Genomic DNA, 51,618 nt, shown 5'->3' with positions numbered 1-51,618 from the left:
CTTCTTTCTCTTGGTTCATTGTCAGCGATCGCACAGGGTTATTTCCCTTTAAATTTTCCCATAAGTGGTAAATCTTCCAAAACTGGATGCTCCCGTTCCTTCCTCTGTTTTTACTTAACCAGACAATAGGCTTAACAAGTTAGTTGAGCAACTTGTTAAGCCCTTTGTTAAAGTTAGGCAAACTTTCGCTACAGTCTAATAGCTAGCCAAGTTAATAGCTGAACAAACCTGCCTCTACCTGTTTACCGTTACTTGATATTATCAGGTATGATCGCTTTATACACTAGATCAGAAAGAATCCCTTGTTTGATATCAATCTTACGCGAGATGACTTTTTCCTCAAAATAAAAATCAGCAACGCTCTGCTGTAGGGCAATGATCGCAGGTGTAATTTTTTTCAATCTATAATTACGACGGCTTGCCACCTTTAGTGCAACTGCTGGAGGTAATTTCTGTTCATCAACTAAAATTTTGGCATAATCGCTTGGGTTTTTTTCAGCCGCTTCTCCTACCTTCTCTGCTTCCTCTAAAAACACTCGCACCAATTGCGGATTTTGGGTGACAAATGCACGCCTGCCAATATAAAACCCGTTGAGAATGTTAATTCCTGCTGCATTTCTCAGATTCCGAATTGGGGTAGTACTTTCCACAGCAGCTAAAAGGGGATCGCCACCCACCCAGGCATCAGCCTTGTCTTGAATAAAGGCATCGCGGGCCCCAGTTGGAGTCAAAGCAACGATTTGAATATCGCTAATTTTTAACCCTACCTCTTTCAACGCTTTTGCTAGTAAATACTGTGCATTCGACCCTACCTGAAAAGCAATTTTCTTACCTTTAAGATCAGCTACTTTCTTAATGGGAGAATTAGCTTTCACTATAATACCTTGGTTTGTACCATCGGTGGGCGGGCGTCCAGTAAGATAGACAACTTCAGGGATGAGGCCTGGGCGTGCAGCTTGGTCAAATATTGGAGGTGTCTCTCCGACAGTACCGATATCCACTTTACCTTCATCCAGCGCTTTTATCAATTGCGGCCCTGCTGCGAATGGTTCAACCCAATTCACGGTTACACCCAATTTTTTAAAAAGTGGCTCAACAGTTTTTTTGGACTTGACAATATCACCAGAACTTTGATACGCCAAGTTAATTACTTTGGCTGTCTGCGCTTGGGTGTTTTGCACAAGGCTACCCACCAAGGAAGATGATAAAGTAAACAGTCCCAGTACTGAATATTGGACAATACGCTTCAAAACTGTACGGCGTTGTGGTTGAAATGGCTTGTTCATGAGTTGTGATTTTCCTTGTAAGTTTTAGCTTTTACGTTGTCAGTCTTACTTTCTTTCACCAAGTAAGATAATAGGAAGTTGTTCTGTCAACCTCCTAAAACACCAATCTAGTATTAAAATTTGATATGACACTACTTCCAAAAATATCTTTTTGGGTTTAGTAAATTGGTATTTTAGTTGGCCTGAAAGGATTCAAGATTGGGTATTGGAAAACTCTTTCTTAGTCCCCAGTCCCTAGACTTCATATCTGATTAGTATCTATTTTTCACTTATAAGTGTTGGTGGAGTGATAGCTGCATATTCTTTAATTCGTCTACCAGCAAGATAGGCGATTCTTGCACCAGCAGCTTGGGCAAAAATGGGAGGAGTTTCTCCAACCAATCCAACATCAATTTTACCGACATTCATCGCTTCCATAAGTTGCGGTCCTTGGGCAAATTGTGCCCACTCAACTTTGACACCCAAAGGTTCCAGACGTTTTTCTAAAACTCCTGTCACTCTAACCAAATCACCAGAGCTTTGATACCCAATTCGCAGCACTTTTGTTTTAAAAGTAATAGTTTTTGTCGCTGCTGGATCTGCTTTTGAGCCGATTGCAGTATTTGTATTATCGCTAGTTGACGTACAACTTATTAATGTGGTAGATAAAGCCAAAAAACTAGGCATTACAAATAATACTACTTTTCTGATTATTGGTGACTTAATTTTAACGGTATTGCTAAACATTTTAGAGCTTCAGGTTAAACTAATCTCTGATTGAAAGAAAATCAATCAAATTTTAAATAAATTAATTTTGCTTTTCAATCTACCTGTGATGTTTGAAAACTATTAATTTACGTCTAAATTTTATCTATTATCTAATTTTAATGAAGTGTTTATAAACACTATTCTTATTCTTTTAAATAAAATATATTTTAATATAATTTAATTCAATATAATATTTGAAAATAATTTATTATTGTTTTCAAAGTTTTGAATATATATTTAACATGTTATTTAGCGGATTTGAGCTAAATACTTTTACCTAATAACTCAATTTTTTCTGCTATCTGATTTATGAATTAGGGTGGATAATTTTCAATTATGATTCTGGCTTTGTAGAGAGGCAATTTCTTGCATCTCTACTTCAGATATAGAGACTAAAAGGGACGACTACCTGCAAGGCTAACCCGCTTCAATACCCGTCGCTCATTCGGATCGAATGCTTGACGATAATGCAAGGTAGCTTGATTATCCCAGTAGACAATATCGCCTACAGACCATTTGTGTTGGTAGTAGAATTGGGGCTGATTCAAATGCTGACGCAACTGTTCAATCAGTTTAGATCCTTCTTGGGCTGCTAACCCGACAATTTCTACTTCTGTAGCAGCATCTAAGTAAAGATGCTTTTTGCCACTTTCAGGATGTGTCCGCACTAGAGGATGGGGAAAGATAGGACTTATTAAGGGAATATTCTTGTCTAAACGATACAAAGAGCGGGGTGCATTCCGATCTCGCAAGAATGGGTTGTAGGTAATTAACTGTAAATCTGCAATCCGTTCTTTGGTGGTTTTGTCTAACGCCTCATAGGCCAAATTGGTATTTAACCAATAAGTATTTCCACCTTGAGAAGGTATTTCCAAAGCATAAAGAAGCGAACCACTAGATGGGGTGGGAGTCCATTTGTGGTCAGAATGGAAAGTTAGTTCTCCAGTACCGGTATAGCCACCATCGACGTTGGAAATCGGAATCACCACCGGAGTTTCTCCTGGTTTAGAAGCCAATACTGGAGTTTCATCAGATGGTACAAAGAGTGCGCCAAAGTATAAAGAAAAGTTCAAAAGCTGTTCATCAGAGAGTTGTTGCTCTTTGAAGATCAAGATATGGCGATCACGTAGAGCTTTCTTAAGTTGTAATATAACTTCAGGTGCGATCGCTTGACTGGCATCAAAATCGGTAACTATAGCTCCCAAAGGGGCATCTATAGCACTAATTTTAACCTTTGTCAAAGTCGAGGTAGGCATAATACTCTCCTGTGCTTTAATTTTTTCTTCAGATAATTATTTATTCGCTAGAACGTCAGAGGGAGTAATTTTGGTGTACTCTTCAGGCGTTAAAAAGCCATCTTTAACATTTACCTTCTTGGGGATAAGTCCGAGGTTGTACCACTTATCTGCAACTTGCTGTTGCTTGATAATAGTTTTCTCGGTAATTGGTACTAGCCCATAATCATATTTTTTATGCATTGTTTCTAGAGTTGGCGGATCTAGCTGAGTTACAGGAGCAAGCAGTTGTGCTACTTCTTTGGGATGATCCTTAGTCCAGATTTCTTTCTTTTCTAGCTCCTCTAAAAACACTTTGATTACATCAGGATGAGCCTGATAAAATTGGCGCGAGGTTGAGTAAAAGTTACCCGTATCCCTCAACTTCCCCCCATCTGCTAAAACACGAGCAATTTTATTTTGTACATTTCTAGTAGCAAATGGCTCCCAAATATACCAAGCATCCACTTTATTCTGATTGAATGCCGCATTTGCATCTGCTGGAGGTAAAAAAACTGATTTGACATCACTCAGTTTCAGTCCTGCATCTTCTAATGCTTTAACTAATAGGTAGTGACCAATAGAAGCTTTCTGAAAAGCCACTTTTTTGCCTTTCAAATCGCTTACAGTTTTAATCGGAGAGTTTACAGGAACTAAAAGTGAAATAGATTTACCACTAGGACGTGTAGTAGCTAGATAAACAAGGGGCACTCCTGCTGCTTGGGAAAATACAGGAGGCGATTCGGCTGTAGATGCAATATCTAGTCCATTTGCATTTAGGGCTTCTAACTGTTGTGGCCCAGCCGCAAACTCAGTCCACTGCACTTTAAAACCTAGAGGCTCTAATCGCTTTTCTAAGGAACCCTGTTTTTCTAAAACTGCTAAAGGGGTAAGTTGTTTTGAACGGACAATCCGTACTACTTGTTTCTCAGTTGATTTCTCTGTAGTGCTAGATGAAGCTACCGACTCAGGGGAAGCTGCTGACTGCTGAGTGTTATTTTTTGCTCCACTACAACTCGATAGAACCGTCGATAGCATTATGCAATAGCCGAGAGCAAACAAGAAGGAACGACGTGTTGTTCTCTGGCTTTTCCTGAATTCAAACTTTGCTTTTAAAGATGGCATGAGTTGTTTTATTTATTCCCTTCTAGGTGGTCAGAACAATTATGATTAATTGCAAGTTAAATAACCAAAAAAATTTTATTTATTAATTTATTTTAAAACCAGATTAATTAAGTATTTTTATTTGTAGAAAAAACATTTATCAAAAACTCGCAGTCTTAATTAATGTACATTTATTAATATTATTGCTCTTAATTTATGCAAATTTATTATAACTAAATCAAACAAACTACAAAACACTGTTGATTGTAAACAGCTAAAACAGTTTTTTTAATTGGTTAAACTCACTCGGATAATGCATCTGTGTCATCGGAGACAACTTTTTAATAAGTAAAATAATTTTTTGTAATATCTGAAGTTAGGAAATAGAGTGGGTATAACCCACCCTGCAACGACTTGAGGAATTGAAAACTTAACAGTTAGGAGGGAAAAATTTAGAAAGTGGAGTGAGAAAGACCCACTCCAATGTTGTGCTAGTGGAAAATTAAAATTTGTGAGTGAAACTCTGTCTTGTTCGTGTTCAATTTTGCTAGTATTTCCAAGCGACTAGGATTGTAGCTTTGAGTTCTTCTGTAAAATGTCCAGACGGCTCAACTGCTAGTAGCGCTTCTCTAAGATCCGTTTCAAATGCTGGGGCGTTATCGCCATAGAAAATTTTGAGAGAGAATGCTGTAGTGTATAAGTAGCCGAGATAGCTATCGAGAGTCCAAGATTTTTCAAATGGCACTTCATAGACTTCTTGAGGAACAAAAGCCGAATTGGCAATTACGACTTCATGGGGAGGATCGACTGGCTTACGAATGCCTTGTCCTCGTTGTCCAGTCCGTCGCTCATCACCTAACCATTTCTTCACTACTCCAACAGCAGCTTGTTTCCAAGGTAAATTGCTTTCCCAAGGGTTGTCACCAGTCTGAAGCAGTGCTAATCCACCATCATCAGTAAGCAATTTATAAAGGCTCTCAAGTACTAATTCGCGTTCCATCCAGTGGAAGGCTCTACCAATAGTGGCTAACTTAAATGTCCCTAAACTAGAGTCGATTAACTCTGCTCCTTGTTCTAACCAAGTAATATTATTTGCTCCTACTGCTGCTGCTTGCCGTTTAGCTTCTGCAATCATATCGGGATCGGGATCGATCGCCACAACTTCCTCAAATTTGGTTCGCAGAGGAATTGAAATTAATCCTGGTCCAGTACCCAAATCAAGGAGTCGTCCTTGACCATTGAGGTTAAATATTTCGGCTAGTTTATCGAATACAACAGGTGGGTATTTAGTTCTATATTGAGCGTAGCCCTCAGCGGCTCCTTCAAATAAACTTGGGTCATAGGTAGGAAGTGTTTTTAGTTGAGTCATATCAATTTTGGATTTTAGATTTTAAATTTTGGATTTTGAGCCGGGCAAGACAGTGGGGAATGAGGAGGATGAGGGAATAGAAGAGAATAATTAATGCCCAATGCCCCATTCCCAATTCCTAATGTTTTAAGAATATTGCGTGATGACGGGTAGTTGATCGTTGAGTACCCAATCGCCGATCGCTCGCAATTTGTAGTCCACAGGATCGTGGAGGGTAAAGGTTCGTAAATCCCGCCAATAACGGTCAAATCCATATTTTGTTGCAGTAGCGCGAGTTCCGGTAACTTCAAAGATGCGATTGGTAATATCTATACCTACACGGCTAGCTAATCCTCTGGCTGCGAAAACTGCGATCGCAACTTCTCCCCTCTCTTGATGAGTGAGTGCTGCATCTTTGTCCCATGCTGCTTGCAGCTTCTCAGCTGCTTGGTCGGCTAGAGCGATCGCAGCTTGGATTTCAATCCAAAAATCACCGTAATGATGCAGGATGTATGGGTCTTGAGTAGCACTATCTACACCTGATATAATCCACGCTTTAGTAGTAGTTTTAGTGTACTCACGAGCAGCGGCGAAGGCTCCTTTAGTAATTCCCAGAAAAACGTTGGTTTTTGTTAGCTGGGCAATAATAGCAAGAAAAGTTGAGAAGGCAGTATCAGGGGAATTGGGTGGCCCCAAAATCTCATCTTTCTCTACTAGGACATTGTTAAATGTAAAACTACCACTATCAGTGCGACGTTGCCCGATGTTGTCCCAATCTTGATTAGAAACTATCCCTTCCCTGTCTTTGGGAATTATGAATATGAAGGGCAATTCTACGCCATCTTCCAAAGCGGAAAATGCCCGATAATCTGCAACAGAAATACCCGTACCAAAACTTTTAACACCATTAACCCGAAAATTATCGCCTTCTGGGTTAATTTTCAGCCTGGTGTCCCGCGGATTCATGGCGTTTGCCCAAAATAAGTTATTTTTAGCAGTTTCTCTATAATATTTTTCTTTTTGAGCTGGTGTGCCCAAAACGTGACCCAAAGTCGTCAAATTAAGACGATTACCATATAACTGACCAATTGAACCATCTGCTTTTGACAGTTTTCTGACAATTTTTAAGGCATCAATCCAAGTTGCGCCAATCCCACCATATTGCTTGGGGACAATCAGCCCTAACAAACCACTCTCACGCAGTTTATTAATTTCCTCTTCTGGAACTCCAGCTTGGGCATCCCGTTCAACTGCGGATTGAGCAAGTTCTTTGGACAAAGAAGATGCTACGTTAATGTAGTCCTTTGGTTTTGTAATATTTAGCACCATAATCAAATCATCCTTAACTCTTGAAATAATGAGGATAAACTATGATGACATGTTATTGTTTCAACAATTAGGTAGCAATCAGAGACAGAATTTTAGGAGAAATGTAGAGTGGGAAAGGACCCACCCCACAAGTGAACAGAGGAAATGGAACATGGAACGTTGTAAAGGATGGGAATTGGTCATTGGGCATGGGGCATAGCCATTCTTTCTCTACTCCCCATTCCCTATTTCCCAGCTAGATATTCGTTTGCGGCTTTCTCAACACCTGTACCTTTGAAGAAGTCTTGATTGAGACTGGTGTACAACTCCAAAGGATGGATTGAAAGGAAGTAGCGGAGGTCTTCTTCGGTAATGATTTCATGTTCTGCCATCGAGTAGGCGTTGGCAGTAACGGCGGTGATATCAGGCACATCCCAGTGACCAGAATCAGAACCCAAGAAGGCTTTAACACGATCGCCAAAGGGATTAGCAGCGCGGTTAAAAGCTTGGGATACACGGGTATCGTCTGATTCCGTACCGAAGTAGAAATGATTCAAAAAGCGATCGCGCACATCTTCTGGCTGATTAATTCCTGCTAGTTCAAATTCATCAAGTTCGCCTGGATTTTCTGGAGACAATAGTTGATGGTGGAATCCTAAACCGTCACCTATTTGATCTAAGCGTCCATCTACAAGTTCGCCACCGTAGCGAGTGTACAACTCTACTAATGCTTCCTTATCGATAATTGCAGGATTGTTATTTAACAATAAATGTTGTTTGTTGCGGGTTTCCCAGTGCCAAATAATATCAGCGTATAGACTAGCACCCCAAGCTGAACCACCTTCTAAGAAGGCAAATTTTAATTGCGGGAAGCGGCGAGTCACTCCACCAAAAAACAGCGATTTACATAATGCTTCCGCCGCAAAGGCAAAGTGATTAATGTGATTGTACTGGGCGTTGGTAACAGAACGCTGAGTTGTCCAACCTTGGCTAGAAGCGTGAGTTGTGGGTACAACTTTTAGTTCTACGCACTTATCCCAGAATGGATCGTAATCATACTGGCTATCTAAACCAAAGTTATCAATCCAAACCACTTCGTTAGCCACTTCTTTGCCATATTTCTCAAAGGCAGGAATTGGACGACGAACATAACCGGGGATTTGAATTGCTTTGAGTCCCAGTACATTCACCGCATATTCCAACTCTTCAATCCCTTCTTCGGGAGTGTGCAGTGGAATCGCGGCAATGGGTGTTAAGCGATCGCTATAAGGGCGGAAAATGTCAGCATGGTAGGTGTTAAGTGCGCGACAAACAGCCCGCCGCATTTCTTCGTTGCCGATATGTGGTGCCATTGTTGCCAAGTTGGGGTACACAACTGCAAAGTCTGTACCTGCTTCTTGCAAGCGCTCATGCAGCAACTTGGGTAAGCTAATGGTAGCCAAATTCAAAGTATTTTTTGTGGGACGACCCCACCAGTTAGGGCGATTGCTGCGATAAGCAAAACGTTCTTCCCAAGTTTGCTTGTACCACTTAAAGATGGAAGATCCTGGTAAATTCTCTTTGAAACGTTCGACAAGTGCAGTTCCACCAACTTGCTCTAAATAATCCAAGACTGCTGGTTCAAATTCCTGGGTATGTACATCGGTGTCGATGATTGGATAACCAAGTTTTTCCCGAATCTGAGCAGACCTAGTTTTTTGTGGGCGGTCTAGAGCGATCGTCATAATAGTTTACCCTCATCAAATGTTTATAGGCATTGGCAAAGACGCGATAAATCGCCGAAGAATCAATCCTTTGTAGAGACAGCGATAAATCGCGTCTCTTAAACCGAACCGTATTACCTAGCCCCTACTCCCTTTCGTAGCCAAAAATTCATCTGCTGTTTTCTCGACAGCCGTACCTTTGAAGAAGTCACGATTCAGGCTGGTGTATAACTCCAAGGGATGAATTGACAGGAAATATTGCAAATCTTCTTCGGTGATAATCTTGCGTTCTACCATTGAATAGGTATTAGCTGCGATCGCAGTAATATCAGGTACATCCCAGTGACCAGAATCGGAACCTAAGAAGGCTTTAACGCGATCGCCATAAGGATTAGCTTTCCGGTTAAAGGCTTGGGCTACACGGGTATCATCTGATTCTGTCCCGAAGTAGAAATGATTCAAAAAGCGATCACGGATATCCTCTGGCTTCGTAACTCCTGCTACGGCGAATTCATCCAAATCACCTGGCTCTAGGGGAGATATTAAGTCAGCGTGGAAACCTAGACCACTGCCTAGCTGATCTAAACGACCATGTACTAATTCATCACCATAGCGGGTATAGAATTCTAGCAGTTCTTCATAATTAACATTGGCAGGATTGTTATTTTCCACCATATGGTCTTTATTGCGGGTATCCCAGTGCCAAATCAAATCGGTGTACAAACTAGCACCCCAAGCTGCACCTCCTTCTAAAAAGGCAAACTTGAGTGTGGGGAAGCGGTGAGTTACACCACCAAAGAACAGAGATTTACATAGTGCTTCCGCAGCCGATGCAAAGTGACCAATATGGTTGTATTGGTAATTGCTAATTGAACGCCGATTTATCCAGCCCATACCAGAAGAGTGGGTGGTGGGTACAACTTTAAGTTCTACGCACTTCGCCCAGAAGGGATCGTAATCATATTTACTATCCAAGCCAAAAGTGTCAATCCAAATGGCTTCGTTGGCTACTTCTTTCCCATACTTCTCGAAAGCGGGAATCGGACGGCGGATATGTCCGGGGATTTGAATTGTTTTGAGTCCCAGCACTTTCACCGCATATTCCAATTCAGCGATCGCCTCTTCGGGCGTATTCATTGGGATGGAAGCAATGGGTGTTAAGCGATCGCTATAAGGGCGGAAAATATCAGCATGGTAAGTGTTAGCTGCACGGCAAACAGCCCGCCGCATTTCTTCATTCCCGATATGTGGTGCCATTGTTGCCAAGTTGGGGTACACAACGGCAAAGTCTGTACCTGCTTCTTGCAAGCGTTCGTGCAACAACTTCGGCAAACTAACGGTAGCTAAATTTAGGGGATCATTGGTGGGACGAGTCCAGAAGGGAGGGCGGGCGGTGCGGTGAGTACGGCGTTCTTCCCAAGATTGGTTGAACCATTTAGAGCGAGATGCGCCAGGTAAGTGCTCTTGAAAACGTTGTGCGATCGCAGTTCCAGCAACTTGCTCTAAATAGTCCAAGAATGCTGGGGGAAACTCTTGAGTATGTACATCGGTGTCGATGATCGGATAACCCAGTTTTTCCCGAATTTGAGCAGACTTAGTTTTTTTTGGACAGTCTAGTGCAATAGTCATACCATGTTACCTGAATTTTCAAATGAATTGGTCAAACAATTTTGGATTTTAGATTTTGGATTGATTTGACAGATAAATTTATTAGCTCTGTACATCAAGGAATTATTGGTCACGAGGGAAGTAGGAAGCTTTCGAACTTAAGAGTTGAGCCTTTGAACCTGGAAGTTAAGCCTTTAAGCTTGGGAGTTAAGCCTTTAAGCTTGGAAGTTAAGCCTTTAAGCTTGGGAGTTAAGCCTTTAAGCTTGAGAGTTAAGCCTTTAAGCTTGAGAGTTAAGCCTTTGAGCTTGAGAGTTAAGCCTTTGAGCTTGAGAGTTAAGCCTTTGAGCTTGAGAGTTAAGCCTTTAAGCTTGAGAGTTAAGCCTTTGAGCTTGGGAGTTAAGCCTTTGATGCTAAAAATTGCGTTTTTGAAAGACTTAATTACAAAAATCTGTTTTTCTTGCTTAGAAAAGTCACTGATTTCTGCTTCCCCTACTTCCGCATCTGGGATAACAGATAAAATTAACGCTGTTGTTTGTTCACAACCCAATCTGTTAATTTAAAATTCGACTTTGCTAAACCCTGTGAAACTAAAAAATTCTTAGTGCCTTCTAAAAGTTTCACACCCTCGGCTGGTAATGGTTCTTCTGACACCTGTTGGAGTGGGAACGATACTTTGATGATATCAATGGGATATTTAGTAGTTTGGGCGTGATACTGATAATATTCTTCAGAATTAGCTATTAAATCCTTGGTTGCTTCTGTGAGAATTGCGTTAAATTTATGGGGAAAATCAGGCTGTTTCGCTAGAAAGCTTTCAGTCGCTACAACTAATGATGTTCCAGACAAACCTTTATGATTCGCCGAAGAATCAATCACTGGAAATCCTTGTGATTTCAGAAAAGGCCCCAGATCACTTGAAGTTGCATAAGCTGCTACATCACCACGTTCTAAAGCTGCTTTTGCCTCAGTAGTCATCAAGTGGACAACTTTTACATCTTTGTCAATTTTAGCTTCAGCTAACAAACCCAGCAGGTATCGATGCATATAAGAACCTTTTTGGGTAGCTATTTTTTGACCTTTAAGTTCAGCCAGCGATCGCGGACCATTCTTTTTCGCAACTAGCCAAGCGGTTGTATTAAATTGGGTGATCCGCAGCAGTCGGGTTTCAACACCTCTGGCTCTCAGAACTATGGCTGGTGTATCGCCTAAAGAACCAACGTCTAATTGACCTGCGACAAGCGCCTCATTTAGATCCGGCCCATTAGGAAATCGCGCAAAAGTAATGTTTTTAAATCCTAATTTTTGTAGCTCATGATCTAATATTCCCTTTTTCTTTGCCCAACCAAGTGGCCCTGTAGGTTCTACACTACCTACATAACCTATTCGTAGGGTAGAAATGTTGTTAGATGCAGCTACAGCACTATTGGTATTAATACCCTGAATGGATTGAGCAGATTTAGTTTCGCCTTGGCTACATGCTGTAGTTAGTAGCAGTAGGACACAAGTTACTGAGGTTGATAATTTTGAAGGAAGTTTATAGCGGTTCTCAATTGCGTGAAGTACAGTTTTGACTTTTGACTTTTGACTTTTGACTCCCCCAAAGGGGCTAGGTCTGTCTGCATACCTGTACCTCACCAAATTGAAAATGGCTATATTTTTACCGATAGAACCTGTTCCTGCTTTGAAGGACAGCATGACTATTTTCTCCGCTGTACTATTTCATCTGCTTCAAAATTTGGAATGTTTGATCGACTTTTGCTGTTGAAGTCCGTTTATGTCCCCAACCAACGTTTTCACGGTAACTACCCAGTAACCCAACTTCTGCCAATTCTGCCTCATTGACTGAAGTCTGCATGTCGCTTTCTGGTGCAACATAAAGAGCATCTACTGGACAATACAATTCGCACATATAACAGGTTTGGCAGTCACTCTGTCTAGCAATGGTTGGCGGTGCATCAGGTACACGGTCAAACACGTTGGTCGGGCAAATATTTACGCAGATATTACAATTTATGCACCGCGACTCGCTGACCAACTCAATCACACTAATGCTCCTATTTTGGATGGTAACTTTTCTGTACTCTCTAAAGGCTCAACCTTCACCCAGACTTGATCTAATCCCCCACTAATCAGATAATGTTGCTGGTTAGCATCAATTTCTGGATAGTCTAAATGTCTGTGCATACCACGAGTTTCTTTACGTTCAATGGCACTGCTGTACATCCATCGGGCTGTGGCTACCATCGCCGCAGCTTCTCGCGCCCGGATTAGTTCTTTATCCGACGTTACCTGGCTACTGCGGAGTTCTTGCCAAAGATGATTTAGTTTACCCAAAGACTCGGTTAAGCCTTGTTCTGTACGGAAGTAGTTCTTTTCGTAGGGAAATACTTCAGCTTGGACTGCTTGAATAATTTCATTAGTTGCCAAGGTTTGAGAGCGATCGCTCCCACTCTGTAATACTACTTCTCCAACACCCTGAAGGCGGTGTTGAGTTTTCTGTTCCCCCAAACTGCGCGTATATTCAGCAGCCGATTTCCCAGACCAATAGCCAGAAGATATTGCCCAAGCAGCATTGTGACTACCACCACCAGTAAAGCCGCCACAAATCAGTTCGCGTGTGGCTGCATCTCCAGCAGCATAGAGTCCCCGTACAGAACTGCTACAACTCTCATCTACAATCCGAATTCCTCCGGTACCGCGCACAGTTCCCTCTAGGCGCAGAGTCACAGAGAAACGTTGCGTAAATGGATCAATGCCTGCACGGTCAAAGGGTAAAAAGAAGTTAGGCTGTGCTAAACGCATAGATGAGCGCATCGATTCAGCCGCTTTGTCTATAATAGCGTAAACTGGCTGTTGCAGCAATGTCTGGGCAATTACTGAACGTCTATGAGAACTTGCCCCCGGAATCACAGTCCCGTCTTCGTAGGTGAAGGTTGCCCAATTATAGAACAGGGTTTTGGTAACTGAAGAAAAGGCGGGGGAGATGCCATAAGCATTGGAAAATTCCATACCCGACATCTCAGCACCTGCTTCAGCCGCCATCAGATAACCATCCCCTGTCAGGACGTTGCATCCTAACGCTTTACTCAAGAATGCACAGCCGCCTGTAGCAATGATCGTGGCTGGCGATCGCACTATCCATTTACTATCAGTTTGACGGTTTACACCCGTTGCACCACCAACAGCACCATCGTCATCTACCAGTAGTTCTAAGGCGGGGCTGTTGTCTAAAATTCTTACTCCTGCCCGTTGAATTTGCCGCCGCATCAGCCGCATATATTCTGGCCCTTGCAGCGATCGCCGATAGGGTTTGCCTTCGTCGTCGGTGGGAAAGGGATAACCCCACTCTGCTAACTGATTGACGTTTACATAGGTCTGATTCAGTACTCGATCCATCCAGTTGCGATCGGATAAAAACCCACCCAACGATTCCCGACTTGCCTTTGCTGTTTCTCGTGCTTCTAGATCGGGTGGCACATACCACACACCATTACCAGATGCAGCAGCGCATCCAGTCGTACCACAATATCCTTTGTCTACGAGGACAACTCTAGCTCCACTTGATGCAGCACTCCATGCCGCCCAAGTTCCAGCTGGCCCACCTCCAATCACAAGCACATCTGCTTCTAAGTCGAGTTCAAAATCGGTTGTTAACGTCTTCAGCATTTACAATTTCCCCTCATTGATAAAGTCTTAAGCATCAAGTCTTCACCCCATCGATGCTGCAAAATAATTCAGGAATCTGTTTATCTATTTACTCTAGGGCTTAGTAGTGGCCTTAAATTGTGGCTCCTTAAGACAGGTTGCCACCAAATTGGCATCAAATTTAATACTTTATCTTGATAGATAAACCGTAGTTTGTAATATAACAAAGCTTTTCACAGTTTTAGACAAAAAGCAAGCTTTTTAGCAAACAAATTAAAACGTAAAGTTATGTAAAAAATTTATTATCTCTCCCAAGAGACTTGCTTTTTACTATATTTTATGTACTTGTCCAATATTAGTACAAGAAGTACTTAATTTAGATATACTTACCGTTGTTTGATAAATTTTTCCAAACAAGAGCAAGGAATCCCATTCCGGCTCAAGGCATCTACCAATATATTTCAGAGTTCAGCAAGAGTGAAAATAGCTAATAGCAGCGTCTAAAGTTTATAAATTCCAAAACCCTAGCCATCCTTGACGATTGGCAAAGAGGGAATCGGAAATATCTGGTTTCTGGGAATAACCATTTGGCAAAAATCTGTAAAAGACTGAAAGTTACAAAATGCCCAGAACTAATACTTACAGTTGGTTACAGCCGACTGGATTTTTAGTTATCCTCACCCCTAACCCCTCTTTGATGCTTTGGAGAGGGGAGTGTTTACTTTACTCAAATACGGGGTGAGGTGACGACAGTATTGCACCGAAGTGAGAACCGCTATAGTCCCATAGCCGAATTGGATGATATCTCAAAAGTTTTTACCAGAAGTCTTTTAAGAAAAATTACTTTTTTGAAAGTAAATGTGTAGCGGTGAAACAGCGCTAAGTCTTTGCAACAAATGAATTAGCTTTAGAAGCGTATAGATGTATGCCCCTACTTGGAAAAGGCAATCAGGGTGGGATTATCGTTGGAATACCACCTAAAGTCACCAGTAGTGATTATAGAAATAGGGCTGGGCTTCTTCGGGAAGATCCAAGTACATCTTTACACTTAGAGGCTTTTTACACTTACCGGGTGAATGACAACATCATTATTACTCCAGATATTTATCTGATTACCAAACCAGAACATAACGATAACAACGATCCAATTTGGGTAGGTGCGCTCCGCACTAACTTTACTTTCTAGCCCACAGACTTTTTCTTTAAGAAATATCGATGAATATGGAAATATGGAAAGCCTAACTCATGACTAGAAGTCACAAGTGTGCGGCTTGCAAAAATCAAAACCAATGTCAATACTTGTCTCCATTTTGAGGCGTTGCATCTTCTAAATTACCTAGTTTGTCAGAATTGTTCCTTGAGTTGGAGGATTTGTAATGTAAACCACCTACCTCAGCCAAAGTATAGAGGGGCCTAGCTTTAACTTCTTCGTAGATCCGCCCTATATATTCGCCTAAGATGCCAACACTGACTAACTGCACAGATCCTAGAAAGAAAATTGCCATCAAAATAATTGTAAACCCAGTTAAAGGCGAATGGGGCAGAAAAAGACGCCAATACAAGACTAATAAAGCCATGAAGATAGCCGCCACCGCTGCTACTAACCCCAAGTAGGTTGATAACCGCAGTGGCACTATTGAAAAGGATACTAGACCATTAATGGCAAGCGCCAAGGATTTGCTAAAAGTGTATTTAACTTCCCCAGCAAAGCGGGGGTTGCGCTCGAACCGAATTGCTATTTGCTGAAAGCCAACCCAAGAACGCAGACCACGAATGTAGCGGTTGCGTTCTGGCATAGAATTGAGAATATCTACGATCTGCCGATCCATTAAACAAAAATCACCAGTATCAGTAGGAATCTCTACATCTGCAAGCTTCTTGAGGAGGCGATAAAAAAAGTAGGCAGTAAAACGCTTAAACCACCCTTCTTTGAGGCGTTGAGTACGTTGAGCGTAGACGACTTGATAGCCCTGTCGCCATTTTTCAATCATATCTGGGATTAGTTCTGGTGGATCTTGTAAGTCAGCATCAAGGATGACGATAACTTGACCCCGGATAAAATTAAGACCAGCAGTGACTGCAATCTGGTGACCAAAGTTACGAGCAAAGCTCAGATAGGAAATACGCGGGTCTTTTTGATGGAGGTCTCGTAGTAATTGTAGGGAGCGATCGCGGCTACCATCATTGATTAAAATTAATTCTACAGGGCCATCCATCCCATTCATTACTGCACTGAGTCTGCGGTAAAGTTCAGGAATAATTTCTTCTTCATTATAAATTGGAACAATCAATGAATACTTAGGTATCATTTATAAATCCCGTTTAATTTTTGAACAGACAAGCTGACGCACTGCTTGTCATAATAAAGGTTTGGTTCTCAGTATACCTAGCAAGACTCAAGTCAGATTATCAGAATTTACTTATTCTTCGGATTTGTGTAATCCGAAGGTTCTGATTTTTTCAGGTTTTCTACAGCTTTTTTGGGAAAAGTCCGACGATGGCGATACCAAGTAGACCCTCCTACCAGTATTCCAGATAAGCCTAAGGCGAGTAGTAACGGCAAGAAATCGCCTGTATTGACTGCCTTCAGACCAGAACTACCTAGTAGTACAAAAGGTAAGACACTAGGAACAGTGCCAAGTGTTGTACCTAGAACATAATCTTTAAAACTGATCGAAGTCAGTCCAGCGACAAAGTTGACCAAACCATATGGCATGATCGGTACTAGTCGGATGGCAAACATATAAAAAAGCCCTCCACGACGCACCTCAGCATCCATAGCTTGCCAGCGTCCTGCTAGTCGGTTTGCAACTGTTTTGCGTCCAATAGTCCGAGTAAAAATAAAGGCAATTATTGCTGCAATAACTGCTCCAACACTAGTCCAGAAAGTACCCAGCCAAGGGCCAAAAATTGCACCTCCAGTCAAATTAAGCACTGTTGAGGGCAAAACTAACATAGTTGCCACAACGTACAAGGCAACATAAATAATAGGTGCCCAGATTCCAGAAGATTTCAGCAATGCTTGAATTTTTGCTGGTTCAATACCGCCAATCAGATATAGTGCTACACCAGTTGCAATAATGCAACTCAATGTAAGTAATAAAATACCAGTTTTTAAGTTCCACACTAGAATACTCCTACTTTTTTTCTAACACAACCTAATTTCTCTCAATTTGCCCTTTCATTAATTTTTGATAATCCAGCTTCTGGAAAGCAGAATAAATTAATGAATTAAAAAATAAGTGAAGTTATTTGCTACTTTAGTCAGCTAAATAATACAGCCTTAATAATAATCGCCAAAACTCCTCTTTTATCTCTTCTATCAGGTAAAAAAATTATAATTTTAAAACCTCTAATTTATTAGTTAAGCTAGATGGTTCAATATCAATCTTATTAGCCTTTCTATCTAACATATCTAACACAAGATAACCTTGAGAATATTTTTCGGTTTCCAAGAAAAATCTCTTGATTTCATTTATTTTTGTTTTCCAACCTTGGAAATAACATATGAATTTATTGTTTTTATTCTCTACGACTATTACATTTATGTATACAGGTTTAGGTTTAAAAGCAGATTTTTCTTGTGCTTCAATATCATCGTCTGTAAGAATATTTGTTTTTTCATACTTAACCTTTGTATCTTTTGACAGAAGTTGCATTTGAACCACTGCCGGAATCGTATCCCCAATTACAAAAATTGGCTTATTTTTTGGCTCTAATTGTTGTAATTGGTTACCTAATTGTTGCGCTGTGTAAGAGTATTTCTTCGACATTGGTACAGGATAGGAATATTTATAGCTGATCAAAACAGAAAATGCTAAAATTGCTGCGAGTACTACTCCTATATTTCTATTATTTTTTACAAAGGATTTTACTGTTGGTAAAATCTCTGTTAAGAAAATTGCCATACTAATTGCTGCAACAGGAGATAAATAGATAAAATGACGGGGTGGAGCAGCATTGGGTAGCCAAAATATGTAATTTAATAAGACTGTTGGTAAGATAAAAAATAGATTTGAATAATTACGTTGTTTATACACCAAATAAATGCAGGAAATCACAAATATTACACAGATTAAAGGATTTAAGCCCCAAATAAAAAGTAGATTACCACGCAAAAAATTATCAACGTATCTAACAGGATTATTCCATAATAAAAGTTGATCAAGTATTCCATTACTTTCTTGACCAACAATCACTGGGAGTTGAGATTGCATTACTTTAAAAAGGATTATTGGAAAAGCACTATATAAAATGGAAGTAGAAACAATCTTTTTAAAAGGATAATTTTCGAGAAGAAGACAGGCTGGAATTAAAGGAAACATTAGTATTGCATCAAGCCTGAACATTAAACATAAAGCAAAAGCAGCAATAATTAGTACATCCAATAAAATTAATTTATTCCATCTTAATCTCAATGATCTTAGGAACGAACGATAACCAATCAAGGCTAATCCTATGAACATGAATAATACAGCTCCAGTCATGGGATGTCCATATTGGCTGGTTGCCCTCCAAACTGGGATAGATATTAGTAATATATTTGCTAATAATGCTATAGTTGTTCCCCAATATCTCCTAACTAAAAAGAAGAAAGGTATAACTATCAAAATAGCACTCAAGGCATTTATATAGTTCATAAAAGGAATTATTAGAGCCAAATTCGTTTTAAAAATTGGTCTAAAAAAATCTAATAATACAAAGTATGCAAAAGAGATATCACGACCATAAAGCATACTGCTTCCTAACGGTTTATTAGATGTGATCGAGTCAATAACACCCATTGCCATGCGGAAAGTATCTCTCTCACCAAAAGTACTTTTGTATACAATTGTTAAGTAAAATATACTAGCTAACCCTAATAAAGCTACAATTAATACATATGTATTATTTTGTTGTTTCATAACTGTTCAGTAGCAGAGTTCATTGTAACTTTACCATAGAGAGTTAAATTCCAAAATATTTTTAAGTAAAAATTGAGTTATATCAAGTAACTAGCTTTTTGAAGGTGTCTGATTTACATCTTTTTTATCAGCTAAAATTTGAGAAATATCGGGCTTTTTTTGAGTTAGGTGTGCTTCGACTGCTCTTTTCCTGGATCGCATGGATGATCACGAAAAGCTTTCAACTTAACCCTCTTCTATCAAATTGGCGAGACAATAATTTATAACCCTTATAGCATGAGATTTTTACCAGAAACTCTGATTTCAGCCATTCTGTTATAAAATAAACGCTCAAATTCTTGCTCCATCTAAACTTGAAAAAGTGGCTCTTATTTTTATTTTCCTAGAGTGATTAAAGAGGGCTAATTTGACCAGCCAAATGTTTGAGAACTTTCGATAAACTGAAAACCCTATAGGACTTACGCACTGTACAAATTAATCATGGTATGCATTTAACATCCATAGGTCGTTTAAGGCTTTTATTAATCATTCTTTAATGCTAAATAGACCCGCGCCCTACGGGCACAGTATTGCTGTACCCCTACGACAGATGTGATTTTTCAAATCATCCATATTTGGTCTTTCCTGTTAAAGCATAAGTCCTAACCTATTTCTTTAGCTGATGCCTTGTATTGAGATTGTATCCATCAATACATATCACCAGATTTTTCCTTTAACTATTCGTGTTCGGATATGATCTATGTATTCAAACTCTACTGCTTGGTCACAGACTTCTCGTAACCATAACCTTTATTCAAGCACAGACCTTGGGGAGTAAACTTTGAAGATGAAGGTCATCCGACAATATAAGTTTTTGACAAAACTTGTATTCTCCACGACAGCCATCTTTGCTCCAAAAGTGTAATGATTACCAGGATTATTCGCAAAAAAGTAAATTTTGTGGGTAGTTATTTTTTATCAATCGTTAATCTACACTGGTTTTTTAAATAATTTCCTGTAAAATACTGATTAAAAACTACGGCAATTGTGTCGAGTTATAGTAGTTTTAAGCCCTTATACCCTGACAAATATGCAAATTCTCTGGTTTATTCCTACTGGATCTCATGATGGGCGCTATTTAGGCACAGATATTGGCTCTCGTGTTGCCACACCTGATTATTTGCAGCAAATTGCCCAAGCTGTAGATAATTTAGGCTACACGGGCGCATTGTTACCTACAGGGAGTTCTTGTGAAGATGCTTGGATAACTGCTGCTGCTTTTATATCTGTCACCAAGCAGATGAAATTTCTGGTGGCAATTCGTCCAGGAATTACTTCCCCAGGTGCTGCTGCACGAATGGCAGCAACATTTGACCGGATCTCTAAAGGAAGATTGTTGATTAATGTGGTTACAGGTGGAGATCCTGTGCAACTGGCTGGAGATGGCTTGCATCTTAGTCATGACGATCGCTATGATTTAACTGATGAATTTCTTAGAGTTTGGCGGGGTATCGTCAGCGGAGAAACAGTCGATTTTAAAGGAAACTACCTGGATATCAAAGGTGGTAAACTCCTATTTCCACCAGTTCAAAAACCCTATCCACCCTTATGGTTTGGTGGCTCATCTGCTGCTGCCAAGCGGGTTGCTGCTAAACATATAGATGTTTACCTGACTTGGGGCGAACCTCCACAACAAGTGGCCCAAAAGATTACCGAAGTTCGGCGATTGGCGGCTGAACAAGGTAGAACAGTAAGTTTTGGGATTCGCTTGCATGTAATTGTGCGAGAAACCGAGTCTGCGGCTTGGGATGCTGCCAATGAGCTAATTAAGTATGTGGATGAGGATGCGATCGCAAAAGCTCAGAAAAACTTGGCTAGTTCTGATTCTGAAGGACAGCAGCGCATGAGTCAACTACATAGTGGTAGTCGAAATGCCTTAGAGATTAGTCCCAACCTGTGGACAGGAATTGGATTAGTGCGGGGTGGTGCTGGTACGGCCCTAGTTGGAGATCCCGACACCGTTATCGCTAGGATGCTGGAATATCGCAATTTGGGCATAGAAACCTTTGTGTTCTCTGGATATCCCCATTTAGAAGAAGCGTATCGCACCGCTGAATTATTATTTCCTCGTCTACCTTTGCAGAACGAATCTACACCGCTAACACCACCAGTCTTGAGTACTGTTAGCGAAATACTTACCAATGAAAAATTTACTAAACAACTAACGAATGCTTCATGACTATGCCAATTTTCAATTTTGACTTTGGGATTTTGGATTAAGCAAAAACACCAAATTTCAAGTCTAAAATTTGATGCTTCTAGATTTATGCTTGTAGACAATCTCAAATCTCAAATCTAAAATCCAGAGTTCCATGACCACTACCTTTAAACACACCAAAAGTAACAATAATATATCCCTGAGCGAGGTCTTAGACAACCCGCAAATCGAAAAAATAGTTCCCTGGATTGTCCCCGTTTTAGTGGTAGTACTTTGGGAACTTGCTTCTAGAACTGGTTTCCTCTCAACTAGAATTTTACCAGCCCCTAGTGGTGTAATCGCTACAGCGATTAAACTAGCCTCCACCGGAGAACTTTTTCACCATATAGGAATTAGTGCTGGGCGGGCGATATCTGGTTTTATAGTTGGTGGCAGCATTGGGTTCGGTTTGGGATTGCTCAATGGCTTTTCCCGTGTAGCAGAAAAGTTATTAGATAGTTCCCTACAAATGCTCAGGACTATCCCTAATTTGGCATTAATTCCGCTGGTAATTCTCTGGTTTGGGATTGGCGAGCAAGCCAGATTATTTCTAGTGTCTATAGGGGTATTTTTTCCGTTATATCTCAATACATTTCATGGCATCCGTAGTGTTGACCCGGGACTGATTGAGATGGGAAAAGTCTATGGATTGAAAACACAACAACTTCTGTGGCAAATCATTTTTCCAGGAGCGTTGTCTTCGATTCTAGTTGGTGTCCGTTATTCCTTGGGGATTATGTGGCTGACACTAATTGTGGCAGAAACGATCGCGGCAGATTCTGGTCTTGGTTATATGGCAATGAATGCCCGTGAGTTTATGCAAACTGATGTTGTGGTCTTGAGTATTGTGATTTATGCACTGCTGGGTAAATTAGCAGATGCGATCGCTAGAGGATTAGAAACAAAATTCTTGGCTTGGAACCCCAATTATCAAAAGTTATAAATGCTAAATTTACCATCAAAGGTTGAAAATTCTTGATTTTAACTTTTGACTTTTATTCATTTGGAGTGTGATTTGCTTTCTTCAACGTCTCATCAAATAATTAAATCTCGATTGTTCTAGAAAAGGAGATTTTGCAAGTGAGTATTAATGTACAAGGTACACAACTAAGTATTTTGGATTTGACGAAAGCTTTCGGCAAGAAAACTATTTTAAACTCGCTGAATTTAGAAGTTAAAGCAGGTGAGTTTGTTGCTATTGTCGGACGTAGTGGTTGCGGTAAGAGTACCTTATTGCGTCTTGTGTCAGGATTGGATAAAGCGACTTCAGGCGGAATACTACTAGATGGAGAACCCTTGCGTAGACTTAGCCGCTCTGTAACAGTGATGTTTCAAGATCCCCGCTTACTGCCGTGGAAGCACGTTGTTCAGAACGTGGGGTTGGGCTTGGAAGGTAATTGGCGTGAAAAAGCTTTGTGGGCACTCGATAAAGTCGGACTTAAGGATAGGGCTGATGAGTGGCCATATGTTTTATCTGGTGGACAACGGCAACGGGTGTCATTAGCAAGAGCATTAGTTAGTCAACCCCGTTTATTGTTGTTAGATGAACCTTTGGGAGCATTGGATGCTCTAACTCGCCAAGATATGCAGAATTTGATTGAGAACTTGTGGCAAGAGCGAAGATTTACTGCGTTTTTAGTTACTCACGATGTGGAAGAGGCTGTGGCGTTGGCAGACCGAGTGATAGTGATTGAAGGAGGGCAAATTTCTCTTGATCTGCCTGTGAGACTTTCACGCCCGCGAGATAGAAGTAGTGAAGCGTTTATCAATATGAGAGAAGTAATTCTCAAGCGAGTAATGAGCCATGAAGGTACCCAGCCAAATAACCAATTTTTGCAGTTGAGTAGTTGAGATTTAGCTTTTGTTAGTTGATTAATATAATGCTTGAGGTAGCTACGGTTAAATAGGCTACTTCGAGACTAAAAATTGCTAATAGAACAATTTTATATGATTTGTGAAAAAGATTTTTTTCCAAGAAACCACAGAGATGCAGAGAACGCAGAGAGAATAATAAAAGATTTTTACGAAGAATTTAGGATTGTTATAACGGAGTATATTTTAGTGTTGAAAGGGGCTGTTAAATGTCATGGTGGCATTTTTATTTAGAGGAATTTTATCTATAATTAAAAATAATTATAAAAATTTGTATTAGTAGCAAAAAGTACTTAATCAGACAGAAGCAATTTCTAAAAATAGTCCTGTAAATAGGAAAGAGGTAATCTAGCATGAAATTGATTTTACCGCTCGAACTCGTTGCTGATATTGAGCCTCATCTACCACCTGATACAGAGGTTGTCAGTGTAGATGTTGAAGGAAATTTAGACGGGGATGCTAGCGATGCTGAAGTTTATTTCAGTTGGTTTTCATCCGGAAGTCCGACGCTGCATGAAATAATAGCAGCAGCACCTGCACTGCGTTGGCATCATGCACCAAATGCAGGGGTGAATCACATCCTGACACCAACTTATTTGTCAAGAGATATTATCCTCACAAATGCAGCCGGAGTGCATGGAATTCCGATCGCAGAATTTGTGATCACTTATATACTGGCTCATGCCAAACACCTGCCAGAATTATATGCTTTACAAGCAGAACGTCACTGGAAAAGAGGTTTCGCTATCGAAGAGTTGACAGATGCAACCTTGCTAATTATTGGTGCTGGTGGTATTGGTCAAGAAATTGCCGCCCGTGCTAAACCCTTTGGCTTAAGAATTATTGGCAGTCGCCGCCATCCCCAAGAGCTACCAAATTTTGATAAAGTAGTGGGTGCTGATGAATGGCGATCGCTCCTTCCTAGGGTTGATTATGTAGTTATTGCGACACCACTAACTCCAGAAACCAAAGAATTTATTGATGAATCGGTATTGCGATCGCTCCCAAATCATGCCTATCTAATTAATATTGCTCGTGGTGGCGTAGTCGATGAATCGGCATTAATAAAAGCGCTCACAGAAGGTTGGATTGCAGGTGCAGCATTAGACACAGTGAACTCAGAACCGCTACCACCAGAAAGTCCTTTGTGGTCACTTCCTAACATCTTTATCACACCTCATACTTCCGCTCATTCACCAAAAAGTAAACAACGTTCAATAGCGTTATTTATCGATAATCTGAAGCGCTACCAAGCTGGTCAGCCGTTACGAAATGTAGTAAACAAAGAAGCAGGATACTAACAAATTAAAAATTAAAAATGAATAGGTGCTACGGCTTGGGTTGCACAATCCAAAATTGTTTGACTGAAGTGTTCGTAAGAGCCTCTCTAAGAGTTGCCGAAGTCCAAAATCCAAAATCCAAAATCCAAAATCCAAAATTGAATGGGAGGCTAGCAAATGGTGAAACTAATTTTACCCGATCATCTCATTACTGATATTGAGCCACACCTACCATCTGATATAGATGTTGTCGAGGTGGATAGTGAAGGCAATCTTGATGGTGATGTTAGCGATGCAGAAGTTTATGTCAACGGATTTTATCTAAAAACCTCTACCCTTGACAAAGTGTTGACAGCAGCACCCAAGCTGCGTTGGCAACAGTCACCGAGTGCTGCGGTGAATCACATCCTCACACCAAATTTTTTGCAAAAGGACATTATCCTCCATGCGAGGTTCATGTGACTACCCGCTATAAACGTCGTCAGATACTCCGCTGGCTTGGTGCGATGACAGGCACTACTACAGCACTGATTGCAACAGCTACTAGTTGTACTAACAGTTCCACTCAAACTTCCTCCAACGCAACAGTTGATTTATCGGGGGTGACTCTCAACATTGCTAAGTTTAAGGGTGGTTGGGATCTCCAGTTGAAGTTAGCTGGACTAGATAATTTTCCCTATAAAACTCAGTTCACAGAGTTTACTGGGGGTAATCTTATGGTGCAAGCAATCAATGCCAATGCCATTGATATTGCATCGTGTAGTGAGACTCCACCGATTTTTGCGATCGGTACTCAGGATGCAGTGAAGATTATTGCAGCCACTAAGGGCCCAACTATCGGACAAACTGTGCTTGTGCCAAAGAATTCTCCAGCTAAAACGATCGCAGACCTCAAAGGTAAGAAAGTTGCTTACGTCAAAGCTACGACAGCCCATTACTTCTTGATCAAGATGTTAAAGGAAGTTGGTCTGACTTTGAAAGATATTGATGCGCTCGCCCTCTCGATCCCCGACGGACTTTCTGCCTTCAGGAAAGGTGATATAGATGGCTGGGCTACCTACGGTTATTCTATCCCGCTAGCTAAAAAGGATGGTGCCAGGGAACTGAAGTCTGCAAAGGATATTTTGAGTGGTAACTTCATGATTGTAGCCGCTCCCAGCGCGATCGCAGATCCAGGTAAAAATGCTGCGATCGCTGACTTCCTCTGTAGGATTAAAAAGTCGCAAGCTTGGCGCGAATCGAATTTGGAAACCTGGGCAAAAAGTTATGCTTCAGCCATTGGTATAGATGAAAGCATTGTCCTAGAAGAAGCAAAGCAGGAAGAAAAACAACGCCATGTTCAAATTCTCCCTTCCTCCGATGAAGCGATCGCCTCACAGCAAGAGGTAGCTGATACCTTTGCGGAAGCTGGTGTCCTCCCAGCTAAGGTTAGTGTGAAACCTCTGTGGGACACTACTTTTAATGATGCGATCGCTAAGTGCAGTATTTGACAGACTACTAGGTATCGAGGCTTAGGCATTGGGCATTGCTAAAACTCTTACTCAGTCCCCAATCCTCGAGCCCCAATCACTTGACTTTCAGCACCGACTTACCTAATGATTGGCAAATAACATCATTTTGCGGTGTATGGATACGGCTGCATAGAACGTCACGGTAGTGACGCTCTAAAGGATTCCTTTTTAATAGACCAGGATTACCTATCAGTTCTAAGGCAATCTCCACAGCCCGAATCGAGTTAGTTGTAGTTAGATATTTAACAGCTTGTGCCTGTAATCCTACATTAGGCTGATACTCGTCTTTGTCGATATCTTCAGCCAAGCTATAAATTAATCTATTGTTAGCAAACAGCAGTGCTTCTATCTCACCCACGGCAGTTTGGAAGCGTGGCAGAGTTGCTAGAGGCTCTTTGAGATTAGAAGGCGATCGCTCCCAAAGATATTTAGCAAGCCAGTCTCGCGCACTAGTAGCAACACCGAGATATAAAGCACTCACTGTCAAACTGCCCCAAGTGGAAATTAGTGGATCAAAGGATGGCGCAGCAGATATGGGACTGATATTCAGGGCATATTCTGAGGGGATTAATACATTCTCCAAAATGAGATCGTGGCTGCCTGTAGCTCTCATCCCCAAGTGATCCCAAGTTTCGACAATTTGCAAACCAGGCAGATCACGCGGAACCAGAAAACTCCCAACTTGTGGTTCATCCTCAGTTGTCCGTGCCCAAACAACAAAATAACTGAGGATAGGACTGCCCGTAGTGTATTGCTTGTGGCCTGTTAAACGCCAACCCTCCGTTGTCCGTTCGGCAATTGTGGCAGGCAATCCGCCTCTAGCTGGCGTTCCTAACTCAGGTTCGACACGGGCAGCATTGAGCAGGGCAATGCCTTCAATCGATTCACGACACAGCCGTTTATATACTTCTGGATGCCAGCGACGGCTACGGGCCGCATGAGCATGTTGGAGATAGTGCATTGTCAGTACTAACGCGGTCGAAGCATCGCCACGCGCTATCCCTTCAATGACTCGGCAGATAGTTGGTAGCCCCAAATCCTGACCACCTAATTCCCGGGGAATGGTGAGGCTGAGTAATCCTGCCTGATGCAAAGCTGTAAAATTCTCGAAGGGAAAGGAACCATCTTTGTCGTGTGCCCCTGCACGACTGGCAAAGTCCTTGGATAGAGCCTCAACCCGGTCGAAAATATTGGGGATTTCTAAGCCTTTGGCTACAAAGGTGTCTGGCACTGCTTGCTCCAACTGTGACATAAATACTCCTTCAAAACTCACTTTACTACTACTGAATCAGAAATATTTTGCAATAAAAAGGGATTGTGGACTGGGAAAGAATTCTTTTAATCTCTAATGTTTTCATCTCTTTGAATGCATCTGAATTTTTACCCCGCCTTTGAAGGACATAACTTTGCAGCCGAGGGTAAACTCAAATCTTCTTGCAAACTTGAGATGCTTCCATCGGAGTTAAGCGATTGCAACTACTTGTAGCCTAAATCCTGCTTTCTTTTCTTCCTCAGTTTTTGACCTCGAACTCAGGTCTTCTGGTGATCTTTAATAATACTACTTAAAGTCAATCGGAATTTCGTAATTAGTAAGTTCTGTAAGTATGACATAAACAGCTTTCTAAGAGCAAGCCAACCAGAGGATTTAGCGTAGTTTACAGCCGTAGGCATCGCTCCACAGCTTAACAAATTGCAAAAGTCCCCACATAATAGAGGGCTAACACTCTCCTCAAGTATATTTTTCCGCATAACTCTATATTGAGCTTGCTTATTTAGATGATATGTGGTAATTGGATTGTACTTTTACGAAAGCACTGTATTTTTATCAACTTGCCGTAGTTAATTTTGTTGTAATAACCCGTCAGGTACTAGGTGGGTTATCATAATTTTTACTAGAGAGGGTTGAAAGAGAGCGCTACGTTGACATTATCGCGATAGTCTCTGTAAATAAATGACATTAATCTGTAACTGGCACTTAAACGACATCAATTTGTCCCGACGACAGTTAATTAGTCCCAACGACATTAATCTGTCACCCATGACAAGTAATTAGTCACTGTACAATAATGGACGTAACTGGATTCGAACCAGTGACCTCTACGATGTCAACGTAGCGCTCTAACCAACTGAGCTATACGTCCTTAACCACACAATTACCAATAATAGCATATACTTCTGTGAGCAGGCAAGATAAAGACCCAAATCAGGCGAACTCTATAATTTGATCAGCTAAACCACATCTAGTTTGCATAATCTGAAATTGTACATTTCTTGCGGGGTGGGCGACACGAGAGCCCAAGATATACTTTCTTAAATGTGGAACAGCTTATCTTGCACTTGTGGCAAAAACCGGGTTTCTAGCAATTAATTAAACGTCAAAACCTAGATTTTGGGTTCAGAAAACCGATTTCTTTCGTCTAAAGGTTCTTCAAAGCAAGGCGTAACTAGCGCAAAGGTGCGAGAAACTTGTGCCATACAAGTCTGCAAATATTCGCGTTGCTGGTAATTGAGATAGAAGTTGCCGTTGATTGTAGGCTGGTTTCTTTGCATCATTTGTATAATTTTATCCGTGATCATATAAATGGTTAGGTGATTCTAACCGATACAGGTTTGATCATACCCAACTGTGATTTATCTAAATACTCTACTGTTTGGTATAAAGATTGACAGTTGGAAAAGGTCGGAAAAAGTTGGCTCTTGTTAACAGATTTACGTAACCTTTTTTAATAAATAAAGCTTATAGTGCGAAAATCGTAGTTGATATTGCTGAGTCTGTAAATGACGGTTGAAGAGGCGATGTCTACGACGGGCGTAGCTGCGGCAATAGTCGAGCAATTATTGCTATATTTGGTTCTGGTGGGAGTCAGCGATCGCCAGGTAACTCTTAAAGTTCGGTGCAAATCCGGCGCTTGGGAGCAACTGTGAATCAATTTGAGAATAAGGAACTAAGTAATCGAAAATCCAAAATTGAGTGAGTCAGAATGCCCGCCGAAATAGATTTATCAGTTCCACATATCTGCGAGATACAGATGACTACTAATGTAAATAGTTCCCCAACCAGTCCCTTGGGTGTTGCTGACCATACTTTATTTGTTTGCAGAACTTGTGCTAGCGTTTGGCAAGATGGAAAACGCTTAGGTGAAAGTGGCGGTCAAAAACTTCTACACCAACTTCAGCAGCTTGCACAAGATTGGGACTTACGAGATCAATTCCCAATTCAAGAAGTTGAATGCATGAGTGCTTGTAATCGTTCCTGTGTAGTTGCTTTTGCTGCCAAAGGCAAATTAACATATTTATTTGGTGATTTAGCCGTCGATAGTAGTGCATCTGCGGTATTAGAATGTGCTAGTCAATACTATGTCAAAGCAGATGGTTTACTGCCTTGGTCAGAGCGTCCAGAAGCTCTGAAGAAGGGCATTTTGGCAAAGATTCCACCTTTATGTCAATGATCCGCGTTTTGATTCTGGGTGGAACGGGAGATGCCGCAGAACTAGCTGCCAGAGTGGCGACTATCCAAGGGTTAAAAGCAATCACGTCTCTAGCCGGTCGCACCCGTGAACCATCAGTTCCATTGGGCGATTTACGGGTTGGAGGCTTCGGTGGTGTGGCTGGATTGGCTAGCTATCTGCGAGTAATGCAAATCGAATTATTAATTGATGCAACCCATCCTTTTGCTACTCAGATATCCTTGAATGCGGCAGATGCTGCAACCGAAGTCGGGGTACCCCGTCTGATGTTAATCCGCCCGCCTTGGGAAAAAGGAAGTGACGATCGCTGGATTGAAGTTGACAGTATTGAAGCCGCCGCCGCATCTGTACCAAATCAAGCACAGCGCGTATTTTTGACAGTCGGGAGGCAAGAACTCGCCGCCTTTGCTTACTGCAAAAAAATTTGGTTTCTGATGCGAATGATTGACCCTCCTACCGATGATGCTTTAGTGCCACCGGGAGTGATATTGTGCGATCGCGGGCCCTTTACCCTTAATAATGAAAGGCAAATCCTGATTGATCACAAGATTGATACCATAGTGAGTAAAAATAGCGGTGGCGATGCAACAAAGCCCAAGATTATTGCAGCACGAGAACTGGGCGTGAAGGTTGTTATGGTAAATCGTCCAGCCATACCGCCAGGTGAGCAGGTTACTGATGTTGATGGTGCTTTGGCATGGCTATTTGAGCGAATAATTCATAATTCATAATTAAAGACACTGTACAGCAGCCCACACGCGCATTAAAAATTTAGTGGTCAACAGTGATGAGTATTACTTGAAAGTATTGTACAGCAATGCTTTCAAGGGTATGCAAATCATGCAAGCGGCAGAGAATCATACCTGAACTTTGCCGCTTTTATTCCCCACTTTAGATAAAAAAATTACATCAGACTTAACTAAATAACTATCTAATGATTACTTCCTACAAGTCAATCAATTCAAAGGTAAGACTAATTACACTTTAACTTTTGACCACTTCACCACCACCAAGCCCTAGCCAGTTCCACTGTTGAGATTGTTAGGCGTGAGGTACTTGTACTCGACCTTAGACTTTGGAATAGTTACAGGAGTACAAAACTAAGACATCTGTGGAAAGCTTATAATTCTATGGAATTATAAGCTTTCCCATGTTTTGTGTGTTTAGCTAAAGAGTGGTTAACTTCGTAAACCCAACACAACCAAAGGAGTAAACCCAATGGCTGAATACCAAGACTTCATAGTAAACGCTTCTAAATTGATTGAGCAAGACCCTGACGCTAACTGGCTATTTCGCTACATCGGTGATGGACTCACCGAGCACGGATTCAGCACTAAGATGTCTGAAACTTATGCTGCACTCGTCATCGGGCAAGAGTTCTTCGAGCCCAGTGAAAGTGATTTTACCTCTTATATCAGCAACGTCCGGTCAGAGTTCCCACAGGTAAGTCCTGAAGGTCACGACAAACTGCTAGAAGTGACTAGTAAATACGTTCAAGACTACTATCACCCACAAGTAGATACACAAGAACCGTAGTCAGCAGAAAGCCGCTACTCCAAGCGGCTTTCAAGCTCAACTGCTTACATATAGCGCAATACAACCATTTTTGTCCTTACCCTCTTGCCAACACCTACCTATCCGCGCTTCTAGTAAAACTAATCTGATTGCAAAGCTGTTTACATTAAGGCATTGTTGGGATTACAGCCTGTTGTAGTCGGATGATAGCAGGGTTTATTACTTAAAAGCGATCGCTCTTAAACTCACCGAATGTCGCCACCTGCTTGATCGGATTTTGGCGACTTCTTCTTAATCTAGGTCAAGCAATTCTTACTAATCTGGATTCAAATCGTTGTAGGCTAATAACTGGACTTTAGAGAATGTTTGAGAAGTATAAAATGTCATGCCTAACGGAGCGTCAGCGTACTGAAGCATCTCACAATTTAACGGAAAATTGGGATTCTCCACTTCGTTACGTTCAGAATGACGAATTATACCTTTCATTGACTTTTCAAACATCCTCTTAACTCGACTTTATCCAAAATTAAGAACTCAGTTTTCTTTATCCGGCCAAAACCCTGGCTTTTTGGCAAATACTTTTTCCCCGTCACAGATTATCAATGAAGTTAAAAAAGTAAAACTACTGTCCTACAAAGGTTTTAGCGATAGTGAGCCTGTTGCGAAAAAAATGGATAAAGTCGAGCTTAAACTAAATGGAGAATGACCAAGAAAAAAGGGACTAAAGATATTAAAGGCTTTCTTAAATTTGACCCATCTAGGTTAGCAAAGATTTTAATTCAAGCTAAAAAACTATTAGCAGATGCAGCAGTAAACACAAGTCGAGTTGTATTACTAGAGGTTTTGAAATCAACAGGTTTACCGATAGAAACGGGTTCAGCACGTAAAACACAAGTTTGATCGGAGCAAATAGAATTTAGAAAAATCCCACTGGCTGGACGTTGCAACTGTTCGCGCTTCTACTCCAACTCTAAATATAAATGTATCGTTTGCTGTAGATTCACTCACTCAAAACTGGATGTCAAGAAGTTGAAATGTGGTGAGTCCAGTGCTGAAGACGGGTTTCCCGTCGCAGGCAACTGGCGAACCCGAAGGGTCAGATGCTTGAGATAAACCAAGGTTAAAATTATTTGTTCTTTTATTGCTCTCTAGGGCACGGGGGTTCTAGTGAATTTTGAATTGCTTACTATATCCCCTTAGGAATTGACCCTTCAATTCCCTCAACATACCAATCCATCGCCAGTTGTCCCTGATCATCCAATACCTTACCCGTTGGGACTCGCACCACCCCTTTTTGGTCTTTCACCGGGCCATCAAAAGGATGTGCAGTACCCTGAATAAACTCATCGCGCTTCGCATTCACCAATTGTTGCACATCCGCCGGAATCGCCTGATTCATTGGGGAAATATCCACCATCCCTTCACCAATGCCATCCCAAACCTCTTGCGACTTCCAAGTATTACTCATTACAGCCAAGGCTTTATCTGTATAGAATTTGCCCCATTTGTTAATAGCTGATGTCAGGTGGGCTTTTTGACCAAACTTACTCATATCAGTGTTGTAGCCAAAAGCATAAATGCCTTTTTCCTCAGCCAATTGGATAACTGCACTAGAGTCAGTATGCTGCGTTAGTACATCCGCACCTAAATTGACCAAAGCTTGAGCCGCTTCTCTTTCTTTAGCTGGATCATACCAACTTTGTACCCAAAGTACCTTAACTTTTGCTTGGGGATTTGTTAGCCGCACTCCTTGAGTGAATGCACTGATTCCCCGAATTACTTCTGGAATTGGGTATGCGCCAACAAAACCGACTACATTCGATTTTGTCATTTTGCCAGCAATCATGCCGGTTAAGTAACGCGGTTCTTCAAAACGTCCCAGATAAGTGCCGACATTGGCAGCACGTTTGTATCCTGTACAGTGTTCAAAGACAACATCACCAAAGTCCCTGGCAACTTTAATTGTTGGGTTCATGTACCCGAAGGAAGTTGCAAAAATCAACTTGTTACCATCTAATGCTAATTGGCGAATCACCCTTTGGGCGTCAGCACCTTCGTTGACATTTTCGACAAAGGTAGTTTTTACTTTATCGTTAAGATTGGCTTCCATGTCTCTGCGACCTAAATCATGGGCATAAGTCCAGCCAAAATCACCTACAGACCCCATATAAACAAATCCCACCTTGAGAGGTTCATTTACCGCCACAGGCGACGCTGAGGGAGACACCTCACCCTGCGATTTGGAATTTTTACCTTGAACACAACTCGTTAAGGCAAAGCTAGATCCTGCTAAAGTGACATACTTTAGAAAATTCCGACGATCCATATTTTATCGATGGGGTTTAGTTGCTGAAAAAGATTTTTCTGATTTCTAGTAACGACAGATACTCTATTTAGTTAATTTTAGCTCTTGTTTTTTGCCATCAACTTACTGACAAAAGAAAGCAAATAATGGTTGAATTGGGCATTGGGCATGGGGAATGTGGACAAGGAGGATAAGGGGGACAAGGAAAGAGTTTCTTTCCCAATGCCCAGTCCCTTTTACTAATAACTCCCACAAGAGGATGCAGTTTACTGGAGGTTTTTAATGAACTTATTTGAGCTTTTGGCAGGGGAAGACAATCATTCAGCCCTAGTTACACCTGGGGGGCGATCGCTAACCTATAACCAATTGCGCGAGAATGTTATTGGACTAGTATCCCAACTCGACAGCTTTGGATTGAAACGGGGAGAACGTATTGCCATTGCCATGACTAACGGTTCACCAATGGCTATTACCTTTTTGGCTGCCGCCCTGTGTGGTACTGCTGCACCCTTAAATCCCAAATACAAGCAAGAAGAATTTGCCTTCTACTACGAAGATATCCAGGCAAATGCACTGATTACTTTGTCTGAAGGGCCAGAAGCAGCCATTGCCGCTGTCACACCCAACATGATATTGATTAATGCCAAGGTAAACACTGACAGCACATTAAGCTTTGAATTAGTCAAAACAGGCTCAGAACCAGCAGAATCCTCGAATCCCGTAGCCCCCAACGCCGATGATATGGCGATAATTCTCCACACTAGCGGCACTACCAGTCGTCCCAAGCGTGTGCCGGTTCGTCATCGCAACTTAATCGCCTCAGTCGGCAACATCATTGCTGCTTACTCACTCACAGCAGCTGACATTACACTTTGCCTAATGCCCCTGTTCCACATTCACGGATTAGTAGGCTGTTTGCTGGCAACCCTGGCATCGGGCGGCACACTAATTTGTCCCAATGGTTTTAATGCCCTAGAGTTTTGGAAACTGGTAGAGACCTACAAACCTAGCTGGTACTCCGCAGCGCCAACCATGCACCAGACAATTTTGGCCCGCGCTAGCCGCAACACAGAAATTGTCAAAGCTAATCGCTTTCGTTTCATTCGCTCTAGTAGCGCTTCCTTGCCCCCGATTATCATTGAACAGCTAGAGGCAACTCTCAATGCTCCCGTGGTGGAATCTTACAGCATGACTGAAGCATCTCATTTAATGACCACCAACCCTCTACCGCCAAAAGTTCGCAAACCAGGTACTGTAGGTTATGGCTTCGGTGTAGAAGTCGGCATTATGGGCTCTGAAGGCAATCTATTATCTCAAGGAAGCTTGGGCGAAGTGGTGGTAAAAGCACCTAATGTCATAGATGGCTACGAAAACAACCCAGAAGCTAACGCCACAGCTTTTGTAAACGGTTGGTTCCGCACAGGGGATCAGGGCACACTGGATGCAGACGGCTACCTTTGCTTGACTGGACGCATTAAAGAATTGATTAACCGGGGTGGGGAAAAAATTTCTCCCTTAGAAGTGGATGATGTCTTGCTGCGCCATCCCGCCGTCGCCGAAGCCTTGGCCTTTGCCGTCCCCCATAAATCTTTAGGAGAAGATATCCACGCCGCTGTTGTCCTCAAGGCAGAAGCTGGCGAAAAAGAACTTTTAGCTCACTGTTCAACCATGCTGGCAGACTTCAAAGTTCCTAAGCAAGTTCACATTTTGGATCAACTACCTCGTGGTGCTACCGGGAAACTGCAACGGTTGGCTATGGCGAAATTGCTTAACATCGGGCAGACAGAGACATTTCAGAAAAGACTGTGACCATATGCTGAGTAAGCAATTAGCTCGGTCTGTTCAGTCCGGTGCAACCTTGGTTTTTGAAGACCTCACGAACATTCTTAGTAGAGCAAAGATACGAAAGACTCAACACCGCTGTTCTGTTTCTGAGCAAGAGTCAGAAGAACCACAATATTGAATTCCCAGATTATTCGTGAGTCTACATCGCGAATAATCTTTCTTCTTTTATTTTTGCAAAATTGGGATGCTCTCTCTAAACCTACTTGCATAGGCAGGTAATAGGCAACATTCAAGAAGTATCTTAAAAGTGTACTGAGTTTTTTAAAAAATAAAAATCCTTTCTGCCTATTATAAGAAACAGAAATACTTCTGATAAGAGGGATATATAACTGAATAAGAAAGCCGTGGATTCTTCCGCAACAGAAATAGATATAACCCTTCATATTCTTTGAATGATTGAAAGGAACCCTGATTATGGACTGTATTAATACTCACCAAATTTAACGAATTATAACAATACTATTTTTAGTAACTTGGGATAAGCGATACACTAAGGAAAATTCCTTGAGGAAGCGTTGATGGCACGGTCAAACGGGGTTAAAAATGAAACATCTGCACAGGAATTGCCGACAATTTCAGACAAAGATACAGTGACAATTGAAGATTCGCCTGAAAATTCGCCCGAACCAGTAGAGGATACCCAGGATATTGACGACATCTTGAACTCACTCAAAAGCTTACTGAGTAACCTAGAAAAGCTCCAAAAAGTCCGGCAGGAAGTGGGCGACATCAAACCGTTGATCGGGCGGATGCTTGATGGGGAAGTGGTTGCTGGTGAAGAACTTGAGCAACTAAAAGCAGGTGTGAGCAGTCTTTCTCGCCTTGTTCGTGCTTATAATGACCATCAAGCAGCATTGACTAAAGCACAACCTGCTAGAAATTTGCTAGATCAAGTCCTCAAAGAGCGTAAAGCTAATTGAAACAAGAAGCGATGTCTACGACGGGCTGTGACGCTCCTGCGTCGCTCTAAGCGTTGGCGTAGCCTCTCTAAGAGTTGCTATGCCGCAGGCTTTACGCTACGCTATCGGCGTCGCCTTTTTTAAGAAAATGCGATCGCACCCTTAATTACCCAAATGCGTAGATACACAGCGGTAAGCCAGCGCGGTCTTCTCCCATTCGTGAGAGGCTAGCGCCTGCCGTAGGATGCCCAAACGCAAGAGCGTCTCCTGTCTTGAGAAGGGCTGTAGGGTGTCTCCACACCACTTGACGGTAGTTGCTTCTCCTAAGAGATAAGCAACTGGCGCGACACAGAGGAATAAAAGTTTGAGAGGTTTTTTGCGTAAGTCTTATTACCTATTTATTATCAAGCGATGTTTACACGGGTTACGCTTACGCACTTGCACGAAGTCGCTACATGTCTAAATCTGTGGTTTCATTTGAAGGATATCAAATTTTGCAAGATATCTACTTATGATGATCAACGTTGCACCTGCCATTGTAGTACTAGGTCAAAATAGTGTGACAGTAGCACGCAAAATAATCACTGTCCTACCAGGGGCGACGCTATATGGTCTAGCGGGTCGTACATCGGGAGTTGAGGTCAGCTTTACTAATTTTGGGGAGACGTTGCGCGAGTTATTCGCCCAGGGGACGCCACTGATTGGCATTTGTGCCGCCGGCATTCTGATCAGGACGCTGGCTCGGGTACTCTCGGATAAACAACAGGAACCACCAGTGCTAGCTGTGGCTGAAGATGGTAGTGCTGTTGTACCCCTCTTGGGCGGACTTGCTGGGGTAAACGATTTGGCCCGCCGCATTGCCGAAGCGCTTGATGTCAAGCCTGCAATTACGACCACGGGTGACCTCCGTTTGGGCACAACGCTATTGTTTCCTCCCCCTGGATACCATTTAGCAAACCCAGACGATGCGAAGAAATTTATCTCAGATTTGCTAGCCGGGGCGCAAGTCAAACTAGAAGGCATAGCACCTTGGTTGAGCGACAGTAAACTGCCCATAGATCCAAAAGGAGATTTGACTATCCAAGTTACCGAACGTTTGGTCACTCCTAGAGCCAACTGCCTTGTCTACCACCCTGCAACTATAGCGATCGCAATTAGTGGCATGATTGGCTATGCAGATGATGCAGTCGCTTTAGTAGAGCAGCTACTAGCTGATGCCAGACTAGAAAGAGCATCAGTTGCCGGGATATTTGCACCCATCACCGCTGCTGCCGATCCAGGAATCCATGCCGTAGCTAGCGCCTTGGGAGTGCCTGCCCGCTTTTTTACCCCAAATCAGCTAGAAGTCAAGCTATCAGGAGGTTATAGCCCCGCCCAAGCAGCAGCGATCGCCGCGACAGGCACATATCCCTTATCTCCCTCATCTCCCTATTTGGCGATCGCCATTGCCTCTCAACCAATTGACCCCAATACCATCGGTCAACCACGCGGACGGTTAGCGATTATTGGCACGGGGCCTGGTGGATCGCAATGGATGTCTCCTGAAGTGAAGGAGATACTCAAGTCGGCAACTGACCTAGTGGGTTATAAAACTTATTTAGATCTAGTTGGTTCTCTGGCTGATAGCAAGCAACGGCATGAGTCCGACAACCGCGAAGAAGAAGCACGGGCAAAAATGGCCCTTGATTTGGCAGCATCTGGGCGATATGTAGCTGTAGTTTCATCTGGTGATCCCGGTATCTATGCAATGGCAACAGCGGTTTTTGAAGTATGCGATCGCTATGCTAAACCCGAATGGGATAGTATCGACATTCATGTAGCACCAGGCATCTCAGCCATGCAGGCAGCAGCAGCAGCGATTGGTGCGCCTCTTGGCCATGACTTCTGTGCTATTTCCCTTTCTGACATCTTGAAGCCTTGGTCTGCGATCGAACAACGAATTGCCGCTGCTGCTAAAGCTGATTTCGTAATTGCTTTCTACAATCCTGTTTCCAAAGAGCGTACCTGGCAACTGGCAGAAGCGAGAAAGATTTTGCTGCTATATAGAACACCAGATACACCAGTCGTGTTGGCACAAAATCTCGGCAGACCAGGACAGACAGTGAAAGCGATCACACTTGACCAGTTAACACCAGCAACCGCTGATATGCGGACAATTATTCTCATTGGTTCCACAAAAACCCGAACCATCAAGCGCCGCGATGGTAATATCTGGGTTTATACGCCGCGTCGCTATACCGAACAGTAGGCATAATCAGCGCTGTAAATACAAGCAAAACTTCTCTTTTGTTGGGGAAGCAGAATAAGTTTTCAGGGTAGATTTTAATAAACCATCAGTCTGCTATAGTTTGAGTGATTCTCACCCACCTTTTCACCAAACCTAATACGAAGATAAACCATCAACAGATAGAGGAAAAGTAGGGAAACCAATGATAGCTTGAGAGGATAGAAAACAAGTAACAACCCATTGTGAAGAATTCAGTATTAATTGCCCTCCCCCTATTAGCATGTATAGTCCTGTTGCCAGTTAGCAAAGCTGATCTTGCCCAAGGTTCAACCAATCATGCCATCAAAATGTCTTCATTTAACCTCAGTTCCCAAAAATGGAAAAACCGCGTTCTACTAGTCTTTGCACCGTCTGTTGATAACCATACCTATCAGCAGCAAATGCAACTATTGCAAGAGCATAACAGCGGTTTTGCAGATCGGGATTTAGTTCTTGTTCAGGTTTTGGCAACAGATGAAAGCTATGCCAACAGACAGCCAATAGATGAGTTTTCTGCTGCCAAGTTGCGCGATCGCTTTGGGGTTGACAAAGGAAATTTCCGCGTGATTTTGGTGGGCAAAGATGGTGGTGTTAAGCGCAGTGATGCTACACCAGTCCAGGCGACAGCAATTTTTAAAGAAATTGACGCTATGCCTATGCGTCAGCAAGAAATGCAAAAGCGAGGCCGAAAGTAACTAGAATTGCTGGAGTTACAGCTATTTTCAGGTAAATAGACCACAGCGTAGGGGCACAGTATTGCTGTGCCTTTACGACAGATGTGGTTCAAATACTTGAATTCTGCTGTAAGATTAGCCCTTTCAAAGTGTAGGCATAAAAATAAGGTTTTTTTCGCATCTTCGTATTGAGTCAGGTTTACCAAGCTCAAAACAATATCACAGAAGCGATTTCTGTGTATGATCAGGGATTAACTTTACTCAATCCCCACTATGCCAAAGCGGTGTCCGCTTACCAGAATGCTGCCATCACCCAAGAAATGCTCGCTATGAAAAGGGGGTAGCACTGCTAGAACGGTTAAGGAGGGAATTCAATATTATCTGAAAAAATTAGTAGGGGCGCAAGACCTTGCGCCCCTACTAATGTACAAATAATTTTGGATAATTTATTTTTTGTCAGTCCCTAAAATGAACTACAATGACTGAAATTGGCCTGATGATGATGGACGTGTTAACAATAAGACAAGCATCTGGGGCCAATTTGCCACAGCAGCAATTATTTCAGATGGAAAATGACGTAAAGCAGTCAAAACAGAGTCAGTTAGAGATAACGGCTCAAGCGACACCACCTGAATTCATTCAGACAGATGGGATTTACCAGGCTTCTCCCTGTGTGATCGCAGTGGATAAAGAACACATACTTAAGAAAATCAGTAAAAAGAATCAGTTCCTAGCTTCTAACTTAGGTGAGTCTAAGAAGTATTCTCAGTCTGGAGGTAAAGTCCGTGCAAAGGCTACAGGACGGTTCCAGAAGTTTAGTAGCCAACTACCTATTATTAATTTCGGTAGCTCTGGTGTTCCTGTCAGAGCCTTACAACAGCTTTTAGTGTCTAACGGTTATGCCGTAAGAGTAGATGGGATTTTTGGCGCGCTGACAGAGACTGCTGTCAAAGCTTTTCAAAACCAGCGGAATTTAGCAACAGATGGAATAGTTGGTCAACGTACTTGGCGGGCGTTGACAATTTAGACGCAATTAATCGCCTCTGCTTGAGCCACAGTAATCTCAGAATCTGCAATTGCTTGCTCTAGTACAGTTTTGCGTAAAAACGTAGCGTTTTTAATGAAGAGAAACACATTAACATTGCCGCCGACGCATTGGCATTGTAAAGCGATGCATTAACATTGCAGCCGACGTATTGGCATTGTAGAGAGATGCATTAACATTGCAGCCGACGCATTGGCATTGTAAAGCGATGCATTAACAATGCGACCGACGCATTGGCATTGTAAAGCGATGCATTAACAATGCGGCCGACGCATTGGCATTGCAAGGTATGTCATACTTCTGCACTGCCATCGTGTGAGGCAAGCGATGCTTGATTACATTTGACAACGAGGCACGTAAATTCTGAACGCTGTTCGCATTCGGATCATCGGGATTGTCTGAAAAAACTTCAAAAAAAGGACGACCAACGACCTGTTCTCGTTTTGTCTTCGTTGCCCGGAAGTAAGCATCACTTCCCGCGACAATCATAAAGTCGAGTGAGTAGACGATATACAATCCCGGTATCGATTCAAATAAGGTTTGAAAATTCAGCATCCATTCCCTCGCTCATCCTTCGCCAAAGTAATCAAGCAGTAGGGATTGAGGACTCGTTCGATAGGCTGAAACGAGGCTAAAACCCTCTTGCCTCCTGCCTCCTGTCTTATCCTAACGGCAGATGTTGCTTATATACATCATTTTTTATGAGATAAGCTAATGAATTATATTAGCTTTGCAATCTTTCCAAGTCTATAAAGCTATAAATGACAGATCCTTGTTAAAGTGATGGTTATGAGTGTTAACACGACGCAACCCACCTTTTACAGGAGTATACATAATATTAATATTAAATTACTTAGGGCGAACGATGGGAATTGAACCCACGAATGGTGGTACCACAAACCACTGCCTTAACCACTTGGCTACGCTCGCCATTCAACAATTTGAATTATAGCAATTATTTGGCAAGCGATCAAGAGTTTTTGTTCAAGGAACGGACTCAGTTGATTTAGAGTCTCTGAAATCTAACAATTACAAGGAATTTTACTTGGCAAACATGAAACCTTTAACTATCATTGCATATACTGGAGCAGCAGCAGGACTCGCTGCATTAGGTGTGACAATGGCGAAGACTAATCCCAGTCAGGTTGAATATGAAGAATATGCAGTGCAACGGCTAACAGAATACTTAAAAACCGATGTATGCAAAAAAACCACGAATATTATCGAAAATTTAATCCGTTTTAATTGTGATAAGTTGGTTGACTCGGCTAACCCGCAAATCCAAGAAATTATTGCCAGGACTACAGAAAGACAAAATTACATGATTTTTAGTATTTACCGTACAGATTTAAAAATAAATTCTTGGATGCCTTCTTACAAATTTGAAACGGTGGGAGCCTTTGATCAATTTTATACTTACACTGCTAAAGAAGAATGAGACAAGCAGGAGTGGGAGAATATAAAAGTGATTAATAATACTTGTATTTAGTAGTTGAGAATAGTTTCAATAATCACCATAGTACTTATAACCACCAGCTTAATATTAAGTAAAATATGAGAATTAATAACTGAGAGTTTAAGCTTTGCCGATGTCATCTGCCTATCTGCTAGTATCTCACGGAAGTCGCGATCCGCGCCCAGAAATTGCTATGCAGCAACTAGCAAAGCTGGTATGCAACAAATTGCCAAAAAACTACAACCCATCAAATAACGAATATTTGGTTGGTATAGCTGCTTTGGAAATGAGTTCTCAGCCTTTATCCGAGCAGATTCAACAATTTGCCAAGAGCGCTTTTTGCGATGCCAAATTATCTGAAAACGAGAGTCGCCTGAAAATTGTACCGCTATTTCTGCTGCCGGGAGTGCATGTCATGACAGATATTCCAGCCGAAGTAGCACTAGCACAACAGGCTCTTGGTCAAGATATGATCATTGAGTTGCAACCATATTTAGGCTCTCACCCAGATTTAGAAAAATTACTGGCAAAGCAAATTGCTACTATAAAAGCACAAGCATGGATTTTGTTAACTCATGGTAGCCGTCGCCCCGATTCTGAAAAACCAGTCCAAGCAATAGCAGGAAGTTTGGGAGCAGTGGTTGCTTATTGGTCTGTACCTCCTAGTTTAGAATCACGAGTCAAAGAGTTGGTAGCTGCTGGTTATCGGGAAATTGCAATTTTGCCATACTTTTTATTCGCTGGTGGAATAACCGATGCGATCGCCGCCTCAATAGAGGAGCTAAAATTACAATTTTCTGCGGTGAATTTCCAATTGGCAGAGCCACTAGGAGCAAGTGCAGAATTAGCCGAGCTAATTTGGGATTTAACAGATAAATGAACCGCACAATGACAGAGAAAAGCAAGTATTTGGGAAAGGTTTATTTAGTAGGTGCGGGGCCAGGAGATCCAGGACTAATTACCTTAAAGGCGAAAGGTTTATTGGAATGTGCAGATGTCGTTATCTATGATGCCTTAGTGAGTCCGGCAATTCTGGCAATGATTAATCCCCAAGCAGAGCAAATTAATGCTGGTAAGCGTGCGGGAAGACATTCGTTGTTGCAGTCAGAAACAACTCAATTGTTGATTGATAAAGCGCAGGATAATGCAATTGTGGTGCGGCTAAAAGGTGGCGATCCATTTATTTTTGGTCGCGGTGGCGAAGAGATGGAAGAATTAGTCAAAGCGGGAATATCAACTGAAGTTGTGCCAGGTATCACATCGGGGATTGCAGCGGCCACCTATGCAGGTATCCCTTTGACTCATCGTCTTTATAGTTCATCAGTGACATTTGTTACTGGTCACGAGGCGGCAGGTAAATATAGACCGATAGTGAATTGGAGTGCGATCGCCCACGGTTCTGAAACGATTGTAATTTATATGGGAATTCACAATCTGCCTTATATTGTGGAACAATTAAATGCAGCTGGGTTGAATTTAGAAACACCCATTGCTTTGGTGCGCTGGGGTACGCGGCCAGAACAAGAAGAATTGATTGGCACTTTAGAGACAATTGTCAAACAGGTAGAGCAAACTGGATTTGGTGCGCCTGCGATCGCAGTAATTGGAGAAGTAGTAAATATGCACAGTATTTTGTCTGGTTGTCGTCCAGTTTAATAGTTGGCACAAAAAAAGAAAAATCTACAAGTGTAAAGAAAGCCCTTTAGATGGTAGGGGTTTTCTCTTCAATGTTTTTAACTTTCTCGAATCCAAAATGCCAATCCTCCTGCACGACCGCGAGCTGCAATGAAATCTTCCGTCTGTAAAAAGAAGCCGAAGAAGGGTAGTTTAGCTATGGGCAGGTTGTAGAAATCTTCTGTTTTAATTTTACCAAAACGGATTGGTCTGTTGTAAACGACACGACCAAACAGACTGATAAGCATGTGGTTAAAGTCAAACGCCAATAAATTTTTCTTACTGAAATATTGCACTGGCCCCGTGAGCTTCAACAAAAGTGGGCCATATTTAACCTGATTAACAATTTCGCCTCTGCCTGAATCCTGTTCCAAAGTGGCATTAAAGGAAACATGGATTGTTATAAACTTGGGTACATACAAACCCTTGCCTAATACAATTCCCCCGCGCTTTCTAACTTTATTAGTGCCAGTGACAAAGCAAAGTTGCCATTTACCTAAAAGAGACTCAAACGGATAGGTTAACCGTTGCTGCTTGGCAGATTTTTCTGCTTGTAGCAACGCATTTACTAATATTTCAGGATTAGGACGTGTGCCTTTGTGTTCTCGATACGCAGCCGCAGCCTCGGATAGCACGGTCACAAAGTCAAATGTCGCTGTAGATGTCAAATCAGCGGTCATGAAGGCACTCTGGATTTAAGTATTTCTTTGCTTTTCTGATAGATTGTAGCGTTATAGGGAGCAGGGAAGAGGTCTTTTGATGGCTGGTTATGAGATTTTTTCAGGATTAAGTGTCTTCATGAGCTAGATTGATTCTCTTGTAGGGTGGGCTGCGCCAACGGCGGTAGACATCCCTCCCCGATGAAAATAAATACAGTGTGTCTAGACCTTTGGCTCTTGTTAATGACCAAATTCTGTGACAATGGTTAACAATAAGCCGGAATACTGAATCTAAGCTACTCATGAGCCAGAGTTATCAAAACAGCCCTTTGCCAGGCAAACCCGTTCAATCATATTTCCATTGGTTATACGCTTTCTGGAAATTCTCTCGCCCTCACACGATTATTGGTACAAGTCTGAGTGTGTTGGGTTTGTATTTAATAGCCATTGCTGTTTCCTCGACTGGTTTTTCTGGCATTCCACTGAGTCGAGTTTTGGGTGCGTGGATTGCTTGTCTATGTGGCAATGTCTACATTGTGGGGCTGAATCAATTAGAAGATGTTGAGATAGACAAGATTAATAAGCCTCATTTACCGTTGGCATCAGGTGAGTTTTCTCAACAGACGGGCCAATTAATTGTGGCTTTGACTGGGATTTTGGCGCTAGTTGTGGCGTGGCTAACTGGGCCATTCTTATTGGGCATGGTAGCAATTAGTTTGGCCATTGGTACTGCTTATTCTTTACCGCCAATTCGCTTGAAACAGTTTCCATTTTGGGCAGCCCTGTGTATTTTTTCGGTGCGCGGCACGATTGTTAATTTAGGATTGTATTTGCACTATAGTTGGGTGCTGAAACAAAGCCAAGGAATTCCGCCTGTGGTGTGGGTGCTGACGTTATTTATCTTGGTGTTTACCTTTGCGATCGCTATCTTTAAAGATATCCCAGATATGGAAGGCGATCGCCTCTATAATATCTCTACTTTCACTATCGAACTCGGTTCCCAAGCTGTGTTTAATCTGGCTCTTTGGGTGATAACTGTCTGCTATTTGGGGATAATTATAGTTGGTGTGCTACATGTTGCCTCAGTTAACCCTATATTTCTGGTAATTGCCCATTTAGCGCTGTTAGTTTGGATGTGGTTGCGGAGTTTGGCAGTAGACTTACAAGATAAAAGTGCGATCGCTCAATTCTATCAATTTATTTGGAAACTATTTTTTATCGAATATCTGATTTTTCCTATCGCCTGCCTTTTGGCTTAAACAATGTTAGAAACCTTCCCCACTAGTTCTCTTATCCCTGCTCTTATAGTTGTTATCAGTCTATCAATTCTTGGCTATTTCGCTTGGAAAACTTTGATGACCTCAGACTTGTTTCAAAAAGGAATCAATCTTACTCAAGCAAAAGATTACCAAGGTGCAGAAGCAGCATTTCGCAAAGTGATTTCCCTTAACTCTACTAATGATGTGGTGCGCTTGTTTTTGGGGGATGTTTTAAACCAGCAAGGTCAACTAGAGGAAGCAACAGAATTATTCCAGGAAGTGATTCGCCGCAGTCCGAAAAATCCTGATGCTTACTTGCGTCTGGCGAATATTCTCATGCAGCAAGAGCGAGAAGAGGAAGCCAAAACTAACCTGCTACAAGCTAAAAATTTATTGCAAAAACAACGTCAACCTGAAAAGGCTAAAAAAATCACTCAACTGTTAGATAAAATGAGTACTAAATCAAGTCAATCTGAAGTTTAGTGAAAACAAACTATTGATCAAACTTCAGATTGACTACTTTTACGCCCTTATACGTCAACTCCCCAAGTTATTGCCAAATCTATAGTAACTACTGCAATCCAAACAAGAGTGTTAAACTTGTGGCTAAAAATGTTGTTCAGTATAAAAAAATTATATGTGCAATTAGACAATTGAGATTTTGCCTCAGCTTCATGAGGTCTAGCAGGTTTATTAATCAATCGTCTGAAACTTTTACGAATGGATTTTAACATTAGTTTTAAAATCAACACAATATTTATAATTCCAGATTATATAATCTTTATCTAAATAAAATCTATTGTTTTTATTGCTCATTTGTGGTATTAATAAGGAGTTATTTGAAATAGTGATTCATCATCTAATCCCTGACTTTTTGAAGTTGGCATAATGAAGGACAGTATTTTTGAATTTTTTACTGTAAAAATATTGAATTATATAATAAAAATATAAAAATTAATAAAAAAAGTTTTTGCCATATCTAAATAGTTGAATAAAGTGTGTAGAAATGGGAAATTATATTCAGTTTCAGTTACTTGTAAACTCAGGAATTAAAGTAACAAAAATGCTGAAAAGCAAGAATATACTAGCAGTAGCTATTATCTGCTTGTGTTTGAATAATGCTAATACTGCCTTTGGTAAAGATGTTGGCGTTGTTTTATCAAAAATTAGCGGCTCAAATCAAGCAGCAGTTCCTCAGAGAAAAAATGCAGTTGCTAACTTTGAGCAAGGAACCAATCTCTACAAACAAGGAGATTTAAAAGGAGCAGAAGCGGCTTTTCGTAAAGCAATTGAACAAGAACCCAACTTTGCACAAGCTTATATTGCTTTGGCAAATACTCTCAACGATCAAGGTAAACCACAACAAGCGATCACACAATACAATAAAGCCATCAGCTTCGATCCTAAAGACTCTGGAGCCTACTTAAATCTGGGTTTGACTTTAGCAAAACTGAATCAGTTAGAAGCTGCGATCGCCCAATATAAGAAAGCCCTCAGTCTTGATCCCAACTATGCAGACGCTCACTATAACTTAGGAAATGCTCTCTACGCTCAAGGAAAGCCAGCAGAAGCAGTCGCCGAATATACAGCAACCATCCGCCTCGATCCAAAAAATCCAGCAGGTTATAATGCCTTGGGAAATATTCTGTACGCTCAAGGCAAACTAGAAGAAGCGATCGCCCAGTATAAACAAGCCATTAGCTTCGATCCCAATCATGTAGACGCTCACTATAATTTAGCAAGTGCTTTTTACGCCCAAGGCAAGCTAACAGAGGCAATCGCCGACTATACAGAAGCGATTCGCCTTGATCCCAAACATGCACAGGCTCACACGGGTTTGGCAAATGCGATGGATGATCAAGGGAAATCAGAAGAAGCGATCGCACATTACAAAAAAGCCATTAGCCTCGTACCCAACGATGCATATACTTACTATAATTTGGGAATCACTTTGGGAAGGGAACAACAGCTAGAAGAAGCGATCGTTAATCTCAAAAAAGCCAAAGAGTTATTCCAAGCTGAGGCAAACAAGGAGATGGTTGAGCAGGTTGATCAGCTAATCCAAAAAATTAATACCCAAACGAATTGAATAAAGGGCATTGGACACTTGTACCCATGACTAAAGAAAGGGGCAAAGTCTACCTCGTAGGTGCTGGACCTGGAGATGTGGCATACCTGACGGTAAAAGCTTACAATCTCTTGGCTGCTGCTCAGGTTTTAGTCTACGATGCCCTGGTAGATGCTCAATTATTGCAGTGCGTACCACCTGATTGCTTGAAGTTGGATGTCGGGAAACGCGGTGGTAAACCCAGTACAACCCAAGCACAGATTAATAACTTACTAGTAAAGCATTGCCAGCAAGGAAAACAAGTTGTCCGGCTCAAATCAGGCGATCCGTTGATTTTCGGGCGTTGCACTTCCGAAATTGAAGCCTTGAAAGCATTTGGTTGTGATTTTGAACTAGTACCTGGAATTTCCTCAGCCCTTGCAGCACCTTTGTTAGCAGGAATTCCCCTTACAGATCCGGTGTTGAGTCGCACTTTTGCTGTGCTTACAGCTCATGAACCAGAGGTTTTAGACTGGGAGGCACTCTCACGCTTAGAGACACTGGTAATTTTGATGGGAGGGCAACATCTGCCAGAGATTGTCCATCAACTGGTGCGACATGGGCGATCGCACTTAACACCCATCGCGATCATCCGTTGGGCAGGAACTCCTCGTCAACAAATTTGGACAGCGCAACTGGGCAATATTCTGGAACAAACCAGCGAATTATCCCTTTCCCCGGCAGTAATTGTGATTGGCGAAGTTGTTGGGCTACGCAAGTACTTACAACCTGAGAATATATATTTAGACGAAATTATCAGGCAGGAGCCTGGAGAAACGCATTCCCAGGCAGAACCTGGGAACGAGAGTACTCCCACACCCCAACCTATGTCAAGTAACTTCCCCCCCTCATCTCCTCTTCCCCTGACTGGCAAAACAATTCTGGTGACACGTTCAGTAGGACAGTCGAGCCAATTTAGCGATCGCCTGATTGCATCAGGTGCAACAGTGATCGAAATGCCCACCTTAGAAATCGGCCCGCCCTCCAGTTGGAAAGCTTTGGATGATGCGATCGCTCATTTATCTGACTTCCACTGGTTAATTCTCACTTCTACCAATGGCATAGACTACTTTTTTGCAAGGCTAATCGCCCAAGGTAAAGATACCCGTGCCTTAGCAGGCGTCAAAATTGCCGTTGTTGGCGAGAAAACAGCTCATAGTCTCAAACAACACTCTCTCCAACCAGATTTTATTCCCCCCAACTTTATCGCCGATTCTTTAGTGGAAAATTTCCCAGAGAAACTGGATGGTAAAAAGGTTTTATTTCCCAGAGTTGAAAGCGGCGGCAGAGAAGTTTTGGTTAAGGAATTAACTCTTAAGGGAGCAAAGGTGATAGAAGTTGCCGCATATCAATCTTGTTGTCCTAGTGGTATTCCACTTGAGGCAGAGTTAGCTCTCCAAAACCGCAAGGTAGATGTGATTACCTTTGCCAGTTCTAAAACTGTACAATTTTTCTGTCAACTTACTAACAACATATTTTCCAGCAACTTTGATATTAGTCAATTCTTAGAAGGAGTTTCTATTGCCTCTATCGGGCCTCAAACCTCCAAAACTTGTCATGTTTTATTCGGACGCGTGGATATAGAAGCTGAAGAATATACTTTAGATGGTTTAACTCAAGCAATAATAACATGGGCGACAAATTATTAGTATTAAATGACCAATGTCTAAACGTATAATCGGCTTAACTGGAGGTATTGCCACAGGCAAAACCACTGTCACCAATTATTTAGCTAGCGCTTATAACCTGCCGATTTTGGATGCAGATATTTATGCCAAAGAGGCAGTATCTTTAGGTTCGCCTATTCTTGGTGCGATCGCTCAACGTTACGGCGAACAAATTTTACTACCAGATGGCAGCCTCAACCGTCAAAAGCTAGGTGAAATTATCTTTAATCGTCAAGATGAACGCAACTGGGTAGAGAATTTGATTCATCCAGATGTGCGCGATCGCTTCCTCAAAGCAATTGCCCAATCTTCCTCACAAACACTGGTGTTAGCAGTGCCTCTATTATTTGAAGCTGGGATGACTGATTTGGTTACAGAAATCTGGGTAGTGCATTGTTCTCAAGAGCAACAACTACAAAGATTAATACAACGAAACCATTTAAATAGAGAACAGGCACGAGCCAGGATCAACAGCCAATTCCCTATCGAAGAAAAAGTGACTCATGCAGATGTCGTTTTAAATAACTCCTCCACCTTAGAAGTATTACTAGAGCAGGTAGATGTAGCCCTAAAAATCACTAGTAAGGACTAAATGCTATTTATCTTAAAAAAGATACATAGATGACATTCTCAAGACATAAAAGCTTTATAAATTTTTGAATTATCTAGTTAAATAAAAGAATGTCATATCTGACTTATTCTTGTCCAATAATTCGGTGATTTTACAGTTGAAGCTGGAATTGATGGTACTGTAAATTTAAATAGTCGTCTGACAAAAGATATTATTGAGTAAAATCAAACACTAATTAAAACATTAATAACTAAAAATTAAGATTTAAGAAAAAGTAATTTAAAATCATCTATCTTAGTTTTAAAATTATTATTAATTATCTGATAAACAAACTGCTTAATTAGACATTGGGTGATAAATTGCTTTTACTAGCTGTCAATGTGGTTAATTACTAACTAGATTGTCCACCTGTTCAATTCTAGATTGGCGATTGAAAGAGATTTAGATTCACCTAAAGTCCAGAACTCTTTGTTATAGATTTATTCTTTGGAATAACTAATTTATATCTTTGCTCACAACAGGTATGAACTTAAGTTTTAGTTTTTTAAGTAAGTTAACCCTATTTAGCTTTCCAGCAACCGAATTAAAAAAGAAGAATAAAATACACGATTATAGCCAACAAGTTTGGGGAAGCGACTACGTATTTGAGCGCCTCAATGAAGGAATGATCGGGTACATGACTGGAATCGGGAAAGGTGTTAAACTGCGCGATCGCATTATTTTACGACAAGATTGTGAATCTTATCAATATCAAGTTGAAGAAATTGATTACTACTCCGAGCCATCTGATATGTGGATAGCTTTACTCAAGCAAGTACTGGTTGAGTAAATTAGGACTTACGCAAAAAACCTCTCAAACTCTCATTCCTCCGTGTACTCTGTGTCTCTGTGGTTCGTTCTTTCATAACCCGTGCGTAAGTCCTGTAAATGTTAAAGTAAACCAGTTGTTTCAATTCCATTCTTGCGATACCTGCGGCTTGCCACTAAAAGCGTCTACCCATAGCCTGAAACCTTTATTTATCAAGATATTGAACTTTCTCAATTTCACCAGAATTAGTCACAAGAGAAAAAGTTTCCTGCCCCAGACCAGAACTTTTACACCATAAATTGGGCTACTTCCCTTAATTGGATAAAGTCGAACTAAGCTGTTGAAGAAACTTAATATTCAAATCTAGCTTTTCTCCTAACCATAGGGAATGAATCGCGTGGTCTGCGACAGCATCGCCTGTGTCAGGGTGGACGAGAATATCCAATCCCTCACGATTGAGCATTAACCAGGGAACAACTTTATCAAACTGATTCGGTAAGAAAGCAACTTGATACATTCCTTTTGGGTGAGGCCCGATGGGCTTGTCAAACCAGCGTCCGAGTTGCACATCAAACCTAGCGCCCAATCCTTCACGTACACGCGCAGCTACATCGCGACTTGCGGTATCGAAGTAAATATGAGCATGAAAACCAGTGATCTCGATAGTATCTTCTTTCATAGATCCGCTTTTTGCTCTCAACTCTAATTTTGGGTAACGGACTTTTTCTTTCTCACTGAAAAAGCGATGTCTACGACGGGCTACGCCTACGCTCAATTTTAGCCTAATACCGTGCAGTTAAGGATCGTTTGTGGAGATTGACTCTACAGAGGTCATCGATTCAGGTAAGTAGGTAGGCGAGAATAAACCAAATTTAGAATTTGGTTTGCTAAGATTTATGCAATGTTAGTAGTTAGTTAACCCTGAAAGTTGGTTGAAGTTTTTTTTATAATTTCATCTGTTATCGGAGTAGCTGAAAGATGCACAACATGCACTGAACAAGGAGCATGGTGAAGAACGTAGTTACTCACACTACCGAGAAATAATTCCATCAGCTCAGAACGACCCCGACGCCCCATGACAATTAGGTCAGCACCATAACTATGGGCTAAATCACAGATGATGCGACCAGGATTACCAATATTTTGTGCAAATTCCGTAGTTACACCTGCTGTGTTAGCTTCGACAGAGAAAGATTGCAGCATCTGGATTCCTTGATCTTTAAAGGTATCCCACTGCTTTTGGTATAATTCAAAGCTTTGACTACTTAATCCCGGATAGTAGTCCAAATTAGACAGCATAGGCCCGTAAGGACTACCGTCTTCTTCGGGAGATAGGACATGCACTAACATTAAGCTAGCTTGTGTTAACTTTGCTAAACCCAACGCCTTCTCAAAAACTTGTTGCCCTATTTCCGAGCGATCTAATGCAACTAGAATCTTTTTAAACATCATATAGACCTCCGATTTCATTGGTAATTTGGGGACTTCCAAAGAATAAATTAATCAACAAAAAACAAGAATTCACGCTTTGATAATAATGATAATCATTTTAAGGGGGAGAAAGCGGTTGCCGTC

At 41.6% G+C, this 51,618-nt stretch carries 49 protein-coding genes, 2 tRNA genes and 1 pseudogene; 27 read left to right on the top strand and 25 right to left on the bottom strand.

Annotation, left to right across the window (positions count from 1 at the left end; translation table 11 throughout):
• Window positions 1-248: 248 nt before the first annotated feature.
• The 12 genes and pseudogenes from V7K21_RS29515 to V7K21_RS29460 all read right to left on the bottom strand — a co-directional run bounded on the left by V7K21_RS29515 (window position 249) and on the right by V7K21_RS29460 (window position 14,044).
• Window positions 249-1,286: an aliphatic sulfonate ABC transporter substrate-binding protein gene (locus V7K21_RS29515; protein WP_335179512.1), complete on the bottom strand. Its 1,038-nt coding sequence runs from the start codon at window positions 1,284-1,286 to the stop codon at window positions 249-251.
• Between the two features lie 306 nt (window positions 1,287-1,592).
• A pseudogene (locus V7K21_RS29510) lies at window positions 1,593-2,012 on the bottom strand (sulfonate ABC transporter substrate-binding protein); the annotation flags it as partial.
• A gap of 413 nt (window positions 2,013-2,425) precedes the next feature.
• Window positions 2,426-3,289, bottom strand: a complete 864-nt coding sequence (locus V7K21_RS29505) for a TauD/TfdA dioxygenase family protein (protein WP_335179510.1) — start codon at window positions 3,287-3,289, stop codon at window positions 2,426-2,428.
• 36 nt (window positions 3,290-3,325) lie between these two features.
• Entirely contained in the window at window positions 3,326-4,432 is a 1,107-nt protein-coding gene (locus V7K21_RS29500) for an aliphatic sulfonate ABC transporter substrate-binding protein (protein WP_335179508.1), read from the bottom strand.
• A gap of 526 nt (window positions 4,433-4,958) precedes the next feature.
• Window positions 4,959-5,780, bottom strand: a complete 822-nt coding sequence (locus V7K21_RS29495) for a class I SAM-dependent methyltransferase (protein WP_335179506.1) — start codon at window positions 5,778-5,780, stop codon at window positions 4,959-4,961.
• Window positions 5,781-5,906: 126 nt separating this feature from the next.
• The gene (locus tag V7K21_RS29490; protein ID WP_335179504.1) at window positions 5,907-7,088 is read right to left on the bottom strand and encodes an acyl-CoA dehydrogenase family protein; all 1,182 of its coding nucleotides are present in this window, start codon (window positions 7,086-7,088) and stop codon (window positions 5,907-5,909) included.
• 224 nt (window positions 7,089-7,312) lie between these two features.
• Window positions 7,313-8,791, bottom strand: coding sequence for an amidohydrolase family protein (locus V7K21_RS29485; RefSeq protein WP_335179502.1), 1,479 nt, complete (start codon window positions 8,789-8,791; stop codon window positions 7,313-7,315).
• Between the two features lie 117 nt (window positions 8,792-8,908).
• Window positions 8,909-10,399, bottom strand: a complete 1,491-nt coding sequence (locus V7K21_RS29480) for an amidohydrolase family protein (RefSeq protein ID WP_335179500.1) — start codon at window positions 10,397-10,399, stop codon at window positions 8,909-8,911.
• 109 nt (window positions 10,400-10,508) lie between these two features.
• Complete coding sequence (locus V7K21_RS29475) at window positions 10,509-10,925, bottom strand: hypothetical protein (RefSeq protein ID WP_335179498.1); 417 nt, start codon at window positions 10,923-10,925, stop codon at window positions 10,509-10,511.
• Window positions 10,898-12,073, bottom strand: coding sequence for an ABC transporter substrate-binding protein (locus V7K21_RS29470; protein ID WP_335179496.1), 1,176 nt, complete (start codon window positions 12,071-12,073; stop codon window positions 10,898-10,900). Before V7K21_RS29470 ends, V7K21_RS29475 begins: the two co-directional genes overlap by 28 nt.
• Window positions 12,074-12,092: 19 nt before the next feature.
• Complete coding sequence (locus V7K21_RS29465; protein WP_335075487.1) at window positions 12,093-12,422, bottom strand: ferredoxin family protein; 330 nt, start codon at window positions 12,420-12,422, stop codon at window positions 12,093-12,095.
• Window positions 12,419-14,044 (bottom strand): FAD-binding protein, encoded by a 1,626-nt coding sequence (locus V7K21_RS29460; RefSeq protein WP_335179494.1) that lies wholly within the window; start codon window positions 14,042-14,044, stop codon window positions 12,419-12,421. The genes V7K21_RS29465 and V7K21_RS29460 overlap by 4 nt, the downstream gene beginning before the upstream one ends.
• Before the next feature lie 904 nt (window positions 14,045-14,948).
• Between V7K21_RS29460 and V7K21_RS29455 the strand changes: the two genes are divergently transcribed.
• Window positions 14,949-15,209 (top strand): carbohydrate porin, encoded by a 261-nt coding sequence (locus V7K21_RS29455; RefSeq protein ID WP_335179492.1) that lies wholly within the window; start codon window positions 14,949-14,951, stop codon window positions 15,207-15,209.
• Between the two features lie 106 nt (window positions 15,210-15,315).
• Here V7K21_RS29455 and V7K21_RS29450 read toward each other — a convergent pair whose 3' ends face one another.
• The 3 genes from V7K21_RS29450 to V7K21_RS29440 all read right to left on the bottom strand — a co-directional run bounded on the left by V7K21_RS29450 (window position 15,316) and on the right by V7K21_RS29440 (window position 18,927).
• Window positions 15,316-16,332 carry a glycosyltransferase family 2 protein gene (locus V7K21_RS29450; RefSeq protein ID WP_335179489.1) on the bottom strand — a complete coding sequence of 339 codons (1,017 nt, stop codon included), beginning with the start codon at window positions 16,330-16,332 and terminating at the stop codon, window positions 15,316-15,318.
• A 107-nt stretch (window positions 16,333-16,439) separates the two neighbouring features.
• Window positions 16,440-17,150: a TVP38/TMEM64 family protein gene (locus V7K21_RS29445; protein WP_335179487.1), complete on the bottom strand. Its 711-nt coding sequence runs from the start codon at window positions 17,148-17,150 to the stop codon at window positions 16,440-16,442.
• Window positions 17,151-17,358: 208 nt separating this feature from the next.
• Window positions 17,359-18,927 carry a hypothetical protein gene (locus V7K21_RS29440; RefSeq protein ID WP_335179484.1) on the bottom strand — a complete coding sequence of 523 codons (1,569 nt, stop codon included), beginning with the start codon at window positions 18,925-18,927 and terminating at the stop codon, window positions 17,359-17,361.
• 1,069 nt (window positions 18,928-19,996) lie between these two features.
• Here V7K21_RS29440 and ssuD point away from each other — a divergent pair.
• The 6 genes from ssuD to V7K21_RS29410 all read left to right on the top strand — a co-directional run bounded on the left by ssuD (window position 19,997) and on the right by V7K21_RS29410 (window position 25,805).
• On the top strand, window positions 19,997-21,145 hold the full coding sequence (gene ssuD, locus V7K21_RS29435) for an FMNH2-dependent alkanesulfonate monooxygenase (RefSeq protein ID WP_335179482.1): 1,149 nt from the start codon (window positions 19,997-19,999) through the stop codon (window positions 21,143-21,145).
• A gap of 133 nt (window positions 21,146-21,278) precedes the next feature.
• Window positions 21,279-22,106 carry an aliphatic sulfonate ABC transporter permease SsuC gene (ssuC, locus tag V7K21_RS29430; RefSeq protein ID WP_335179480.1) on the top strand — a complete coding sequence of 276 codons (828 nt, stop codon included), beginning with the start codon at window positions 21,279-21,281 and terminating at the stop codon, window positions 22,104-22,106.
• A 137-nt stretch (window positions 22,107-22,243) separates the two neighbouring features.
• Window positions 22,244-23,014 carry an ATP-binding cassette domain-containing protein gene (locus V7K21_RS29425; protein ID WP_335179479.1) on the top strand — a complete coding sequence of 257 codons (771 nt, stop codon included), beginning with the start codon at window positions 22,244-22,246 and terminating at the stop codon, window positions 23,012-23,014.
• 374 nt (window positions 23,015-23,388) lie between these two features.
• On the top strand, window positions 23,389-24,336 hold the full coding sequence (locus V7K21_RS29420) for a D-2-hydroxyacid dehydrogenase (RefSeq protein ID WP_335179477.1): 948 nt from the start codon (window positions 23,389-23,391) through the stop codon (window positions 24,334-24,336).
• A 156-nt stretch (window positions 24,337-24,492) separates the two neighbouring features.
• Window positions 24,493-24,777, top strand: a complete 285-nt coding sequence (locus V7K21_RS29415) for a hypothetical protein (protein WP_335179476.1) — start codon at window positions 24,493-24,495, stop codon at window positions 24,775-24,777.
• Window positions 24,774-25,805, top strand: coding sequence for an ABC transporter substrate-binding protein (locus V7K21_RS29410; RefSeq protein WP_335179474.1), 1,032 nt, complete (start codon window positions 24,774-24,776; stop codon window positions 25,803-25,805). The genes V7K21_RS29415 and V7K21_RS29410 overlap by 4 nt, the downstream gene beginning before the upstream one ends.
• Window positions 25,806-25,881: 76 nt before the next feature.
• On the opposite strand, the gene V7K21_RS29405 is transcribed toward V7K21_RS29410, so the two are convergent.
• The 3 genes from V7K21_RS29405 to V7K21_RS29395 form a co-directional block, all read right to left on the bottom strand.
• Window positions 25,882-27,078 carry an acyl-CoA dehydrogenase family protein gene (locus tag V7K21_RS29405; RefSeq protein ID WP_335179472.1) on the bottom strand — a complete coding sequence of 399 codons (1,197 nt, stop codon included), beginning with the start codon at window positions 27,076-27,078 and terminating at the stop codon, window positions 25,882-25,884.
• Window positions 27,079-27,893: 815 nt separating this feature from the next.
• A tRNA-Val gene (locus V7K21_RS29400) sits at window positions 27,894-27,967 on the bottom strand.
• Window positions 27,968-28,208: 241 nt separating this feature from the next.
• Entirely contained in the window at window positions 28,209-28,379 is a 171-nt protein-coding gene (locus V7K21_RS29395) for a hypothetical protein (RefSeq protein ID WP_335179470.1), read from the bottom strand.
• A 225-nt stretch (window positions 28,380-28,604) separates the two neighbouring features.
• Between V7K21_RS29395 and V7K21_RS29390 the strand changes: the two genes are divergently transcribed.
• From V7K21_RS29390 to V7K21_RS29375, 4 genes are all read left to right on the top strand, one after another.
• The gene (locus tag V7K21_RS29390; RefSeq protein WP_335179468.1) at window positions 28,605-28,751 is read left to right on the top strand and encodes a hypothetical protein; all 147 of its coding nucleotides are present in this window, start codon (window positions 28,605-28,607) and stop codon (window positions 28,749-28,751) included.
• 104 nt (window positions 28,752-28,855) lie between these two features.
• The gene (locus V7K21_RS29385) at window positions 28,856-29,275 is read left to right on the top strand and encodes a DUF1636 family protein (RefSeq protein WP_335179466.1); all 420 of its coding nucleotides are present in this window, start codon (window positions 28,856-28,858) and stop codon (window positions 29,273-29,275) included.
• Entirely contained in the window at window positions 29,272-30,024 is a 753-nt protein-coding gene (locus tag V7K21_RS29380; protein WP_335179516.1) for a cobalt-precorrin-6A reductase, read from the top strand. Before V7K21_RS29385 ends, V7K21_RS29380 begins: the two co-directional genes overlap by 4 nt.
• Window positions 30,025-30,511: 487 nt before the next feature.
• On the top strand, window positions 30,512-30,829 hold the full coding sequence (locus tag V7K21_RS29375; RefSeq protein WP_335179464.1) for a hypothetical protein: 318 nt from the start codon (window positions 30,512-30,514) through the stop codon (window positions 30,827-30,829).
• Between the two features lie 294 nt (window positions 30,830-31,123).
• Here the strand turns inward: V7K21_RS29375 and V7K21_RS29370 are convergent, their stop codons facing one another.
• A complete protein-coding gene (locus V7K21_RS29370; protein ID WP_335179462.1) occupies window positions 31,124-31,294 on the bottom strand; it encodes a hypothetical protein in 171 nt (56 codons plus the stop codon).
• A gap of 216 nt (window positions 31,295-31,510) precedes the next feature.
• Here V7K21_RS29370 and V7K21_RS29365 point away from each other — a divergent pair, with 216 nt between their 5' ends.
• Window positions 31,511-31,708 carry a hypothetical protein gene (locus V7K21_RS29365; protein WP_442948935.1) on the top strand — a complete coding sequence of 66 codons (198 nt, stop codon included), beginning with the start codon at window positions 31,511-31,513 and terminating at the stop codon, window positions 31,706-31,708.
• A 286-nt stretch (window positions 31,709-31,994) separates the two neighbouring features.
• On the opposite strand, the gene V7K21_RS29360 is transcribed toward V7K21_RS29365, so the two are convergent.
• Entirely contained in the window at window positions 31,995-33,134 is a 1,140-nt protein-coding gene (locus V7K21_RS29360) for a BMP family ABC transporter substrate-binding protein (RefSeq protein ID WP_335179460.1), read from the bottom strand.
• Between the two features lie 261 nt (window positions 33,135-33,395).
• On the opposite strand from V7K21_RS29360, the gene V7K21_RS29355 reads away from it, so the two are divergent.
• The 6 genes from V7K21_RS29355 (at window position 33,396) to V7K21_RS29330 (ending at window position 39,824) form a co-directional block, all read left to right on the top strand.
• Window positions 33,396-34,922, top strand: a complete 1,527-nt coding sequence (locus V7K21_RS29355; RefSeq protein ID WP_335179458.1) for an acyl--CoA ligase — start codon at window positions 33,396-33,398, stop codon at window positions 34,920-34,922.
• Between the two features lie 554 nt (window positions 34,923-35,476).
• The gene (locus V7K21_RS29350) at window positions 35,477-35,878 is read left to right on the top strand and encodes a hypothetical protein (protein WP_335179456.1); all 402 of its coding nucleotides are present in this window, start codon (window positions 35,477-35,479) and stop codon (window positions 35,876-35,878) included.
• A gap of 493 nt (window positions 35,879-36,371) precedes the next feature.
• Window positions 36,372-38,105, top strand: a complete 1,734-nt coding sequence (gene cobJ / locus V7K21_RS29345; RefSeq protein WP_442948936.1) for a precorrin-3B C(17)-methyltransferase — start codon at window positions 36,372-36,374, stop codon at window positions 38,103-38,105.
• A 221-nt stretch (window positions 38,106-38,326) separates the two neighbouring features.
• Complete coding sequence (locus V7K21_RS29340; protein ID WP_335179452.1) at window positions 38,327-38,818, top strand: DUF4174 domain-containing protein; 492 nt, start codon at window positions 38,327-38,329, stop codon at window positions 38,816-38,818.
• Window positions 38,819-38,985: 167 nt separating this feature from the next.
• Window positions 38,986-39,141, top strand: a complete 156-nt coding sequence (locus V7K21_RS29335) for a hypothetical protein (protein WP_335179450.1) — start codon at window positions 38,986-38,988, stop codon at window positions 39,139-39,141.
• Between the two features lie 134 nt (window positions 39,142-39,275).
• Window positions 39,276-39,824 carry a peptidoglycan-binding domain-containing protein gene (locus V7K21_RS29330; protein WP_335179448.1) on the top strand — a complete coding sequence of 183 codons (549 nt, stop codon included), beginning with the start codon at window positions 39,276-39,278 and terminating at the stop codon, window positions 39,822-39,824.
• Between the two features lie 231 nt (window positions 39,825-40,055).
• Here the strand turns inward: V7K21_RS29330 and V7K21_RS29325 are convergent, their stop codons facing one another.
• Both V7K21_RS29325 and V7K21_RS29320 read right to left on the bottom strand, forming a co-directional pair.
• Window positions 40,056-40,397: a PAS domain-containing protein gene (locus V7K21_RS29325; protein ID WP_335179446.1), complete on the bottom strand. Its 342-nt coding sequence runs from the start codon at window positions 40,395-40,397 to the stop codon at window positions 40,056-40,058.
• Between the two features lie 302 nt (window positions 40,398-40,699).
• Window positions 40,700-40,772 (bottom strand) — tRNA-His (locus V7K21_RS29320).
• Between the two features lie 124 nt (window positions 40,773-40,896).
• Here V7K21_RS29320 and V7K21_RS29315 point away from each other — a divergent pair.
• From V7K21_RS29315 to cobA (V7K21_RS29305), 3 genes are all read left to right on the top strand, one after another.
• Entirely contained in the window at window positions 40,897-41,280 is a 384-nt protein-coding gene (locus V7K21_RS29315; RefSeq protein ID WP_273764716.1) for a DUF4359 domain-containing protein, read from the top strand.
• A 151-nt stretch (window positions 41,281-41,431) separates the two neighbouring features.
• The gene (locus tag V7K21_RS29310) at window positions 41,432-42,178 is read left to right on the top strand and encodes a sirohydrochlorin chelatase (protein ID WP_335179443.1); all 747 of its coding nucleotides are present in this window, start codon (window positions 41,432-41,434) and stop codon (window positions 42,176-42,178) included.
• Window positions 42,175-42,954: a uroporphyrinogen-III C-methyltransferase gene (cobA, locus tag V7K21_RS29305; RefSeq protein ID WP_335179441.1), complete on the top strand. Its 780-nt coding sequence runs from the start codon at window positions 42,175-42,177 to the stop codon at window positions 42,952-42,954. Before V7K21_RS29310 ends, cobA (V7K21_RS29305) begins: the two co-directional genes overlap by 4 nt.
• 77 nt (window positions 42,955-43,031) lie before the next feature.
• Here the strand turns inward: cobA (V7K21_RS29305) and V7K21_RS29300 are convergent, their stop codons facing one another.
• Window positions 43,032-43,652 (bottom strand): hypothetical protein, encoded by a 621-nt coding sequence (locus V7K21_RS29300; protein ID WP_335179439.1) that lies wholly within the window; start codon window positions 43,650-43,652, stop codon window positions 43,032-43,034.
• Window positions 43,653-43,933: 281 nt separating this feature from the next.
• On the opposite strand from V7K21_RS29300, the gene V7K21_RS29295 reads away from it, so the two are divergent.
• The 6 genes from V7K21_RS29295 to V7K21_RS29270 all read left to right on the top strand — a co-directional run bounded on the left by V7K21_RS29295 (window position 43,934) and on the right by V7K21_RS29270 (window position 50,064).
• On the top strand, window positions 43,934-44,890 hold the full coding sequence (locus V7K21_RS29295) for a homogentisate phytyltransferase (protein ID WP_335179437.1): 957 nt from the start codon (window positions 43,934-43,936) through the stop codon (window positions 44,888-44,890).
• Window positions 44,891-44,893: 3 nt separating this feature from the next.
• On the top strand, window positions 44,894-45,373 hold the full coding sequence (locus V7K21_RS29290; protein WP_335179435.1) for a tetratricopeptide repeat protein: 480 nt from the start codon (window positions 44,894-44,896) through the stop codon (window positions 45,371-45,373).
• Window positions 45,374-45,953: 580 nt separating this feature from the next.
• Window positions 45,954-46,979, top strand: coding sequence for a tetratricopeptide repeat protein (locus V7K21_RS29285; protein WP_335179433.1), 1,026 nt, complete (start codon window positions 45,954-45,956; stop codon window positions 46,977-46,979).
• A 26-nt stretch (window positions 46,980-47,005) separates the two neighbouring features.
• Window positions 47,006-48,646 carry a uroporphyrinogen-III C-methyltransferase gene (gene cobA, locus V7K21_RS29280; RefSeq protein WP_335179431.1) on the top strand — a complete coding sequence of 547 codons (1,641 nt, stop codon included), beginning with the start codon at window positions 47,006-47,008 and terminating at the stop codon, window positions 48,644-48,646.
• Window positions 48,647-48,659: 13 nt separating this feature from the next.
• Window positions 48,660-49,256, top strand: a complete 597-nt coding sequence (coaE, locus tag V7K21_RS29275; protein WP_335179429.1) for a dephospho-CoA kinase — start codon at window positions 48,660-48,662, stop codon at window positions 49,254-49,256.
• Window positions 49,257-49,758: 502 nt separating this feature from the next.
• Window positions 49,759-50,064, top strand: a complete 306-nt coding sequence (locus tag V7K21_RS29270) for a hypothetical protein (protein ID WP_335179427.1) — start codon at window positions 49,759-49,761, stop codon at window positions 50,062-50,064.
• 292 nt (window positions 50,065-50,356) lie between these two features.
• Here V7K21_RS29270 and V7K21_RS29265 read toward each other — a convergent pair whose 3' ends face one another.
• Together V7K21_RS29265 and V7K21_RS29260 are read right to left on the bottom strand one after the other, a co-directional pair.
• Window positions 50,357-50,722 (bottom strand): DOPA 4,5-dioxygenase family protein, encoded by a 366-nt coding sequence (locus tag V7K21_RS29265; RefSeq protein WP_335179425.1) that lies wholly within the window; start codon window positions 50,720-50,722, stop codon window positions 50,357-50,359.
• 236 nt (window positions 50,723-50,958) lie between these two features.
• A complete protein-coding gene (locus V7K21_RS29260; RefSeq protein ID WP_335179514.1) occupies window positions 50,959-51,492 on the bottom strand; it encodes a universal stress protein in 534 nt (177 codons plus the stop codon).
• Window positions 51,493-51,618 lie beyond the last annotated feature (126 nt).

It is taken from the genome of Nostoc sp. (genome assembly GCF_036919595.1).
Taxonomy (GTDB): domain Bacteria; phylum Cyanobacteriota; class Cyanobacteriia; order Cyanobacteriales; family Nostocaceae; genus Nostoc.
This window is presented reverse-complemented; position numbering and strand designations above follow the sequence as displayed.

What these genes read in the sequence shown, in the direction of transcription:
- V7K21_RS29485 (WP_335179502.1), bottom strand. Translation starts at nt 8,791, where the DNA reads ATGACGATCGCTCTAGACCGCCCACAAAAAACTAGGTCTGCTCAGATT.
- V7K21_RS29350 (WP_335179456.1), top strand. Translation starts at nt 35,477, where the DNA reads ATGGCACGGTCAAACGGGGTTAAAAATGAAACATCTGCACAGGAATTG.
- V7K21_RS29405 (WP_335179472.1), bottom strand. Translation starts at nt 27,078, where the DNA reads ATGTCACAGTTGGAGCAAGCAGTGCCAGACACCTTTGTAGCCAAAGGC.
- V7K21_RS29260 (WP_335179514.1), bottom strand. Translation starts at nt 51,492, where the DNA reads ATGTTTAAAAAGATTCTAGTTGCATTAGATCGCTCGGAAATAGGGCAA.
- V7K21_RS29290 (WP_335179435.1), top strand. Translation starts at nt 44,894, where the DNA reads ATGTTAGAAACCTTCCCCACTAGTTCTCTTATCCCTGCTCTTATAGTT.
- cobA (WP_335179441.1), top strand. Translation starts at nt 42,175, where the DNA reads ATGAACCGCACAATGACAGAGAAAAGCAAGTATTTGGGAAAGGTTTAT.
- V7K21_RS29380 (WP_335179516.1), top strand. Translation starts at nt 29,272, where the DNA reads ATGATCCGCGTTTTGATTCTGGGTGGAACGGGAGATGCCGCAGAACTA.
- V7K21_RS29415 (WP_335179476.1), top strand. Translation starts at nt 24,493, where the DNA reads ATGGTGAAACTAATTTTACCCGATCATCTCATTACTGATATTGAGCCA.
- V7K21_RS29265 (WP_335179425.1), bottom strand. Translation starts at nt 50,722, where the DNA reads ATGAAAGAAGATACTATCGAGATCACTGGTTTTCATGCTCATATTTAC.
- V7K21_RS29270 (WP_335179427.1), top strand. Translation starts at nt 49,759, where the DNA reads ATGAACTTAAGTTTTAGTTTTTTAAGTAAGTTAACCCTATTTAGCTTT.
- V7K21_RS29360 (WP_335179460.1), bottom strand. Translation starts at nt 33,134, where the DNA reads ATGGATCGTCGGAATTTTCTAAAGTATGTCACTTTAGCAGGATCTAGC.
- V7K21_RS29385 (WP_335179466.1), top strand. Translation starts at nt 28,856, where the DNA reads ATGACTACTAATGTAAATAGTTCCCCAACCAGTCCCTTGGGTGTTGCT.
- V7K21_RS29480 (WP_335179500.1), bottom strand. Translation starts at nt 10,399, where the DNA reads ATGACTATTGCACTAGACTGTCCAAAAAAAACTAAGTCTGCTCAAATT.
- V7K21_RS29310 (WP_335179443.1), top strand. Translation starts at nt 41,432, where the DNA reads ATGTCATCTGCCTATCTGCTAGTATCTCACGGAAGTCGCGATCCGCGC.
- V7K21_RS29315 (WP_273764716.1), top strand. Translation starts at nt 40,897, where the DNA reads ATGAAACCTTTAACTATCATTGCATATACTGGAGCAGCAGCAGGACTC.
- V7K21_RS29495 (WP_335179506.1), bottom strand. Translation starts at nt 5,780, where the DNA reads ATGACTCAACTAAAAACACTTCCTACCTATGACCCAAGTTTATTTGAA.
- ssuD (WP_335179482.1), top strand. Translation starts at nt 19,997, where the DNA reads ATGCAAATTCTCTGGTTTATTCCTACTGGATCTCATGATGGGCGCTAT.
- V7K21_RS29440 (WP_335179484.1), bottom strand. Translation starts at nt 18,927, where the DNA reads ATGAAACAACAAAATAATACATATGTATTAATTGTAGCTTTATTAGGG.
- V7K21_RS29455 (WP_335179492.1), top strand. Translation starts at nt 14,949, where the DNA reads ATGCCCCTACTTGGAAAAGGCAATCAGGGTGGGATTATCGTTGGAATA.
- V7K21_RS29450 (WP_335179489.1), bottom strand. Translation starts at nt 16,332, where the DNA reads ATGATACCTAAGTATTCATTGATTGTTCCAATTTATAATGAAGAAGAA.
- V7K21_RS29355 (WP_335179458.1), top strand. Translation starts at nt 33,396, where the DNA reads ATGAACTTATTTGAGCTTTTGGCAGGGGAAGACAATCATTCAGCCCTA.
- V7K21_RS29295 (WP_335179437.1), top strand. Translation starts at nt 43,934, where the DNA reads ATGAGCCAGAGTTATCAAAACAGCCCTTTGCCAGGCAAACCCGTTCAA.
- V7K21_RS29395 (WP_335179470.1), bottom strand. Translation starts at nt 28,379, where the DNA reads ATGATGCAAAGAAACCAGCCTACAATCAACGGCAACTTCTATCTCAAT.
- ssuC (WP_335179480.1), top strand. Translation starts at nt 21,279, where the DNA reads ATGACCACTACCTTTAAACACACCAAAAGTAACAATAATATATCCCTG.
- V7K21_RS29375 (WP_335179464.1), top strand. Translation starts at nt 30,512, where the DNA reads ATGGCTGAATACCAAGACTTCATAGTAAACGCTTCTAAATTGATTGAG.
- V7K21_RS29500 (WP_335179508.1), bottom strand. Translation starts at nt 4,432, where the DNA reads ATGCCATCTTTAAAAGCAAAGTTTGAATTCAGGAAAAGCCAGAGAACA.
- V7K21_RS29365 (WP_442948935.1), top strand. Translation starts at nt 31,511, where the DNA reads ATGACCAAGAAAAAAGGGACTAAAGATATTAAAGGCTTTCTTAAATTT.
- V7K21_RS29300 (WP_335179439.1), bottom strand. Translation starts at nt 43,652, where the DNA reads ATGACCGCTGATTTGACATCTACAGCGACATTTGACTTTGTGACCGTG.
- V7K21_RS29470 (WP_335179496.1), bottom strand. Translation starts at nt 12,073, where the DNA reads ATGCTGTCCTTCAAAGCAGGAACAGGTTCTATCGGTAAAAATATAGCC.
- V7K21_RS29460 (WP_335179494.1), bottom strand. Translation starts at nt 14,044, where the DNA reads ATGCTGAAGACGTTAACAACCGATTTTGAACTCGACTTAGAAGCAGAT.
- V7K21_RS29370 (WP_335179462.1), bottom strand. Translation starts at nt 31,294, where the DNA reads ATGAAAGGTATAATTCGTCATTCTGAACGTAACGAAGTGGAGAATCCC.
- cobA (WP_335179431.1), top strand. Translation starts at nt 47,006, where the DNA reads ATGACTAAAGAAAGGGGCAAAGTCTACCTCGTAGGTGCTGGACCTGGA.
- V7K21_RS29505 (WP_335179510.1), bottom strand. Translation starts at nt 3,289, where the DNA reads ATGCCTACCTCGACTTTGACAAAGGTTAAAATTAGTGCTATAGATGCC.
- V7K21_RS29515 (WP_335179512.1), bottom strand. Translation starts at nt 1,286, where the DNA reads ATGAACAAGCCATTTCAACCACAACGCCGTACAGTTTTGAAGCGTATT.
- V7K21_RS29325 (WP_335179446.1), bottom strand. Translation starts at nt 40,397, where the DNA reads ATGCTGAATTTTCAAACCTTATTTGAATCGATACCGGGATTGTATATC.
- V7K21_RS29285 (WP_335179433.1), top strand. Translation starts at nt 45,954, where the DNA reads ATGCTGAAAAGCAAGAATATACTAGCAGTAGCTATTATCTGCTTGTGT.
- V7K21_RS29330 (WP_335179448.1), top strand. Translation starts at nt 39,276, where the DNA reads ATGACTGAAATTGGCCTGATGATGATGGACGTGTTAACAATAAGACAA.
- V7K21_RS29490 (WP_335179504.1), bottom strand. Translation starts at nt 7,088, where the DNA reads ATGGTGCTAAATATTACAAAACCAAAGGACTACATTAACGTAGCATCT.
- V7K21_RS29390 (WP_335179468.1), top strand. Translation starts at nt 28,605, where the DNA reads ATGACGGTTGAAGAGGCGATGTCTACGACGGGCGTAGCTGCGGCAATA.
- coaE (WP_335179429.1), top strand. Translation starts at nt 48,660, where the DNA reads ATGTCTAAACGTATAATCGGCTTAACTGGAGGTATTGCCACAGGCAAA.
- cobJ (WP_442948936.1), top strand. Translation starts at nt 36,372, where the DNA reads ATGATCAACGTTGCACCTGCCATTGTAGTACTAGGTCAAAATAGTGTG.
- V7K21_RS29420 (WP_335179477.1), top strand. Translation starts at nt 23,389, where the DNA reads ATGAAATTGATTTTACCGCTCGAACTCGTTGCTGATATTGAGCCTCAT.